This window comes from Salmonella sp. SJTUF14076 (assembly GCF_015534835.1).
Lineage (GTDB): Bacteria > Pseudomonadota > Gammaproteobacteria > Enterobacterales > Enterobacteriaceae > Salmonella > Salmonella enterica.
Map to the genome: position 1 here is coordinate 3,279,593 of NZ_CP064674.1, position 57,671 is coordinate 3,337,263.

Here is a 57,671-nt window from a genome sequence, read left to right on the forward strand (position 1 = left end):
CGGTTCCGGGTAGAACACCTGCATCCAGTCCAGGTTGATAAACTGCGAGTGCAGGCCAAACTGCACGTGCGGCGTAAACAGATGGAAAGGCAGTTTGCTCTCGGCTTCCGGTTTGTATTCCGGCAGCGCGGTGTGGCCGTTTTTCTCCGCCAGTTCAGATTTAAATTCATACTTGCCTGACGGCGTTTTGAACTTGCGGTCGTACCAGGCGGCTGAACTTGGCAGAATCGCTTTTTTCGGCCCGTCCAGCAGATCGTCCCAGGAAGAGATGCCGAACATTTTCGCCATACCGTCGTTGAACTCCTGATCCAGCCAACGCTTGTGATCGAACTCTTGCGGGAAGGTACAGGAACCCGGCGCCATCTTATTAATGGTGCGCGACAGCATGGTAGCGATTTCAAGGTCGCATTTTGCTTCATACATCGGCTTAATCGCCGGCTGATTAATGGAAAGCCAGTAGTGCCAGTAAGAAGCATCCACGTTCCACTCCTCAAACGCGGTGGTAACGGGCAGCACGATATCAGCGTGTTGCACCGTTTCGTTGAAGAACTGATCGGCGCAGACCACCATTTCCAGCTTTTCAAACGCTTTTTTCATCTTGCTGCGATCGAAATCCTGGGCAAACGGGTTTTTACAGGCGACCCACAGCATACGAACCGGCGGATCGTTGGCCTCCAGAATCCCCTGCGCCGTCTGGTTAATATTCAGAGAGCGATCGGAGTACTGCACGGCGTCGCTGCCAGCGGCAGCCCCGAATTCACTGGTGGTGCCCGCCGCTCCCGGTATGCCAATAGCGCCCTCCGACGGCTTCTGCAGCATGGCGTTATAGTTAAAACCCCAGGTATGCAGATGACCATAACGCGCACCGCCGCCTTCGACACCGATGTTGCCGGACATAGCGACAAAGGCATCGATAGCGCGAACGTTGGCGCCGCCGTTGACATGACGCTGCATCCCGTAACCAATCCAGACCGTGGCCGGCTTAACCGCCGTAAACTCTTCCGCCAGCTGGCGAATGACATCCGCAGACAGGCCGCAGATTTCTGCCGCCCACTCCACGGTCACATGGTTACGCAGATAGGCTTCAAATTCCGGATAGCCATGAGCGTCGTTGTTGACAAAATCCTGATCCACCAGCCCCTTATCCACCAGATGGCGCGCCATCCCCAGCGCCAGCGCACCGTCTGAGCCAGGCCGTACGCGCAGGTAGAGATCGGCTTTGGCGGCAGTCTGCGACAGCAGCGGGTCGATAACCACAACCTTCGCCCCTTTCTCGCGCGCCTGATAGATGTACTTCATGCTGTGCATTGAGCACCAGGCTGGGTTGGCGCCCCAGATAATGATGTATTTCGCTTTCACCATATCTTCCGGGTCGTTACACCACATGTCGCCCATGTCGTAGTTTTGCGCGTCGATACCGGCAGGCCAGCACGGCGTACCGGCAAAACGGGTGGTATAGCCAAGCGAGGACATCATCCCTTCAACGGCATAGTTCAGCACGCCAAACTTACCGGAATATTTGGTCAGCGCCAGACCGAGCATAGAACCGTCTTTTTTCTTAATCTCCAGCATTTTGGCGGCAATGCGCTGCATCGCCTCTTCCCATGAGATGCGACGCCAGTTGCCGCTACCGCGAACGTCCTGCGCCATGGGATATTTAATACGATCGGGGCTATAAACCCGGCGCGGATAGCTTAACCCTTTGACGCAAGGGGTACCGTGAGTAAATGTTGATTCCGGCGCGCCTTCCACGAAAGTAATGACCCCGTCCTTTACCCACGTCTTGAGGCTACAGGTGTCATAGCAGTTACGCGGACACGCGTTACGATAAATTTTGTACGTTTTAGGGTTAAAGGGAACAGGCGGCTGCGCAAGCGCGCATCGGGAGGTCAGTAATCCTCCGGGTAAAGCCGCAACGGCGCCCAGTGCCACTATCCCCTTTAAAAAAGAACGTCTGTTCAGATGTCCCGTCTCATTACTCATATTGATACTCTCGTTTTAATTCATCAAGCCAATAAAATAAGATGTCCGCTACCGTATATAACGTGGTCGTTTGTGCATGAGTTTTTATTTTTTCGATATATAATGGCACCCACTTTGTTAAATAGTTATTGATATATTGAGTGAGAGTAGAGCGGTATGGTGACGTTTGCCGGGTATTAGCCAGTAATAGTGTGGTCAATTCCAGCACGCAGGAAATATGATCGTCAGGGATATTGCTTTCCTGATTAACCGATAATCCCAACGCTGCCATAAAATCCCGTATCTCCAGCGTCGCCTTTCCCATCACCAGCGCATCGTCTTCCAGATACACTGAAGCGAAAGGCGCAGCCAGCAGCTTGCCAGGGCCGACGAATAGCGCATTAAAGTCATACTCCGCTTCCAGCCACGCCCGGTCGGTAAGGTTTACCGCAGCAGAGGGATTTAATCTCACGTAGGCAGATTTCAGTGAATGACTATCATGAGAATTAAAAAAATCACGCAATGTAAGCCCTGTTTTTTCTAATTCCGTCAGTGATTCATAGATTGAATCCATGAATAAATAACCTCACATACAAATGCAATATAAATCAAGAAAAAAGAATGGGCATGTTAGCGGAAGCGCTTAATCTTTCTTTGATAAAAAAACAGAAAAATTCCAGTTAAATCCGTAGAAGGCTTTTTTATTGTTTCAAAGTTTAAAAACAGAAGACCGTTGAAATAAAAAACCGTCTGTTATTAACAGACGGTTTCAGAGTATTGATAATGAAGAAGGTGTTTTAGCCGGCGGCGTTCCCCAGGCATAAACGCCGCAGGCCCGAATAGCTTACACTATCGGGCCATTTACGATGGCCAGTTAACTGACCTTGCAGGTGTGCTTACTTCTTTTTATGCGATTTTGGTACGAATCAGATAATCAAAGGCGCTCAACGAGGCTTTCGCCCCTTCGCCGGTGGCGATGATAATCTGTTTGTAAGGAACGGTGGTACAATCGCCTGCGGCGAAGACGCCCTTAACGCTGGTTTCACATTTGGCGTCAATAATGATTTCGCCCATGCGGTTACGCTCAAGCGCGCCTTCCAGCCAGTGGGTATTCGGCAACAGACCAATCTGCACAAAAATTCCTGCCAGCGCGACGCTATGAATATCGCCGCTGACACGGTCACGATACTCCAGTCCCACCACTTTCGAACCGTCGCCCTTCACTTCTGTCGTTTGCGCATTCAAAATGATATCGACATTTTTCAGGCTACGCACTTTGTCCTGTAGCACCTGATCAGCCTTCATCTCCGGCGCGAACTCCAGCAACGTAACGTGTTCTACAATACCTGCCAGATCGATAGCCGCTTCGACGCCGGAGTTGCCGCCGCCGATGACCGCCACACGCTTGCCTTTAAATAACGGACCGTCGCAGTGCGGACAATAGGTGACGCCTTTGGTGCGATACTGATCCTCGCCCGGCACATTCATATTGCGCCATTTCGCGCCGGTGGCGATGATGATACTGCGCGCTTTCAAGACTGCGCCGGACGCCGTTTCAATCTGATGCAGGCCGCCTTCTGTCGCTGCCGGAACCAGTTTACTTGCGCTCTGGCTGTCGATAACGTCAACGTCGTAATCGCTGACATGCGCTTTCAGCGCGCCCGCCAGTTTCTGGCCTTCGGTTTTCGGCACCGAGATATAGTTTTCGATATCCACGGTATCCAGCACCTGACCGCCGAAGCGCTCGCCCATCAGACCGGTACGGATGCCTTTGCGCGCCGAGTAGACCGCCGCCGCCGCGCCCGCCGGGCCGGAGCCGACAATCAGCACGTCATACGCATCGCGTTTGTTCAGCGCTTCCGCCGCGCGTTTTTCTGCGCCAGTATCCACTTTAGCGACAATCTCGGTCAGAGTCATACGTCCCTGGCCGAACTCTTTACCGTTGACAAACACCGCCGGAACGCCCATCACGTTACGTTCGGTGATTTCGTTCTGGAAGGTGCCGCCATCAATTGCCGTATGTTTAATACGCGGGTTCAGCACCGCCATCAGGTTCAGCGCCTGCACTACGTCCGGGCAGTTATGACAGGAGAGTGAATAATAAGTTTCGAATTCAAAATCACCGTCAATATCGCGAATCTGCTCCAGCAGCGACTGCGCTTCTTTTGACGGATGACCGCCGGTCCACAGCAGCGCCAAAACCAGCGAGGTAAATTCGTGGCCCAGCGGAGAACCGGCAAAGCGCGGCCCCTGCTGAGAGCCTGGATTCGTAATCAGGAAAGACGGCTTGCGCACCGGCAGAGTATTGTCTTCTTTAAATGTGACTTTGTCGGACAGCTCGGCGATTTCAGCCAGCAGTTCCTTGATTCCCGCCGATTTAGCGCTGTCATCCAGCGTGGCAATCAGCTCAACAGGTTTGGTCAGTTTCTCAAGGTAAGCCCTGAGCTGGGTTTTCATATTTGTGTCGAGCATTCTTCTTCCCTCTCTGAAAACATCATCATGCAAGCCGACTTCGCGGGACTGCATTAATGCAACTTGCGTCATGGTGCTGAAATGAAATGGGCGCGGGTGCGCCCATGACTGAAACAATTTCCAAAGTATTTCACGTCAGAGTAAGGCGGCTAGCCTGAGAATCCCCGGGAGCTTACTGAAGTAAGTGACCGGGGTGAGCAGGCGACGCCAACGCAGCTATGGCGTGAAAGACGACGGAAATTTAGATTTTACCGACCAGGTCTAAGGATGGAGCCAGAGTCGCTTCACCTTCTTTCCATTTCGCCGGGCATACTTCGCCTGGGTGAGCGGCAACATACTGTGCTGCTTTAATTTTACGCAGCAGGTCAGACGCGTCACGGCCGATACCTTCAGCGGTAACTTCGATCGCCTGGATGATACCCTGCGGGTCAACAACAAAGGTCGCACGGTCTGCCAGACCTTCATCTTCACGCATGTTGTCGAAGTTACGGGTCAGGGCGCCAGTCGGGTCGCCGATCATCGCATATTTGATTTTTGCGATAGTTTCAGAGCTGCTGTGCCATGCTTTGTGCGTGAAGTGAGTATCGGTTGAGACGGAATAAACGTCTACGCCCAGCTTCTGCAGTTCTTCGTAATGGTCGGCAACGTCACCCAGTTCAGTCGGGCAAACAAAGGTAAAATCGGCCGGGTAGAAGAAGAAGACGCTCCAGCGGCCTTCGGTATCTTTCTCGGTGACTTCAATGAATTCACCGTTTTTGAACGCCTGGTTTTTGAAAGGTTTGATTTTGGTGTTAATTAAGGACATCTATACTTCCTCCGTGTTTTCGTTGAGGAGTAAGTTAACGAAATTTTGCTGATTCGGCTAATGCGTTTCCATTATCAAATCAATAAGCGTTAACTAACAACCCGATTCGGGCGACATTGTGAACACTGCGCCCTGTCAGCCATCTAAAGTAAAAAGGCCGCCTGACAGGCGGCCCCATTACCTGAACTACCCGTAGGTAACTTCAGAGCCAGTACGACTCGTCTTGCAAATGGCAGGCGTATTGCCTGCCACTCGAAATCCATAGCGTATATGCTGGCTAAGTGTTGCGCTCTACATTACCTTAACAAAGGCTGTAACAGCGAAAAGGATTACATCACCCCAGCATAGAAAGGGCAATCTTGGCACGCCAGCTCTTACCTATGTCTGCGATAGGCATCATCATTAATACTCTTTTCGCTTTGATATTAAAAGGAAAAAAATATGATTAAACGTACATTGCTGCTTGCTATGCTGCCCATTCTCGCCCACGCGGAAGAACTGCCTGCGCCGGTTAAAGCCATTGAAAAACAGGGTATAACTATCCTGAAATCCTTCGAGGCGCCGGGGGGTATGAAGGGCTATCTCGGAAAGTATCAGGATATGGGCGTCACGATTTATCTGACGCCGGACGGTAAACACGCGATTTCCGGCTATATGTATAATGAAAAAGGTGAAAATCTTAGCAACGCCCTGATAGAAAAAGAGATCTATGCGCCAGCCGGACGTGAAATGTGGCAGAAAATGGAAAAAGCGTCATGGATACTCGACGGTAAAAAAGACGCGCCGGTGGTGCTGTATGTCTTTGCCGATCCTTTCTGCCCCTATTGTAAGCAGTTTTGGCAACAAGCTCGTCCGTGGGTCGAATCCGGCAAGGTACAATTACGCACATTACTGGTCGGCGTGATTAAACCGGAAAGCCCGGCCACAGCCGCAGCGATTTTAGCCGCGAAAGACCCGGCGAAAACCTGGCATGACTATGAAGCCTCCGCAGGAAAGATGAAGCTGGAGGTTCCTGCGTCCATCCCCCCGGCGCAGATGAAAGTCATTAATCAGAATCAGCAGTTAATGGACGATCTTGGCGCTAACGCGACGCCAGCAATTTATTACATGAATAAAGATAAGATTTTGCAACAGGTTGTTGGTTTACCGGAAAAAGCGCAACTGGACGCCATGATGGGGCAGCCTTAACGCAGAAATTAGCAAGGCAGAAGCTTAACCGTACCCCGCCCGATAGCGCTGCGTTTGTCGGGCCAACCTCCTCCCGGTATTAACGCGACGCCAGACCAAAATGTCATCCGGCACAGCCTTTTTAGGCTAACGGCGTGATTATATCAGGGTACGTTATGTCCGCCTTTACCGTAATTATTTACTCGCTAAAATATTCATAACTGTGGTATTTTAGTTTAAATAAACTCTACATTAAGTTTAATAAACATAATTCTGGTAAATTATTGAGATTAAGTCATAATCATGGAAGATACCATGATAATGCCGGGAAGATACTATGGCTAACCTTTACGACCTTAAAAAATTTGATCTTAACCTGTTGGTTAAATTTGAATGTATTTATCAACATTTAAGCATTAGCAAAGCAGCGGAAACACTCTATATTACACCTTCTGCCGTCAGTCAGTCATTGCAACGCCTGCGCACGCAATTCAATGATCCTCTATTTATTCGCTCAGGCAAAGGAATTACGCCTACCGTAACAGGCATTAATTTACATTATCATTTAGAAAATAACCTTAACAGTCTGGAACAAACTATTAATATAATGAATCAGTCCAGTCTGAAGAAAAAATTTATTATCTACAGCCCACAGCTGTTGATCACCCAATATGCGATGAAATTAGTTAAATATATCCGCAAAGACCCACAGGTTGAAATTGAACATCACGACATTTTGACCACTGACGAACTGCCTGAAGATCTGCTTGCCTACCGCAAAGCAGATGTTGTGGTTTCAATGGCCCCACTTAATAATCGTTCTATTGTTTGTACTCACTTTAATAGGCTAGAATGTATCCTGGTTTGCAGTGAAAATCATCCCCGACTAGGCGACACCGCCACTATCGATGAAATTCTACAAGAGTCATTTACGCAACTCGTCTCCCGGGCAACCGGTATGAAAGAGTATCATTCACTTATAGATGATGTGCTGGGGGAGAGAATAATTGGTTTAAGAAGCAAATCGGTGATGACTATCGCCAACTCCATCAGCTCCACGGAGCTTATTGGTTTTTTACCACAAACATTTGTTGACTATTACTCTTCCTCTATCAAACTTAAAAAAGTCGCCACACCTTTTACCATTGCTCCTATACAATTCTATCTTATGTACAATAGAGCTTCGCTGAATAATAGCGGATTTGCTGAGCTCATTGAGCACATCACAAAAAAGCGTTAATAAGGAGATCAGAGAACGAGTAATAATATAAATTAAGTGTATACATTCGTAGAATGTATTTACTTAGAGAATATAATAAGACATTGCAAGTTCATATAATCAGATTATCCTTTATGTTAATTATTGCGAATATATTGTAGTTAACACATTGGAGACTATCCAGAGATGTCGGTTTATAAAGTTCCGCTTGAGCAAAATGTTCTGGAAGCGGCTCAAGAGCGTATAACATGGACCCTGAAAACTTTACCCCGGGTCTGCGTCTCATTTTCTGGTGGTAAAGATTCAGGACTTATGCTGCACCTGACGGCAACGTTGGCGCGCAAAATGAATAAAAAGATCCACGTTCTTTTCATTGACTGGGAAGCGCAATTCTCCTGTACTATCGCTTATATTGAATCGTTACGTGAATACTACGCGGACGTTATTGAGCGTTTTTATTGGGTCGCATTACCCTTAACCACACAAAATTCCCTTTCACAATACCAGCCGGAGTGGCAGTGTTGGCAGCCGGGAACCGACTGGGTACGACAACCGCCAGAAGATGCGATTACCGATCCGGCCTTTTTTTCCTTTTATCAACACGGCATGACTTTTGAACAGTTCGTTCGCGATTTTGCCGACTGGTTTTCAGAAAAGCGCCCTGCCGCTATGCTGGTCGGTATTCGTTCCGACGAATCCTATAACCGGTTTGTCGCTATCGCTAACTCGCATAAGCTGCGCTTTGCCGACGATAAGCCCTGGACCACGTTGGCCCCCAAGGGGCACACCTGGTATATCTACCCCATCTATGACTGGAAAACCGCAGATATCTGGACCTGGTTCGCCAAAACAGGTAAATCATGTAACCCCTTGTATAATTTGATGTATCAGGCTGGCGTACCGGTCCGTTACATGCGTATTTGCGAACCATTCGGCCCGGAACAACGGCAGGGGTTATGGCTGTATCATGTTATCGAACCTGAGCGCTGGGCGGCCATGTGCGCCAGAGTCAGCGGCGTACTCAGCGGAGGAATATACGCCGGGCAGGACAGCCATTTTTACGGCCACCGGAAAATTTTAAAACCCGATCACCTTAACTGGGAGGAGTACGCGCTGCTCCTGCTACACAGTATGCCTGAAGTCACTGCCGAACATTACCGTAATAAAATCGCCGTTTATTTGCAGTGGTATAAGAAAAAAGGCATGAACACCATTCCACAGACGCAGCAGGGCGATATCGGATCGCGGGATATTCCGTCATGGCGACGGATCTGCAAAGTATTACTGAACAATGATTACTGGTGCCGGGCGCTGTCATTCAGTCCGACAAAACCTAAGAGTTACCAGCGTTATAACGAACGCATGAAAGCTAAACGCCAGGAATGGGGGATCTTATGCAACACCGACTCACAACCGAAATAACTCACTTTCTCTCTGGACTGCCTGAAGAGGAAAGGATCGCCGCCATTAATGAATTTAGAATGGCGATACATAACGTTAGTCCTTTTCGCGATGAGCCAGTCGATTGTGTCCTGTGGGTGAAAAACGATCATATTTCGCCTAATGACTACAACCCGAATAACGTTGCGCCGCCGGAGAAAAAATTGCTGCTTAAATCGATTGAAAAAGATGGGTTTACTCAGCCGATTGTGGTGGTAAAGGCCAATACGGAGGAATATGAGATTGTGGACGGCTTTCACCGTCATGAGTTGGGCAAAGGAAAAGCGGTCCTGAAAAGGCGCCTGAAAGGTTATCTGCCGGTAGCGTGTCTGGACAGAAAACGTCACGAACGGATGGCGGCAACCATCCGGCATAACCGCGCGCGCGGACGCCACCAGATCCACGCCATGTCCGAAATCGTACGCGAACTTTCTCAGCTAGGCTGGGACGAGAGCAAAATCGGACAGGAGTTAGGTATGGACGCCGATGAAGTCCTGCGCCTGAAACAGATCAACGGACTGCAGGAACTTTTTGCAGACCGTCGATTCTCCAGAGCGTGGACGGTTAAATAACTACAGTTTACACAGGCGCTCTGCGGCGGCCAGCAGCGTTGATTCCTGTTTAGCGAAACATAAACGTATAAGCTGATGCGGGAAAGGGGCGGCGCAAAAGACAGAGAGCGGAATAGCGGCGACACCGACTTCTTCGGTTAGCCACTGGCAAAACTCAACGTCATTTAGCGTCGACACTGCGCTGTAATCGATTAAAAGAAAATAGGTACCTTCACAGGGCAGTACTTTTAATCGGCTTTGCGCCAGCGCGTTAACCAGCACATCGCGTTTTTTCCGGTAAAAATCGGGTAACGCGCGATAGTGTTCCGGCGCGGCGCGCAGCATATCCGCCAGCGCCAGTTGCGCCGGCGTATTGACGCAAAACGTCAGGTACTGGTGAACTTTGCGGATTTCGGCGCTAATAGCCGCAGGCGCAACGCAGTAACCAATCTTCCATCCCGTCATATGAAAGGTTTTACCAAACGATGAAACGGCAACCGCCCGCTCTCGTAACTGAGGGTGCGCCAATACGCTGGCATGACCTTCGGCGGCAAAACAAATATGCTCGTACACTTCATCGCTTAATACATAAATTTCCCGCTCGCCGATAGCCTGCCACAGCGCCTCGATATCCGCCTGACGCCAGACGGTAGCGGTGGGATTATGCGGCGTATTGAGGATCACCAGCCGCGTGCGCTCGCTAAGCAACGCCGAAAACGCCTGCCAGTCGACGCGAAAATGCGGCGGCGTAAGCGCTATGCGTTTTAACACGCCGCCGGAAAGCGCCACGGCCGGGGCATAGCTGTCGTAACTGGGATCGAAACAGATAACCTCATCCCCTGCCCGCACCAGCGCGGTAATCGCCGCATACAGCGCTTCTGTCGCGCCCGCCGTGACGGTGATATCACTTACGTCATCGGGTCGATAACCATATATTTCCGCCGTTTTATCGGCTATGGCCTCCCGCAGCGCCTGCGCGCCCGTCATCGGCGCATATTGATTCGCGCCCTGCGCGACATGATAAGCCAACCGCTCGTGCAAATAAGAAGGACCATCAAAATCAGGGAAGCCTTGCGATAAATTTATTGCCTGATGTTTCTGCGCCAGCGCGCTCATTTGCGTAAAAATCGTGGTGCCAAGATTGGGCAATTTGCTCTTTGGAATCAGTGGGTTATTTCTCATTATCTTCATACCCGCCAGTGATGTGGTTGTTGACACACTATCACAGGGTGTTAGTATTTGGCAATCAAGACGTTTAGATGTCTAAATATAATAACAGCGGTGAGAAGACCCTAAGGACAACACAACATGAACCACACTGAGATCCGCGTCGTTACCGGCCCGGCGAATTATTTTTCCCATGCAGGAAGCCTCGAAAGACTGACCGACTTTTTCACGCCGGAACAGCTTTCCCACGCCGTTTGGGTGTACGGCGAACGCGCGATTGCCGCCGCCCGGCCTTACCTGCCGGAAGCGTTTGAACGTGCTGGCGCAAAACATCTGCAGTTTACCGGCCATTGTAGCGAACGCCATGTTGCCCAACTGGCGCACGCCTGCAACGACGATCGTCAGGTGGTGATAGGCGTCGGCGGCGGCGCGCTGCTCGATACCGCCAAAGCGCTCGCCCGCCGTCTGGCGCTGCCGTTTGTCGCTATCCCGACCATCGCGGCAACCTGCGCCGCCTGGACACCGCTTTCCGTCTGGTATAACGACGCGGGACAGGCGTTACAGTTCGAAATTTTTGATGATGCCAATTTTCTGGTGCTGGTCGAACCGCGCATTATTCTGCAGGCGCCCGATGACTATCTGTTAGCTGGCATTGGCGATACGCTGGCGAAATGGTATGAAGCCGTTGTGCTTGCGCCGCAGCCTGAAACATTGCCATTGACCGTAAGGCTGGGCATTAACAGCGCGTGCGCTATTCGCGATCTCCTGCTGACCAGCAGCGAACAAGCATTAGCGGATAAACAGCAGCGTCGGCTGACCCAGGCATTTTGCGACGTGGTGGATGCGATTATTGCTGGCGGCGGTATGGTCGGCGGCCTCGGGGAACGCTATACCCGTGTCGCCGCCGCCCATGCGGTACACAACGGTCTGACCGTCCTGCCGCAAACGGAAAAATTCCTGCACGGAACGAAAGTGGCTTATGGCATTCTGGTGCAAAGCGCGCTACTGGGACAAGATGACGTGCTGGCGCAATTGATTACAGCGTACCGGCGATTTCATCTGCCGGCCCGGCTTAGCGAACTGGACGTGGATATTCATAACACCACAGAGATCGATAGGGTCATCGCGCATACCCTGCGCCCGGTCGAATCCATCCACTATTTACCGGTGACGTTAACGCCAGACAACCTGCGTGCGGCGTTTGAAAAAGTTGAATTTTTCAGAATATAGCCTGGTGGCGTTGCGCTTATCAGACCTGGCAACACTCAGCAGCAACGCGCGCCGCCTTTTCCACCATAGCGCGCATCCTGCCGCTCGCAGAAAAATTCTTCATAGGTCATCGGCGTCTGATCCGGATGCGTTATGCGCATATGTTCCACATAGTTGTCGTAGTCTGGCACGCCAATCATCATTTTTGCGGCTTGTCCCAGATATTTTCCGGCTTTCGAAAGCGTATCGAACATCGTTGTCACCTGTCATCCAAATGCCCTCTCCTTAATTCTGGAGAGGGCTATTGATGTAAAAAGATTAGTGCGCGCCTTTCGCCTGCGTCACGATCTCATCCACATTTTCCGGCATCGGCTCATACGGCGTTTCATTCGCCGTCGGTTTATCAATCTTCAGAGCGGCCAGCGCCGTCTTAATAGAGAAGACCGCCAGCACCACGACCACCACCATAAAGAAGATGGTTAGCCCGGCATCCAGACGGTTATTGAATACCAACTGCGCGAGTTGCGATTCGGTGTACTGCGGCGGAATATTGCCGCTGTCGATCATCGCCTGGAACTTATTGGCAATGGCCAGGAAGCCGATTTTCGCATCCGGACTAAACGCTTTCTGCCAGCCCGCCGTCAGCGTACAAATCAGCAGCCAGGCCGTTGGCACCAGCGCGACCCACGCATAACGCTGACGCTTCATTTTGAACAGTACCACGGCGCAAAGCATCAGCGCCATACCCGCCAGCATCTGGTTAGCGATGCCAAACAGCGGCCACAGGGTGTTAATACCGCCCAACGGATCGACCACGCCCTGATGGAGGAAATACCCCCACGCCAGCACGCACAATGCCGTAGCAAGCAGGTTCGCTGGCAGCGAATCGGTACGTTTCAGCCCTGGCGACACTACGCCCAACAGATCCTGCAACATAAAGCGCGCCGCACGGGTGCCCGCATCCACCGCCGTCAGAATAAACAGCGCTTCAAACAGAATGGCGAAGTGATACCAGAACGCTACATCCATCATGCCGCCCAACGCGCCATGTAAAATGTAGGCCATCCCTACCGCCAGCGTTGGCGCACCGCCTGCGCGGGAGATAATGGATTGTTCGCCGACTTCATTGGCAATCTGGTGTAACGTATCCGGCGTGATAGCGAACCCCCAACTACTGACCACCTGCGCGGCAGAAGCTACGACATCCGCTGTCCCCGCTGGCGCCAGTACCGCCATCGGGCTATTCATCGCAAAGTAAACGCCCGGATCGATAATACAGGCGGAGACCAGCGCCATAATGGCGACGAAAGATTCCATTAACATCCCGCCGTAGCCGATAAAGCAGGCCTGGCCTTCGTTGGCCAACATCTTCGGCGTCGTGCCGGAGGAGATGAGCGCATGGAAACCGGATACCGCGCCGCAGGCGATGGTAATAAACAGGAACGGGAACAGGTCGCCCGTCCAGACCGGTCCGGTACCATCAACAAATTTGGTCAGCGCCGGCATAGTCAGCGTCGGACGCATGATCAGAATCCCGACCGCCAGACCGACAATCGTACCAATTTTCAGGAAGGTAGAGAGGTAATCACGCGGCGCGAGCAGCAGCCAGACCGGCAGTACCGCCGCGACAAAACCATACCCCACCAGCATCCAGGTAAGCTGCACGCCAGTAAAATCAAAGTACGGCGCCCAGGTTGGGCTTGCCGCCACCCATCCGCCGGAAATAATAGCGAAAATAAGAAATACCAGCCCAATGACCGACACCTCGCCGATGCGCCCCGGACGCAGATAACGCAGGTAGATGCCCATAAAAATCGCCAGTGGAATGGTGAACGCGACAGTGTACGTTCCCCACGGGCTATGGGTCAGCGCTTTCACCACGATCATCGCCAGGACGGCCAGAATGATCACCATGATCATAAAGCAGGCCACCAGCGCGATCACCCCTGCCGTCGCGCCCATCTCCTCTTTAACCAGCTCGCCAAGCGAACGCCCATCGCGCCGGGTCGAGACGAACAGCACCATAAAGTCCTGCACCGCTCCCGCCAGCACGACGCCCGCCAGCAGCCAGATCATCCCCGGCAGATAGCCCATCTGCGCCGCCAGTACCGGCCCGACCAGCGGACCTGCGCCAGCAATGGCCGCAAAATGGTGACCGAACAGCACTTTCTTATCGGTCGGGACATAATCCAGACCATCATTATGACGTACCGCGGGCGTCATACGCGTTGGGTCAACCGCCAGCACTTTTTTGGCGATATAGAGCCCATAAAAACGATACGCAATAAGATAGACACAGACCGACGCCACCACGATCCATAGCGCGTTGATCTGTTCCCCACGATTTAACGCAATATAGCCCAGGGCAAACGCACCCAATACTGAGAGCGCTGTCCAGACGAGGTATTTCCCTGATTTATTCATAGTTGTTGTCCGTTTGGGTGTTCCAGAGAGATGTTACATTTTGTTTCTATAACACCTTTACCGTAATTAACAACACAACAACATGATAAAACCGGATTGTTACCCATTTTTTACATTACAGTGTTAACCAGATCACTTCCTTTCTTGGTTAATGCTGCAATTGCATTTTACTTTGCCAGAACTATCCCATTACCGCCGTTCCCAGGCGACAGGTGCAGCAGCGCCTCCCCTGCTCGTCAAAGAGCGTAATTTCCCAGCTTTGATTCTGCCGCCCCAGATGCAGCGGCAGGCAAACGCCGCGTACTTTCCCCTGCGAGACGGCGCGGTGGTGAGTGGCGTTTAGCTCGGTCCCAACCACGCACTGCCCGTCGCGGGTCATCAGATAACCCGCCATTGATCCTAACGTCTCCGCCAGCGCTGCCGATGCGCCGCCGTGTAGCAGACCAAACGGTTGATGAGTGCGGGCATCGACGGGCATTTCCGCCTCCAGCACGTCATCGCCCAGACGGGTGTAAACAATGCCCAGATGCGCCACCAGCGTGTTCTGACTGGTAGCGTTCAATTCATCCAGCGTTAAATGCCGTTTCCAGATCATCGTCAGGCTCCCAATGTTGAACCGCCGTCCACCACGATATCCTGCAAGGTAATGTGGCTGGCCAGATCGGAGGCAAGAAACAAAATGGTATTGGCTATCTCCTGGGGACGGGCGATTTTACCGAGCGGTATGCCGAGCTTAAACTGTTCGCCGAAACCGCGAATGCGCTGCTGTTCGGCATCTTCACTCACCCATAACGTGCGCTGCATATCGGTGTCGGTCGAGCCCGGCGACACCACATTACAGCGTACTCCGCAGCCCGCCAGCTCCAGCCCTACGGTTAGCGCCAGGCTTTTCAGCGCCGCTTTAGAGGCGCCGTAGGCGCTCATACCGATGCGCGGCGTATGCGCCGCATCTGAGGCTACGGTGACAATCGCCCCTCCCTGCTGACGGCGAAACTGCGCCATCGTCTGCGAAAACAGGTTAAATGCCCCGCCCACATTGACCGCAAACGTCTGCTGCCAGTCGTCGACGCTAAGCGCATCGGTCGCTCCCATACGTAAAATACCGGCGGCGTTGACCAGCACATCCAGCCGCGGCGTTTTTTGCAACACACGCTGGCACACCTGCGCAACCTGCCCGGCATCCGCCACATCCATGACTTCGGTAGCAAAGGGATAATTCTCTTGCGTAAATTCGCGATCGAAGCCGATCACCCGCGCCCCGGCGTCAACAAACGCCAGCGCCGTCGCGTAACCGATCCCTTTCCCCGCACCGGTCACCCATACCGTTTTGTCTGAAAAATCAATACAGGCCATTACTCTACCCCGCGAGAGAGCAGCGCCCACCAGGCGTCAATGGTCGGATTTTTCGCCAGCATCACGAAGTCGATATCGCCGTGTACTTTACGCCAGCGCGCCGCCAGCCCCATCATGCGTACTGAATCCAGGCCATAATCAATCAGGTTTTCATCGTCCAGCGGCTCGTCGGTCTCGTCCAGCAACGGCAGAATTAACGCCCGCAGCGCCGCTTTACTGGCAGGAACCGGCGTCGGCAGCAGCGACTCGGTCATGACGACGCGACCGGAACGCCCCGCCACATAGTTCAGCGCCATCAGATGCTCTTCCCGGCTGAAATCCGCCAGCGCATCCGCCACCATAAACGGCTTAATGTCGCGCATAAACGCATCGGTAGCGGTGGTCATACAGCCAATATGCGCATACACGCCGGTAATGATGAGCTGATTACGTCCGGTATCTTTTAACATCTGTTCCAGCGGCGAGCGGTGAAACGCGCTATAGCGCCACTTCACCAGCACCGTATCCGCCTCATCCGGCGTTAAGGCTTCTACCACCTTCTGCTGTTCCGGAGAGCGCGTCAGTCCCGGCCCCCACATATCATTGAGTAACGCGCGATCTTCATCGCTTTGCTCTTTCGGCTGAGCGGTGTAATAGACCGGGATATGATGTTCCTTACAGTACTGGCGCAGGGCGGCGATATTAGCAATCACCTGGTCCATCATTGGGCAGTTGCGGCCCCAAAAGCTGACAAAGTAATCCTGCATATCGTGGATGAGCAGCGCAGCGCGCTCCGGCTCAAATGCCCAGTTCACTTTGTTGGTCGGGATATCCAGTGCGGTGGGCAGCGCGTAAGACTGTAGTTTCGGGATTGCCATCTCTCTTTCTCCTTCAGAGCGGTGAACGTGACGCCAACCGCTGGCGTAATTGTTTTTTATCGACTTTACCAACCGGCGTCAGCGGCAGTGACGCAACGCACTCCACGCGATCCGGTAATTTAAATTCCGCCACGCCCTGCTCTCGCAGGAAACGGCGTACCTGTACCGCTCGCAGCGGCTCTTTTACCACCAGATATGCGCAACTTTTTTCCCCCAACAGTTCATCTTCCATGCTGACCAGCGCCGCATGGATCACCGCCGGGTGGCGCAGTAACAGGTTTTCTATCTCTTCGGCGGCTATCTTCTCGCCGCCCCGATTGATCTGATCTTTTTCACGCCCGTGAACGGTGATGTAGCCGTCTTGATCAATGGAGATCAGATCGCCGGAACAGTAAAAACCGTTGGCGTCAAAGGCGCTGGCATTGTGTTGCGGACTGTTGAAATAGCCGCGAAAAGTATAGGGGCCGCGCGTCATCAGACGACCAATCTCGCCCGGCGGCAGTGGATTCCCGTCGGCATCCGCCACCCACACTTCGTCGTCCGGACACATGGGTCTTCCCTGGGTATTGATAATCCGTTCCGGGCTATCGTCCAGCCGGGTATAGTTCACTAACCCTTCCGCCATGCCGAAGACCTGCTGCAACTGACAGCCAATTTCAGCCGGAATACGGGCGGCCAGCGTCGCAGAAAGCCGCGCGCCGCCAACCTGCAATAACCTTAATGACGCCAGCGGCGCATTACCGCCCCACTCCTGGATAGCCTGTAGCCATAGACTGACCGCGGGAGGCACCAGCGCCGTGGCATTAATCTGGTGTTTTTCGATCAGCGGGAAACAGAGCGTGGCGCTGGGATCGGTCGCCAGCACTACCGTTCCTTTGGCAAGAAAGACGCCCAGCGCGCCCGGCGAACTCATGGCGTAGTTATGCGCGGCGGGAATCGCGCACAGAAAACGCGTCTCCTCGTTGAAACCGCAAATCTCATTGCTGCGGCGCACGCTGTAGTAATAGTCGTTATGGGTACGGGGAATAAGCTTTGGCGTGCCGGTAGTACCGCCGGAAAGCTGAAAGTAGGCCACTTCGTCAGCAGGTGATGGCGTGGCGGTGAAATCTTCCGCCGCCTGCCGCATCGCCGCGTCCAGGCTGTGATCGCCGTCGTCGTTGCGCAATAACACCACCCGCACAGAGCGGTGTTCAGCCACAAACGTGTTGAGAAAGTCCTCCCCGGCGAACAGCGTATGTTGGCGATCGGCAATCACCAGCGTCGGCGCGATCTGCATCGCATAGGCGTTAAGTTCGGTACGTTGATGGCTAAACAGCGCCAGAACGGGCGCTACGCCAAGCTTCAACAGGGCGAAAAAGGTGATATACAGTTCCGGTACATTCCCCAGTTGTACCAGAGCGGTTTCGCCAGGTTTGATGCCCTGACGGCGTAAATAGCAGGCCAGATTATCCGCGGCCTGGTTGAGCTGGCGATAGCTGAATGCGCGCTCGCCTTCAATGACCGCCGTCTTGTCGCTGTCAGCGTGGCGGGTCAGAATATCGGTCAACGGCACGTCTTGCCAGTAGCCTTTTTCACGATAACGGCGGGCAAATTCATCCGGCCAACGGGTGAAAGGTATACGCATCATCGTTCCTTAATGCAGTCCAAAAACGTTCAACATCGTAGAGAGCTTGACGCCGGTTTCCCGCCACTCGCCGACTGGCGAAGAGGCAGGGACAATCCCGGCGCCAGCGAACAGGCGCACCTGATTACCGTGCAATTTCGCACAACGAATCGTCACTACCCACTCGCCGTTTCCTTCGGCGTCGCACCAGCCGACAATGCCGCCAAACAGTTCACGATCGAACGGTTCCAGTTCAGCAATCAGCTTTTTCGCGGCCTGATGGGGGAAACCGCTTAACGCAGGGGTCGGATGCAGCAGACAGGCCAGCGTCAGCGCGTTTTCTCCGGCGTTGGCCTTGCCCTCAAACGGCGTACCGAGATGCCATAGCGTCGGCGTGGTGATCAACTGCGGAGAGGAAGGTAATTGCAGTTCCGTGCTGCGATCGCGCAGGATCTGCTTCATCGCCTGCGTCACCAGCTCATGTTCATGGCGATCTTTTTGTGAAGCCAGCAGTCGGTTTCCCGCCTCGCGATCCAGAACGTCATCCGGCTGTCGGCGTGCCGAGCCTGCTAACGGCAGCGAACTAAACCGCTCGCCCTCCTTGCGTAGCAGCAATTCGGGGCTGGCGCCCAGCAGAACGCCGCCATCCGCCAGCGGCACATGGAAGTTGTAACTAACTGGATTCTGCGCAACCAGCCGCTCCAGCAATGCTCCGCTATCCACCGCCACATCAGTGGTGATATCTATCAGCCGGGAAAGCACCACTTTATCGACGTCTGGCGTGGCGGTCAGCATAGCCGCGCGTGCGACCATCGCTTCAAAAGCATCCTGCTCCGGAATCGCCTTTCGCGCCGTCACCGTCAGCGACTGATGGTCAGTAAAATAACGCGCCGTGCGCTGCTTTTGCTGGCGAGAAAAGGACTGCCACGCCATCGGGATAAATAGCGACGACGGCTGACGGGTATCAAAGGGTATCGCCCCCACCAGGATAGGGTTGGCGATGCCCTGCGATTTGGCCTCGGCAAACTGCTGGCGCAATTTTTGCTGGAAAGGGCTATCCGGCGAATCTCCGGCAACCGCAGGCTCGGTATAACGGGCGAAGCACCCGGAAGTGGTAAAACTGCGATACGGCGACATGAAGAAAAAGCGATCGGGAGCAAGCGTTGCCATTGTCTCCTGAGCGTCCTCGGCCAGTGACATATCCATATCATCCTCCAATGATAAAGGCTTATATACACTTCATCTTTCAAGCTGCCTCTTTGTTGGCTGCGATCAGAAACCCCGGTCACACAGTTATCTATGCCCGCGGGGATTTCTTCCCTTGCCGTCGCGATGCTTCTTGAATGATTTTGTGTATAATAATGATTATTATTTCTATTTTTAGTGCGCTAACCTAAGAGTAAAACGTCGCTCTGTCAACTCTGGTCATGAGTTAAATGGCACTAAGGCTTGCATCTCGCTGCCGCTGACATGAAAATGAGAAGCATTAACTTTATTAATAACAGGACGCTATTGTGAGACTCCCCGCCTTTTATCGTTGGCTGCTTTTAGTGGTTGGTTTATCAATTTCAGGAATATCCTTAGCCCAGGACGCCGGTTGGCCCCGGCAAATCCAGGACAGCCGCGGCGTTCATACTCTGGACCACAAACCCGCGCGTATCGTCTCTACCAGCGTGACGTTAACAGGCTCGCTGCTGGCGATTGATGCGCCCGTCGTCGCCAGCGGGGCCACTACGCCGAATAACCGCTTTGCTGACGATCAAGGGTTTATGCGCCAGTGGAGCGACGTAGCAAAGGCTCGCCATGTCGCCCGGCTGTACATCGGCGAACCGAATGCCGAAACGGTCGCCGCGCAAATGCCGGATCTCATTTTGATTAGCGCCACCGGCGGCGACTCCGCGCTGGCGCTTTACGATCAGCTCTCCGCTATCGCGCCGACGCTCGTCATCAATTATGACGATAAAAGCTGGCAGAGTTTGCTCACGCAGCTTGGCGAGATCACCGGTCAGGAGAAACAGGCCGCCGCGCGAATAGCGGAATTTGAGGCGCAACTGACGACGGTTAAACAGCGAATCGCCCTGCCGCCACAGCCGGTTAGCGCGCTGGTGTATACCCCTGCCGCGCATAGCGCCAATCTGTGGACGCCAGAATCAGCACAAGGGAAAATATTGACGCAGTTAGGCTTTACGCTGGCGACATTGCCCCGAGGGCTGCAAACCAGCAAAAGCCAGGGTAAGCGCCACGATATCATTCAGCTTGGCGGTGAAAATCTGGCCGCTGGGTTAAACGGCGAATCTCTTTTCCTGTTTGCCGGCGACAACAACGATGTTGCGGCCCTTTACGCCAATCCGCTGCTGGCGCACCTGCCAGCGGTGCAAAATAAGCGCGTCTATGCCCTGGGTACGGAGACGTTCCGTCTGGATTATTACAGCGCAACGTTGCTGCTTAACCGACTGGCCGCCCTGTTTTAGCCTTATCGGAGTCTTATCCGACTGACCAGACAGATTTGGTCAGTCGGATAAACGCGTCTTCATCAGCCAGCATCGCTAACCGGCGGCGTCTGGCGAAAACGGCGTAGCTCGCCCAGCACTAACAGCAGCAGCAAACCGATAATCACCAGCCCGAATCCACTCACGCTCGCGGAAGCGACCGGCGTCATCATTGCGCCAAGACCGCCTAACAGCGCCGCGCCGATAGCGTCTCCCGTGACGTTTTGCGCGGTCCACAGGCCGTTCATTCGCCCCAACATATTTTCCGGCGTCTGGGTTTGCAGCAGGGTGTATTGTAATAACGAACTGATGGCGCTAAGCCAGCCAAACAGCGCCAGACAGATAACACCTGCGATCCAGACCGGCATGATGGCGAACACCCCCACCGCCAGAAAAGAACCGACTGTCGAAACCAGCATAATGAGCCCCGGACGAACGCTATGCGCCAGTTGTCCGCTGGTCAGCGCGCCAATGGCCGCCCCCAGCGGAATTGCCGCATACAGCAAACCGATTTGCGCCGCCGACATTTGCCAGCTCATCGCCAGCGCCGGATAGAGGACGCGTACCGCGCTTGCCATCGTCACCAGGCCGCCAAGCAGCGCAATACCGCCGATAAGCGGACTGGCGAGCAAAAAACGAAATGCCGCCAGTAACGCGATAAATGGATTTTCCCGCGGCTGCGGAGGAACAGGCAGTCGCGGCAGCGTCAGTAACGGCAATAGCGTAATAAACGTCCCGGCGGCCGCCAGCCCATAGTTCCAGGCTACGCCGCCGCTGGCAAGCAATATGCCCCCCAACATCGGCGAAATAACCGATCCCAGACGTACCGTCAGCATGGTAATCGCGCCGGCCTGCATCAGATTTTCTCTTCCGACCAGCGCTGGCGTCGCCGCCAGTAACGCGGTCACGCCCAGAGACGCGAAAAAGCCGTCCCACAGGCCAAGGAGATATATCGTCAGCAATGAGGGTTCCGGCAGCAGCGCGTTCACGCACAGGCCAATAAAGCCAATACCGCAAGTACCGCGCGCCAGCAGAATCACCTTTTTACGTTCGTAGCGATCGGCCAGCACACCGCCCACCATTAAGCCAATAAACATGGCGCCGCCGGTTAACGTTACCGACAGCCCTACCTGCCAGGTGGAGTGCGTCATCATTTGGATCTGTACCGGAACCGCCACGCCAAGCAGCCCCAGCGAGACAATAGAGATAAAACGGGCCAGAAATACTGCGCGAAATGCAGGGTGCGTCTTCAACAGGCTGAGATTGAGCAGCCAGGATTGTCGATTCATTACAACGCCTTAATGCGAGTTTTTTTAAATATCCATTCAATGGCTGCACATGCTAACATAACCAAATAAGATAGATAACGATAATTACTATCATTATCAGGGAAGTTACTATGTCATGCTCGTTTTCCGTGACGCGCGCGTTTGCCGTGCCCGGATTGTTGTTATTACTGAGTCTCGCCGCGGTTTTAAGCCTGGTCATTGGCGCGAAACCGCTGCCCGCCGCCGTCGTGCTGGAGGCGTTCACCGGCGTGTGCCAAAGCGCCGATTGCACTATCGTCCTGGATGCGCGTTTGCCGCGTACGCTGGCCGGATTACTGGCAGGCGGTGCGTTGGGTCTCGCCGGGGCGCTCATGCAAACACTTACTCGCAACCCGCTCGCCGATCCGGGGATTCTGGGCGTTAACAACGGCGCCAGCTTCGCCATTGTACTGGGCGCGGCGCTGTTTGGTTTCTCCACGCCGCTGGAACAGCTTTTCATGGCATTTAGCGGCGCGCTTATCGCATCGCTGATTGTCGCCTTCACCGGTAGTCAGGGCGGCGGCCAGTTAAGCCCGGTCCGCCTGACACTGGCGGGCGTGGCGCTTGGCGCGGTACTGGAAGGACTGACCAGCGGCATCGCGCTGTTAAATCCAGAGGTCTATGACCAGCTTCGCTTCTGGCAGGCGGGATCGCTGGATATTCGCAGCCTGCAAACGTTGAAAGTCGCGCTCGCGCCCGTGGTTATCGCTGGGATCGTGGCGCTATTTCTGAGCCGTGCGCTGAACAGCCTGAGCCTCGGCAGCGATACCGCGACGGCGCTGGGGAGTAAAGTGGCGCGCACCCAACTTATCGGTTTACTGGCGATTACCGTCTTGTGCGGCAGCGCAACGGCGCTGGTCGGCCCTATCGCCTTTATTGGTCTGATGATGCCGCATATGGCGCGTTGGCTGGTGGGCGCAGACCACCGCTGGTCGCTGCCAGTGACGCTACTGGCAACCCCTGCTCTGCTGCTTTTTGCCGATATTATTGGTCGTCTGTTGGTGCCGGGCGAACTCCGCGTATCGGTCGTCAGTGCATTTATCGGCGCGCCGGTACTTATCTTTCTGGTACGCCGTAAATCGAACGGAGGCGGCCTGTGATGTTTCTTTCTCGTCGGCTTATCGTAAGTTGCCTGCTTCTGGCGGCCGGCTGCTTCGCCATTGGCTTATGGAGTCTGCAAAGCGGCGCCGTGTCTCTTGAGACCGGGCAGATTATTGCCGCGCTGCTGGGCGACGCGCCGCGTAACATCACCCTTGTCGTAACCGAATGGCGACTACCGCGCGTATTAATGGCGCTGCTGATTGGCGCTGCGCTTGGCGTCAGTGGCGCGATTTTTCAGTCGTTGATGCGTAACCCGCTAGGCAGCCCTGATGTGATGGGCTTTAATACCGGCGCCTGGAGCGGCGTACTGGTCGCAATGGTCCTGTTTGGCCAGCATCTTACCGCGATCGCGCTGGCGGCATTGGCGGGCGGTATCGTCACGTCATTGATTGTCTGGCTGCTCGCCTGGCTTAACGGGATTGAAACTTTCCGGCTGATTATCATCGGTATCGGCATCCGCGCGATGTTAGTCGCCTTTAATACCTGGCTTCTGTTGCAGGCGTCGCTGGAAACGGCGCTCACCGCCGGCTTATGGAATGCCGGGTCGCTCAACGGTCTGACATGGGCAAAAACCTGGCCTTCGGCGCCGCTGATTATTGTGATGCTGACAGGCGCCGCGCTACTGGTGCGTCGTATGCGGCTGCTGGAGATGGGCGATGACAGCGCCTGCGCGCTGGGTGTTAGCGTGGAGCGGTCACGCCTGATGCTGATGCTGGTGGCGGTGTCGCTCACCGCTGCGGCAACGGCACTGGCTGGCCCCATCTCGTTTATTGCCCTTGTCGCGCCGCACATCGCCCGCCGTCTTAGCGGCACAGCGCGCTGGGGATTAACCCAGTCGGCGCTGTGCGGCGCGTTATTACTACTGGCCGCCGATGCGTGCGCGCAGCAACTGTTTATGCCTTATCAGCTTCCAGTGGGCGTGGTCACCGTCAGCCTCGGCGGTATTTACCTTATCGTCTTGTTAATTCAGGAGTCCCGCAAAAAATGACCGAACCCGTAGCCCGTTTGCGCGGCGACCAGTTAACGCTGGGTTATGGCAGCTATACCGTCGCAAAAAACCTTAATGTTTCGATTCCGGACGGCCATTTTACCGCCATCATCGGCCCTAACGGCTGCGGCAAGTCAACGTTACTACGCACGCTAAGCCGTCTGATGACGCCTGTTGACGGCCATGTCTGGCTGGATGGCGAACAAATACAGCGTTACGCCAGTAAAGAGGTGGCGCGGCGCATCGGATTGCTGGCGCAAAACGCCACTACGCCGGGCGATATCACCGTACAAGAACTGGTCGCCAGAGGGCGTTATCCGCATCAGCCGTTATTTACCCGCTGGCGCAAGGAAGATGCCGACGCCGTCGCCAGTGCCATGCGTGCAACAGGTATCACCTCACTGGCGACGCAAAGCGTAGATACTCTGTCCGGCGGCCAACGTCAGCGGGCGTGGATAGCCATGGTGCTGGCGCAGGAAACGTCCATCATGCTGCTGGATGAGCCGACAACGTGGCTGGATATTAGCCATCAAATTGATTTGCTGGAGTTGTTAAGCGATCTCAACCGCGAAAAGGGCTATACGCTCGCCGCCGTCCTGCACGACCTGAATCAGGCCTGCCGATACGCCACGCATTTGATTGCATTACGCGAAGGTAACATTGTTGCACAGGGCGCGCCGAAAGAGATTGTTACCGCTGAGCTTATCGAAAAAATCTATGGGCTGCGCTGTATGATTATCGACGATCCGGTTGCCGGGACGCCGCTGGTGGTACCGCTGGGGCGGCGATAGTCGCCCACACAGATGACAAAGCCGGATATCGCTATCCGGCTTTTCGGGTAAATCAGACTAACCGTTCATCTATCGCCAGCGCGTTTTCCATTTTACGCGAGACCATCGCGTGACGCAGTAATACGCCGCCGCAGGCCATCATACCGCCAATCAACGCCGCCAGGATAATAATGATGGCTTTACCCGGGCCATCTTTTTTCACTGGCAGAGACGGCGACAGTTGATATTTAAACGGGGTAAACTTCACGTCACTCACATTCATTGCCGCCAGTTGTTCAACATGGTATTGACGGTTACGCAAATCACCGTCGATCTCGGCCACGTCCGTTACCCCTTTTTCAATTTCCAGTTTGCGGGAAATACCATCCGCGCCGAGAGAAATAGAAAAATCCGGATCATCTTTTACCGCCTGACCATTGCTGTAAACCGGTCTCTTAATACCGGCGGCGTTGGCGATTTCCAGCGAATAATGAAGACGTTGAATATTGGCATCAAGCTGATTTTTGAGACGCACCCGATCCATCGCCAGCTTTTCCTGCTCATAGCGGGTTTTGATTTCCAGCTGGTTACGAATATTTTCCAGCGTCTCTTTCACGACGATATCGGAGATGTACTGAATATAGCCAGCCAGCACTTTTTGCGCTTCTTCCCGCGTCGGCGCGGTAAAACTCAATGTCCACGACGTGAATAACGACGTTTCATTTTTCTTGCCGGCATTGCTGTCCACCGCTTTCATTTTTTCGCTCAGCAGGACAATCGCCCGGTGAAGATCCTGCTCGTCTATTTGCGCGCCTTTTAATTGATCCATGACATACGGAGAAGAACGAAGATATTCTTCCAGCAGCGAGGGCGAGCTAAACTTTTTAATAAACAGATTAAATACGCTGGCCCGATCAACGCTTACCTCCATATCCAACACGCGCAGCGCGGTCAACGTTCTCTCCAGCCCCTGCCACTGTATCGACTCCGCCGGTGTGACAATCGCCTGGCTGGTCCATTTTTGCGGCAGCAGAAAGGACAGAAGCAACCCCACGCACGCAAAGGCGAAAACGGTAGCAAGAATACGACGTTTCGCCTGCCATAACACCTCTATAAGGCTAAACAAATCGATTTCATGACTGTTGGCGGGCGGCAGTGAGTAACCTGCAAATGACTGATTTTTTTCTTGTTTTACATTAAGAGATGGCATGCCGTATGACCTGAAAACTTTATCCAATGAAAGAACACATTCCTGTCAGAGATTCTAACAGCAAGTCAGAATTATCCGAAACAATCTTTACGCGCCAGTGCCCGAAAAGCTAAATATTCGGAATTAAACTTGCCTGTAGCATGTATCACTTATGTTAAAAGAATTAATAGTTGCAATAAAAAACCCATAATAATTAGTCATTATTATGGGTTTCAGGATTTAATTTGTTAAAGGCAGAAACAACGCCCGTTATTTATTAATAAGTTCGCTGATGATGGGCCCGATAGTTTCAAAAGCGGAGGGAGAAATAATATCTACATGCGCGCACGGCTGGCGATAAATAGCCAAAGACGCTATCCACGGCGACCAGCTCTGTTCAGGCGATACGTCTTCCGGCACCGTTTTATCCGCCACAAAGAGCGTGGCATGTCCATCAAACGGTGCGCTATGCGCCGTCGTCAGCAAACGGACGGCATCCGCATAATTGCCTTCAATGGCGGTAAATAAGGCGTCGGAGGCATTTCCCTGCTGCGCGGCGACAAACGCTGCGCGTTCGCGTTCAATTTCCGCCAATACGTCCGGATTGAGGCCATTCGCCTCTTTTTCCCGCCAGTTTTGTGTTTCCGGCGGCCAGGTGTCCAGTAACCCCAAAAACGCCACCGTTTCACCGCGCGCGCGCAACCGGGCGGCGATCCCTTGCGCCAGCGTCCCGCCCAGCGAATAGCCTAATAAATAATAAGGGCCATGCGGCTGCCGGGCGAGCAATGTCGCCAGATGATGTTCACATACCTCATCAAGAGTGGTTGCGGTTTGCATAGGGCCAGCGGGGCGCGGCGACTGAATCCCCATAATCGACCACGACGGGCTGAGATAGCGTGATAATACGCTAAATTGCCAGGCGAACCCCGACGCCGGATGGAAACAAAATAACGTTGGACCATCGCTTTCACGCAGCGGCAACAGCGGCCCGAACCCCAGATTGCGCGAGCGTTCGTCATCGTCAGTATCGAGCAGCTTACTCAACTGCGCCACGTCAGACGCCACCATCACCTGCCCCGGCGTCACCTGGCGGTTAAACGTCTGACTTAGCTGCGCGGCCAGTTTCATCGCCAGCAGCGAGTGTCCGCCCAGCGCAAAGAAATCACTTTCAACGTCGTTAATCTCACAGCCCAGCAGGCGGGAAAACGCCGCGGCGACAGCAATCTCCGTTGCGGACTGCGGCGCACGCCCTTTCACGCGCGGCGTCAGCTCCGGCAGCGGCAGGGCTTTACGATCCAGCTTGCCATTAGCGCTAAGCGGCAAGCTGGCAAGTTGCAACAGTACAACTGGCACCATATGCGCGGGAAGTTTTTGGCGTAATTTTTCCTGCAGCGCCGGTAAATCCAGCGGCAAACCGGAGTGCGACACCAGATAGCCGACCAGTTGCCGGGCATCCCCGCCCGTCGCCGCCGCCTGATTAAAGACGCAGGCATGTGCTACCGCCTGTTCAACATCCGGCAGCGTTTGCATGACGCGGTCAATCTCGCCCAGTTCAATACGTTGACCCCGAATTTTGAGCTGATCGTCGCTGCGCCCCAGGTACTCCACCGCGCCGGAATCCAGCCAGCGCGCCACATCTCCGGTACGGTACATCCGTTCGCCTGGCGCAAAAGGATCGGCGATAAAACGGCTGGCGGTAAGATCCGGACGCCCCAGATAGCCCTGCGCCAGTTGGATACCGGTAAGATAGAGATCGCCAGCCACGCCCGGCGGCACCGGCTGCATATGCGCATCGAGAATACGTAAACCGGTATTCCAGACGGGATAACCAATCGGGATGCTGTTGCCGTCAACAGCCGCCAGCTCATCGCCACAGGCCGGATACCAGCTCACATCCACCGCGGCCTCCGTTGGCCCGTACAGATTGTGTAGCGGCGCGTTGGTTAACGTCTCCCATTCGCGGCACAGCGCCGTCGGCAGGGCCTCGCCGCTACAGAAAACGCGCTTTAAGGAAGCGCAGCTTTTCCCAGCCGACGCTGGCGTGAGCGAGGCAATAAAGGCCGCCAGCATCGACGGCACAAAATGAGTGGTCGTGACGCCGTATTGCGCAAAGAACCGCTGCATCGCGAGCGGGTCGCGGTGCGCTTCCGGTTCAGCCATCACCAGTTTCGCCCCGGCGATAAACGGCCAGAAAAACTCCCATACTGAGACGTCAAAACTGCACGGCGTTTTTTGCGCTACTACATCATCCGCCGTCAACGGATAGTGATCCTGCATCCACAGCAGCCGGTTGACTATCGCCGTTTGTCCCACCATCACCCCTTTCGGCCTGCCCGTCGAGCCAGAGGTGAAAATGATGTAAGCGGTATGATGCGGTAACGACAGCCCCAGCGGAGTGGCGTCACTGACCGGTAGCGGTTGGCTATAACACAAATATTCCATCCCCGGAATATCGTGAAAGCGCGCCAGCTGCGCCTGAGTCGTAATTAACAGTTTCGGCTGCGCATCTTCCAGCATCATTCGCAGCCGATCGTCAGGATAACCGGTATCCAGCGGCAGCCAGGCGGCGCCCGCCTCGACAATGCCATGCAGCGCTAAGGTCAGAAAAACCGACCGCGGCAACGCCACCGCCACGCTATCGCCAGGCTGAACGCCGCGTTCCCGCAGCGCGTACGCCAGCGCCACAACCTGTTCGCGCATTTCACGGTAGGTAAAGTGATAATGCGCATCTGCCAACGCGGAAGCCTCTGGCGTTTTTTGCGCCTGCTGCGCCACCAAATCGCTAAGCGTGGCGGCGGGAATCGTTACCGCCGTATTATTAAGGTGTGTTAATTGCGTTTGTTCTTCCGCCAGCAGCATTTGCGCATCGCCGCAGCACAGCGCCGGGTTATCCGCAAACTGTGTGATAAGCGCCATCAACCGTAAGGCATGGCGGGAGAGCGTGGCGCCATCGTAACGCTGTGCATTCGCCAGCAATTCAATATCCAGACCGCCGTTTTCATCCGGAAAAAGCGCCAGTTCAAGATCGTTAACCGGCCCCGTCGCCAGGGTATGGGTTTGCGCCTGTATACCAGGAAGATCCAGATGATAATCAAATACTTTTATGTTGAGCACCGGGCCAAATAGCGGCGTTTCCCCTGCGGCTCGCCCGCTATCGCGTACAATCTGTTCGGCGTCGTAACGCTGGTGGCGGCGCATCTTCTTTAACTGCGCCGCAAGACGCTTCGCCAGCGTTGGCAGATCTTCCGTCGCATGAAGGTTAACCGCCAGCGGCAACACGTTAAGGACAGGCCCGGTCGCCGTTAACGCCGCCGAGCCCATCCGCCGCATAAAGATAAATCCGGCGGCATAATCCATTCGCCCGCATAATCGCCCCAGCCACAACGTCACCAGCGCCAGGGCAAGATCCGCTCGCGGTATCTCAGGCATGTGCGCCGCCAGTTGGCGAAACGCCCCCTCCGGCGCGCTCAATTTCATACGCAGAATATCCGCGCTCGCCGACCGCCCCGGCAGCGGCGCGGCAGACATTGACGCCGGCGGCGGCAGCTCGCGGCGCTGCTGCGCCCAGAAGGCGCCGTCACGCTGCCAGGCCTCGCTCTGGCGATAGCGCTGATATTCCTCGACCACATCCGCAAAGGGGGTAAAAGGCGACTCCGGCGTAGGGGCGTCGCTCTGCCAGGCGCGATAAATCGCCGCAATCTGGCGAGTTATCGCCGGGAAGCTAAAGCCATCCACCAGCAAATGGTGATAGCGCTGATACCAATACCAGCGGGTATTATCAATGCGGATTAACTGGTGAAACGCCAGCGGCTTACCGCTATCTGCGCGCAGGTTTTGCCGTAAATCCGCCTGCATTAACGCCAGCGCCGCGTGATGCGGATCGGGCTGGTCGCGTAAATCGGCAATCGGGGGCTCGCCGAAGGTGTACTCAGGATCTATCCATTGCCAGACCTCGCCGTTCTCTTCGGTAAAACGCATCCGTAGCGTATCCGCCTGTTGCATCCCTACCGCTACCGCTTTTGCCAGCAAGGGGGCATCCAGCTCGCCGTTCAGTTCCACGTAGTGCGCCACGCTCCAGGCGGAGGGTAAATCAGAGAGTTTTTCCGCCATCCAGATCCCCGGCTGAGCGGCGACTAACGGTAAACGCTGCGTCATTTCGCCTCCTGCTTATCGGCATAATACGCCGGATTCAGTGTTGTCCAGCGCGTATTAAGCCACTGCTGGCACGCGTCCTGCGATTGCGGTTCGCATACCACGTCCCAGCCTGCGGGAAGCGCGCACGCCGCTGGCCAAAGGCTGAATTGACGCTGCGCATTTTGCAGGATGTAAAACTGTCCCTGCGGATTATCGAAGGGATTACTGAATTCCATACTCAACTCCTGTCATGGACATGTGCCCGGTTAAAGCGTGTCGATAAGCGGCTGCCAAAGCAGCATCAGCCCTTGCGTTAGCCCGCCGCGCCAGCAAAGCGCATCGTGTCCGCCGTCAACCTGACGCCAGAAAATGGACTGCTGCGAGGTATTCAGTTGGGCATAAAGCGCCTGATTCGCCTGAAACACGATCGGCTCACGCACGCCGGCTTCCAGTACGATACGCAGTCCGCGCGCACATAATGCGCCGGTTTTCAGCCGGGTAATGACTTCCCCCTCCGGCGGGGTGATGCGATGGGGCCACCAGAACGATCCTGACTGGCTCAGTACACAGCCAAAACGCGTCGGCCAGTTCAGGCCGGCATACAGCGCCGACAGGCCGCCAAAGCTCTGTCCGGCGACCACCGTTCGCCCGGCATCATCGCTAAAAGGCGTCACGGCTCTGACTTGCGGCAACAGTTCCTGCTGCACCGCCAGCCAGAAGTCGGCATTGCAGGGCAACTCCTGGCTGCGGTGTTGAGTATCAATCGCGTCAATCAGCAGATAGACGGCACCGGGAAGCAGGCGTTGATGAGTCAGCGAGGCGAGCGCGGGCCAGACGGGCATATTTTCCGCCCAGAATTGACCGTCCAGCAGAATAGCCAACGGTCTTTCCTCCGGCGCCTCGTCTCCGGTCGTCAATATCCATACGCGGCGGGAGTTACCCAGACGTTCGCTATGCCACTGCATCATCAAAGGCGGCGAGTACGGCGTTTCAGGACGATCCCATCCCGGCTGAAGGGGCGCATCCGGCATTTCCAGCGCTGAAACCGCATGACCACGTCCTCCCCGCCAGCTTCGCGAATTAAGCGGGTCGGCAATCGCCTGCGGTAATAGCTGTCGCCAGCCTTCACGCAGCGCGTTCCGATCGGGCGTTTCGCCCGGCGCAAAAGCGGCAAAAACGTCATCGCGTTCGGTAGGAATAAAACAGTAGCTGCCGCGCCAGTTAGCGCTAAGCGCCGTACTCCAGCGCCAGACATCCGTTCCGGCAATACGCGCCATCGTCTGAGGCTGCGCGTTTTGATGATGATCGGTTACGCCAGTGATGTAGACCCAGACACGCCGTATCGGGGAGTGTGTTTCGTTTCCCTGCGGGTCGCGCCACCAAAAAGTGACCCGATAATTTCCGTCTTTTTCCCGTATCCATTCCGGCCCGGTTTTCGTCCTCCACCAGGCCTCACTTCCCGTTGCCAGCGCCTCTTTCATTATAACCCTGTGTTTATTATGAATTTTGTATATAAAAGGTGAAATATATTGATAATATTATTGATAACTATTTGCATTTGCAATAGCGTATTGTCGCGCTATGGGACGCGCGAACACAATTTCACCACCCGGCCAATGCCTTTGACGGGCGCTTTGGCTTATGTGGCTAAAGAAAAGCAGGATATACAATGAACAAGAAGATTCATTCCCTGACCTTACTGGTCAATTTAGGGATTTACGGGGCCGCTCTGCCCGTGATGGCGGAAGACAAAACCGATAGCGCTGCGCTCACCAATGAAGACACCATCGTGGTGACCGCTGCCCAGCAAAACCTACAGGCGCCAGGCGTATCCACCATCACCGCCGATGAGATCCGCAAAAATCCGCCCGCGCGCGACGTGTCAGAAATCATCCGCACCATGCCGGGCGTGAACCTGACCGGCAACTCCACCAGCGGTCAGCGCGGGAATAACCGCCAAATCGATATTCGCGGCATGGGGCCGGAAAACACCCTCATCCTGATAGACGGTAAACCCGTCACCAGCCGTAACTCGGTGCGCCTGGGCTGGCGCGGCGAACGCGATACCCGCGGCGATACCGCGTGGGTGCCGCCGGAGATGATCGAACGCATTGAAGTGCTGCGTGGCCCTGCCGCCGCACGCTACGGTAACGGCGCGGCGGGTGGCGTGGTCAATATCATTACCAAAAAAGGCGGTAGCGAGTGGCACGGTTCCTGGAATACCTATTTCAACGCGCCGGAACATAAAGACGAAGGCGCGACCAAACGCACTAACTTTAGCCTGAACGGCCCGCTGGGCGGGGATTTCAGCTTCCGCCTGTATGGCAACCTCGACAAAACGCAGGCGGATGCGCGTAATATTAACCAGGGGCATCAGTCTGAACGTACCGGGAGTTACGCCGACACGCTACCAGCCGGACGCGAGGGGGTCATTAACAAAGATATCAACGGCGTGGTTCGTTGGGATTTTGCTCCGCTTCAGTCTCTGGAGCTGGAGGCCGGTTACAGTCGCCAGGGCAACCTCTATGCCGGCGATACTCAGAACACCAATACGAACCAACTGGTGAAAGATAATTACGGAAAAGAGACGAACCGCCTCTATCGGCAGAACTACTCTCTGACCTGGAACGGCGGCTGGGATAATGGCGTAACCACCAGTAACTGGGTGCAATACGAACATACCCGTAACTCCCGGATGCCGGAAGGCCTGGCAGGCGGCACCGAAGGGATTTTCGATCCCAAAGCATCGCAAAAATATGCCGATGCCGATTTGAATGACGTCACCCTACACAGCGAAGTGAGCCTTCCTTTCGATCTGCTGGTCAATCAAAACCTGACGCTGGGTACCGAATGGGCCCAACAGCGTATGAAAGACCAGCTCTCCAACTCGCAAACCTTTATGGGGGGAAATATCCCGGGTTACAGCAGTACCAATCGTAGCCCCTATTCAAAAGCGGAAATTTTCTCTCTGTTTGCTGAAAACAACATGGAACTGACCGACAGCACCATGCTGACGCCGGGGCTACGTTTCGATCATCACAGTATTGTGGGGGATAACTGGAGCCCGTCGCTGAACCTGTCACAAGGTCTGGGGGATGACTTTACCCTGAAAATGGGGATCGCCCGCGCTTATAAAGCCCCGAGTCTGTACCAGACTAACCCAAACTATATTTTGTATAGCAAAGGTCAGGGTTGCTACGCGACTGGCGCGGGTACCGGCATCGGCTGCTATATGATGGGGAACGATGATCTGAAAGCCGAAACCAGCATCAATAAAGAGATCGGTCTGGAATTTAAACGCGATGGCTGGCTGGCCGGCATCACCTGGTTCCGCAATGACTACCGCAATAAGATCGAAGCGGGTACAGTGCCGATGCAGCGTATCAACAACGGCAAAACGGATGTCTATCAGTGGGAGAACGTGCCGAAAGCGGTCGTTGAAGGTCTGGAAGGCACGTTAAACGTACCGGTTAGCGACACCGTCAACTGGACGAATAACGTTACGTATATGCTGCAGAGTAAAAACAAAGAGACCGGCGAACGCCTGTCGATTATTCCACAGTACACGCTTAACTCAACCCTGAGCTGGCAGGTACGTCAGGACGTTTCTCTGCAATCGACCTTCACCTGGTACGGCAAACAAGAGCCGAAGAAATATGATTATCAGGGCAACCCCGTTACCGGAACAGATAAGCAAGCGGTCAGCCCATACAGTATTGTTGGCCTGAGCGCGACCTGGGACGTGACCAAAAATGTCAGCCTGACCGGTGGCGTGGATAACCTCTTTGACAAACGTCTGTGGCGTGAAGGTAACGCGCAAACCGTCAGGGATACGCAAACTGGCGCTTATATGGCGGGCGCTGGCGCGTACACCTATAACGAACCGGGGCGTACGTGGTATATGAGCATTAATACCCATTTCTGATGGCAACCTTCCCTCCCTCATTCGGGGAGGGAATTAGCAAAAAACGATGCGAACATCTCATTTTCCCCTTCCCTTTGCCGGACACCGGCTGCATATCGTCGACTTTGATGCGAGCAGCTTTCACGAACACGACCTGCTATGGCTGCCTCATCACGATCGGCTCCGGTCTGCCGGACGCAAGCGTAAAGCTGAACATCTGGCAGGCCGCATCGCCGCCGTTCATGCGCTACGCGAGGTGGGCGTCAGGGCGGTGCCCGGTATTGGCGACAAGCGACAGCCGCTATGGCCGGACGGCCTATTTGGCAGCATCAGCCACTGTGCGTCAACGGCGCTGGCCGTCATATCCCGACAGCGTATCGGCATTGATATAGAAAAAATCATGAGTCAGCACACGGCGACAGAGCTGGCGCCGTCCATTATTGATAGCGATGAGCGCCAAATTCTCCAGGCGAGCTCGCTCCCTTTTCCGCTTGCCCTGACGCTGGCTTTCTCCGCCAAAGAGAGCGTTTATAAAGCCTTTTCAGACCGCGTCACGCTCCCGGGATTCGATAGCGCAAAAGTTACCTCGCTTACCGCCACGCACATCTCGTTACATCTGCTGCCAGCCTTTGCCGCCACGATGGCTGAACGTACCGTCCGTACAGAATGGTTTCAACGTGACAATAGCGTTATTACTCTAGTTTCTGCAATAACGCGCTTTCCCCACGACAGGAGCGCTCCCGCTTCTATACTTAGCGCAATCCCCCGATAAATGAGATCGCTATGGCGCTGAATGATTTTCACGTTTCTGAACCTTATACGCTTGGTATTGAGCTGGAGATGCAGGTGATCAATCCACCTGGCTACGATTTAAGTCAGGACTCTTCTACGCTGATCGACGCCGTTAAGCCCCAACTTACTGCGGGAGAAATTAAGCACGATATCACCGAAAGTATGCTGGAGATGGCCACGGGCGTCTGCCGCGATATTGACCAGGCGGCGGCCCAACTTTCTGCCATGCAGCACGTTATTTTACAGGCGGCGTCGGAACACCATCTCGGCATTTGCGGCGGCGGTACGCACCCTTTTCAAAAATGGCAGCGTCAGGAGGTCTGTGATAATGAGCGCTATCAACGCACGCTGGAAAATTTCGGCTACTTAATTCAACAGGCGACGGTTTTCGGTCAGCATGTCCACGTCGGCTGCGCGAATGGCGACGATGCGATTTATCTTTTACACGGGCTGTCGCATTTTGTGCCGCACTTTATTGCGCTCTCCGCCGCGTCTCCCTATATGCAAGGATCTGACACCCGTTTTGCCTGCGCGCGCCTGAATATTTTTTCCGCTTTTCCCGATAACGGTCCCATGCCGTGGGTCAGTAACTGGCAAGAGTTTGCCGGACTATTTCGTCGTCTGTCTTACACCACGATGATCGACAGCATCAAAGATTTGCACTGGGATATCCGCCCCAGCCCGGCCTTTGGCACGGTAGAAGTTCGGGTGATGGATACGCCGCTCACCCTTGATCATGCCATCAATATGGCAGGGTTGATTCAGGCAACCGCGCACTGGCTGCTGACCGAGCGTCCCTTTAAACCGCAGGAACAAGACTATCTGTTATATAAATTCAACCGTTTTCAGGCTTGCCGCTATGGTCTGGAGGGCGTGCTAACCGATGTCTATACCGGCGACCGCCGTCGCCTGGCAGATGATACGCTGCGTCTGCTGGACAACGTTACCCCCTCTGCGCGCAAGCTGGGCGCCGACAGCGCCATTGACGCGCTACGTTTGCAGGTGAAAAAAGGCGGTAACGAAGCGCAATATATGCGGGAGTTTATTGCCGACGGCGGATCGCTGATAGGCCTGGTACAAAAACATTGTGAAATCTGGGCGGGACAATAGACAGCATATTTGCCTTACCAGGCGATATCCCGGACAATGGCGTTTTAACTTACGTTTAACAAAGCCATGAAACACCCGCTTGAATCATTGATGACCGCTGCCGGTATTTTGCTGATGGCGTTGCTCTCCAGCCTGCTGCTGCCCGCCCCTTCGCTCGGCCTTGCGCTGGCGCAAAAACTGGTCGGGATCTTTCATCTTATGGATCTCAACCAGCTTTATACTTTGTTGTTTTGTTTATGGTTTCTGTTGCTCGGCGCGCTGGAATATTATGTTATTCGCTTTATCTGGCGGCGCTGGTTTTCGCTGGCCGATTAAACATTTCAATGCGTACGGCCATGCTTTTCTTTACGATAAGCGCCTGGCGGCAGGTTGAACGTGCGGGTAAAAATGCGCGTAAAGGTTTGCTGCGAATCAAAACCATACTTGAGACAAATATCATATACCTTCTGGTCGGTGTCGCGCAGGTCGCGCGCCGCCAGTTTTAGCTTCCGTTCACGCACGTAGCGCCCCAGACTCTCCCCTTTGTACTGCATAAAAAGGCGCTGCAGGTGCCACTTGGAATACCCCGCATGACGGGCAATATCATCAATACGTAACGGCTGATTCAAATTATCATCAATCCACTCGACAATCGTGTCGATAACCTGAGCGGAAATGGTCATCGTGCTCTCCCCTCTATCAAACTCGTCAGCGGCTCCCGCACCGCACATTTACGGCAACAGCAATAAGCATAGTAATAACCACACAAATTGTGAGACGACTTATCGCATGGCCTGCAATATGCTTTTCTACCACTTCATGCGGCAGCCCTTGATTATGAGTGAGTAAGCACTCATTATAGAAAGCAAAGATACGCCGTCAAGGTACTTTTCAAAGGTTGACATTCACCGTTGCGACGCGACAACGGGCATGATTCAATCATGTTTTTCCAGACATAAGGGTAACGTGTAGTGGCTCGTCCGAAGAGTGAAGACAAAAAACAAGCATTACTGGAAGCGGCAACCCAGGCGATAGCGCAATCCGGTATCGCCGCCTCAACGGCGGTGATTGCGCGTAACTCAGGTGTTGCAGAAGGAACATTGTTTCGCTATTTCGCGACCAAAGATGAGCTGATTAACACGTTGTATTTGCATTTAAAGCAGGATCTCTGCCAGTCAATGATAATGGAGCTGGATCGATCCATTACCGATGCCAAAATGATGACCCGTTTTATCTGGAACAGTTACATCAGTTGGGGTCTGAACCATCCCGCGCGCCATCGGGCGATCCGTCAACTGGCCGTCAGCGAAAAGCTCACCAAAGAGACGGAACAACGGGCCGACGATATGTTCCCCGAATTGCGCGATTTATGTCATCGTTCCGTTTTGATGGTATTTATGTCGGATGAGTACCGCGCCTTCGGCGACGGCCTTTTTCTGGCGCTGGCTGAAACAACAATGGATTTCGCCGCGCGCGATCCCGCTCGCGCTGGCGAATATATTGCGCTGGGATTCGAAGCCATGTGGCGCGCGCTGACTCGCGAGGAGCAATAATGGACGGTCAAACACTGCACGCCTGTGCAAAACGCTTTGCGCTGGAACTGCCTTTTACCGAACACTGCTGGCCTTTCGGCCCACAGTACGATGTGTTTAAAGTCGGCGGCAAAATATTCATGCTTTTCACTGAACATCACTGTCGCCCAGTGGTGAACCTGAAGTCGGATCCCCAAAAATCTCTGGTAAATCAACAAATTTACCCCAGCATTGCGCCTGGCTATCACATGAATAAGAAACACTGGATTTCAGTCTATGCGGGCGAGGATATCACCGTCTCGCTACTCAACGATTTGATAAATGACTCATGGAATCTGGTCGTAGACGGGTTGCCTAAAAGAGAGCAACTGCGCCTGCGACCGCGCTGATGCAATAACCGTTTCCGCATTTTCCTCCCTTATCTTTTTACCGATAACCCGGTACCCTGCTGATACAAAAGGGTACTAAACCAACCAGGAGCATTTATGGATATCGTTTCTGTCGCCTTACAGCGCTACTCCACTAAGGCGTTCGATCCCAGCAAAAAACTGACCGCCGAAGAAGCGGATAAAATAAAAACACTACTACAGTACAGCCCCTCCAGCACCAATTCCCAGCCGTGGCACTTTATTGTCGCCAGTACGGAAGAGGGCAAAGCGCGCGTAGCAAAATCCGCTGCCGGAAACTACACGTTCAACGAACGCAAAATGCTGGACGCCTCCCATGTGGTGGTCTTCTGCGCCAAAACCGCAATGGATGACGCATGGCTTGAGCGCGTCGTCGATCAGGAAGATGCCGATGGCCGTTTCGCTACGCCGGAAGCTAAAGCGGCAAATGATAAAGGTCGCCGCTTTTTCGCCGATATGCACCGCGTCTCGCTGAAAGATGACCACCAGTGGATGGCGAAACAGGTCTATCTGAACGTCGGCAACTTTCTGCTGGGCGTCGCCGCGATGGGTCTCGACGCCGTCCCCATTGAAGGTTTCGACGCCGAGGTGCTCGACGCTGAATTTGGTCTGAAAGAAAAAGGCTATACCAGTCTGGTCGTGGTGCCGGTCGGCCATCATAGCGTCGAGGATTTCAACGCCGGGCTGCCGAAATCACGCCTGCCGCTTGAAACCACACTGACGGAAGTTTAATCCCCTGCCTAAGCCGGACGCCCGTCCGGCTTTTTTCACCTTTCTGCCAGGTTCCTCAATGATCAATGGCGCGAAGTGCCAGGTTTTACATCGCTAGTGTTAACTTCCTCTTTCAACTTATTGAAAATAAATAACATTTAAAACTGGCACGCCGTTTGCCATATCTGGATACCCCCTATCTGGATGAAGGAGAAAACGGGTGACACCGGTTTGCGCCTACGATGGCGATATTGTCACCACGGGGTTGGCCCTCTCTGGCGTGTCATCAAAATCGGGCGCTAAACCCAACGTTATAACGGGTTTGATTGCCATCGCTTAACCCTGCCGTTTGCGCCAACCCGGCGAAAGCGGACACCGTTGCCGACAGCGGAAAATCTGCGCCAATCGCGATATCAACCCAGTTTTTATCCTGCGCTTTTCCGTCGCGGCTAAACGTCAGCGCGGTCGATTTAAGGCCGCCATTCGCCACATACGTATCATCGCCAAACTGACGGCGATAATTAATCTGCGCCCAGGAGTGAATGATGCTGTGGCGGAGATCCAGACGCCAGCCAGCGCTACCCACCTGCGAATGGGCGTTTTGGTCGCCAAAACGCATTGATGTACTGGTATTGAGCTTCTCGCTATAGCCATTAACGTGGCTGTAATCCCATGCATATTGCAGCATCGGTCCGGTCGTTAACCACGGCATCATGACAAAATCATAACCACTGGTTAACCTCGCGCCCCACAGCCGACCGTTGGTTTCGCCCTCTTCCACCCGTCTTAGCGCACCGAGCGTTATACTGCGCTGAATGTTACTGAATTTAGCGGACAGATAGTGTAAATCGCTATCCAGCCACGCCTGACCGGCGCGCAAATGGCTGAATACGGCGGCCTGAAAACCGCGGGCATCATAACGATAATTATCGTCAGGATGTTGCTTATCCAGAGAACCGGCTATCAGCCCTCCCAGCAGTACCTGCTCGTTAAGCTGATAATCGACGCCAACCGTCAGATTATTATGATTACCGTTCCCGTCGGCCTCATTATTATCATAACGTTGATATCCCCCGCTGTATCCGCCGAACATGCCCAGTGAACCAACAGGATTTTCCCCCTGGCGAAGCTGCTGATAACGGCTGTCAAGCGTGTCACGACTGCCTTGCGCCATCGACTGAACGCTTTGGTTCAGATATGTCGCCTGTACCGGCGCGGCAATGATCGACTGGATATATTGCGCAATAATGGTATGGACCTGCGGACCGGGATGTAAATGATCGGCAAACAGATAGTCCTGCGATGCATTAAATCCTGGCATTGCCGAGGAGCACGCCGAAGCGGATACGCCCGGCGGGCAGGCCATGCCTACGGTATTTGTCAGACCAAACGCCTGTGGGTTGGCAAGAATTTCCTTAAAGAGGCCGTTAATATCGGCACGGGCTATATTGCCGCCGTGTTGCTCCAGCCCCTTCTCTTCCATCTGATTATAATAATCGGTCAGAGCTGACGCCTGCCCTGCCGCCGCTTCATAGCCCGCTAGCAGTTGTTCAACGAGCAGTTGCTGAATAAATGGATTGCTGCTTACCGTTGCAGCCGCCGCCAGCAGCGCCTTGCGGATCGCCTGTTGCCGACTGGCGAAATCGGGCGTAGCTCCCTCCGCCAGCGCATCTAACGCCGCTTTTAGCGCCGGGGGCGCCGCTGCGCCCAGCCCAGCGGTGATTACCGCCTCCAGAAGCATTGGCGTCGCACTAATATCCGGTACGTTTGGCACCACGACCAGCCCGGCGCCGGCATCCAGTAACAGCCCTACCTGCGCCGCCGCGCTAGTGGCGCTATTACCGGCTATTTGCTGTGCCATGGTTGGTTGCGCGATGGCCGCCGCCAGATCGTTTCCACCGACCCAGTGAATATACAAACCGTTGTGGTCGGCTTTTCCCCCCGTTTTGGCAAGCCACTGCCGTACCTGATCCGCGGTATTATCCTGCGGGTTTAATTCCGGGGTCGCCGTCGCGCCGCCAGCGGCATAATTAGAACCGCCATTGCTGGAAGGGCTTAATGCCAGCCCATATCGTTCGGCCAACTGTTCGTCGTAGAGCTTATTTTGACCACTATCCCAGGTCCAGCGACCATTATTCCCGGTATCGCTAAGGCTATCGCCAATTACCGTAAGAGAGTCAAACGCACAGGCAGATAATGGCGCGGCCAGCGCCAGCGAGAGTATGCCGTATTTTAGCAGGGTACGCTTTTGGGTCATCCGATGTTCCTTAATGTTATTGTTGATAGGTACGACGGTGCTAATCATTATCCGACAGAGATATTGCAATCGTTTTAAACATTCTGGTTAAAAAGTTTTCATTCATTGTTGACGGACTGGCGCCTGTTCAAAAAGAGGGAACCGCGTAAAATAACGACGTTTATAGGGCGCTGGATAAAATATAGCGTATGGATAACCCCAGAGGCGCTTTTACCCGTCTGTTGCTGATTATGCCTGAAGCGCAGGCGTCCTGATTTGCATAAATGCCATTCAGCAGTCATCATAGGCTGCTGTTTATAAAGGAGAGATTATGCAGGAATTGATATCCCAGGTAGAAGATTTAGCGGGAATTGAAATGAATCACACCACGTCGCTGGTGGTGATATTTGGTATTATTTTTCTGACAGCAGTTGTCGTGCATATTATTTTGCACTGGATAGTACTGCGCGCTTTTGAAAAACGTGCCAGCGCCAGTTCCCGCCTGTGGCTGCAAATTATTACCCAGAATAAATTATTCCATCGTCTGGCTTTTACGCTACAAGGCATCATTGTCAATATTCAAGCCGCGCTCTGGCTACAAAAAGGCAGTGAGGCTGCGGATATCCTGACGACCTGCGCGCAGTTATGGATTATGACCTACGCCCTGCTGTCGTTATTTTCGCTGCTGGACGTGATTTTCAATCTATCGCAAAAATGGCCCGCCGCCTCTCAGTTACCGCTAAAAGGAATATTTCAGGGCATTAAGCTCATCGGCGCAATTATCGTCGGCATTCTGATGATCTCACTGCTGATTGGCCAGTCACCAGCAATTTTAATCAGCGGGCTGGGCGCGATGGCCGCGGTATTAATGCTGGTCTTTAAAGACCCGATTCTTGGCCTGGTTGCTGGTATACAGCTTTCCGCCAACGATATGCTCAAACTGGGCGACTGGCTGGAGATGCCAAAATATGGCGCAGATGGCGCGGTCATTGATATTGGCTTAACCACGGTAAAAGTACGAAACTGGGATAATACCATCACCACCATTCCCACCTGGTCGCTGGTTTCCGACTCGTTCAAAAACTGGAGCGGCATGTCTGCGTCCGGCGGACGCCGGATTAAACGCAGCATTAATATTGACGCGACCAGTATCCATTTTCTGGATGATGATGAAAAACAGCGGCTGTTAACCGCGCAACTGTTAAAGCCGTACCTTACCAGCCGTCATCAGGAAATCGATGAATGGAATAAACAACTGGATGCGCCGGAATCAGCCTTAAATCACCGCCGAATGACCAATATCGGGACATTTCGCGCCTATCTGAACGAATATTTACGCCACCATCCGCGCATCCGTAAAGATATGACGCTGATGGTACGCCAACTGGCGCCTGACGATCATGGTTTGCCGATAGAGATCTACGCCTTTACCAATACCGTCGTGTGGCTGGAATATGAGAGCATCCAGGCCGATATTTTCGACCATATTTTTGCCGTGGTGGAAGAGTTTGGCTTGCGTATTCATCAGACGCCGACCGGCAGCGATATTCGCGCGCTGTCAGGGACATTGCGCCATTAATGGATTGCCCGATCGCATGAGCATGGGATCGGGCAAAAAAGTTAATGAGCCTTACGGCGCAAAACTGTAAACGCGATAAACAGGAATACAATCCATACCGGCAGCAAAATCGCCGACAATCGCATATCGTCCATCGTACACATTAACACCAGAATCAGCGCCAGAAACGCAATGCACAAATAGTTTCCGGCGGGATAGAACAGCGCCTTAAATTGCGTCTCGCGCCCTTTACGACGCATTGCCGCGCGAAAACGTAAATGCGCGAGACAGATCATTATCCAGTTTAGCAATAGCGTCGCGACAACCAGCGCCATCAACAGGCTAAACGCTTTTTGCGGCAACAGATAGTTGATCAGCACCACCAGCGAGGTAATCGCTCCGGAAAGCATCAGCGAGTTCACCGGCACGCCGCGATGGCTGACGCGGGTTAAAAATTTCGGCGCGTTGCCTTGTACGGACAGGCCGAACAGCATTCGGCTATTCGAATAAACGCCGCTGTTATACACCGAAAGCGACGCGACCAGGATAACGAAATTCAGCGCCGAAGCCACCACATTACTGTCCAGGTTATGGAAGATCATCACAAAAGGGCTGCTATTGGATTTCACCTCTACCCACGGATAGAGCGCCAGCAACACCACCAGCGAACCGATGTAGAACAGCAAAATACGGTATACCACCTGATTCACCGCTTTCGGGATGCTTTTTTGCGGATCGCGCGCTTCCGCCGCAGTAATGCCGATCAGCTCCAGTCCGCCAAAAGAAAACATAATCACCGCCAGCGACAGAAGCAAACCATGCCAACCGGTAGCGAAGAAACCGTTATAACGCCAGAGGTTATCAATGCTGGCATGTTCGCCGCCGTGGCCGGAGAACAGCAGCCACAGACCAAAACCTATCATGCCGATAATCGCCAGCACTTTAATCAGCGCGAACCAGAATTCCGTTTCGCCATACAGACGAACGTTCACCAGATTTACGGCATTAATGATAATAAAAAACGCCGCCGCCCATATCCATGTTGGTACATCAGGCAGCCAGTACTGCATATAGATGCCCGCCGCGGTCAGCTCCGCCATCCCGACCAGCACAAACATGACCCAATAGTTCCAGCCCGACAAAAAGCCCGCAAACGGCCCCCAATATTTCCAGGCGAAGTGGGCAAACGATCCGGAAACCGGCTCTTCCACGACCATTTCACCCAACTGCCGCATAATGAGAAAAGCAATAATCCCGGCAACGCCATAGCCCAACAAAACAGCCGGCCCCGCCATTTGAATCGCCGGGCCGATGCCCAGAAACAGTCCGGTGCCAATGGCGCCGCCCAGCGCAATTAGCTGAATATGGCGGTTTTGCAACCCCCGTTGAAGCGTCGGTTCATTCTTCGACGCGGCATCCGACACGCTGGCGCCGGATGCAGTTGACGCGTTTTTCACGTCCTACCCCTGTATCGTTTTTATTGAGGGGCACCTTTTAACATTTCGCTCTCGCTGCCGCAAGGCGCAATCGTTTGTCAAGGCTCAACTCCGGACGTTAACGTTATCGTGTAAAAAAGATGTCGTGGGGAGTAAAAAGAAAAGAGTGCGCGCCGATATAGAACGTTACGGGTGACAGACGCCGGGTATAAAATATGTGAATAACTCTGGACGAAAAGTACGACACCCTACAGAATACATTTAGTATTTTTTCAGTATTTTCAAAAAGGTGAATCAGACCTGGTATCTGTTATCCGTTTTTGAGCCACGCCAGGCATCAACGTCATGAATAAGATCATCAAACGTTTAGAGATCATCAAAAGCGCCATCGAACTTGAGGACGAAGAGATTATCCGTCAGCAGCTCATCTACCTGAAAAATGAGCCGCAGGATGCCGTAATCAGCGCGATTGCCCAGGCGATTGAAGCTCGTCGATTCAGTGACGCCATGCAAGAGATCGCCGCCTGGCTACAGGCTCAACGGGCGCTCTCGACGTGGCAAGATCCCTCTATTGCCGCCAGTAAACTGGAGCTGAAAGCGCTTGAAGCCCAACTTCGCGATCTGATTGACAAACGAAATGCGCGGGTACAAATCCTCGACGATTTCAACGACCTCTATCATCTGCGTCTCGGGCCGTTGATGAGCCGTATTCTGGAGTTGCGTAAACAGCTCGCGGTGAGTATGCAGCGTAAGCAAGAAGCCGAAATAAAACGCCGGGAAAAGGATTATCAATCCTGCCTGCAATTTATTTCCCAGGCCGTGGATCAACTGGCAACGCTAAAACAGCAGTGGACAGGATTGAATGCCGCCTCGCGCGAAGCGGTGGGCATCCGTCAGCGAATCCAGCAGCAGACGGAGTTAATCACCGCGTTGCTGGCGGAAATTCGCGAGCTGGAAGCGGATTTTTCCCATCAGGACGACAGCGCATTCCGCCAGGCGCAGGAAAATGCGGAACAGGACTATCACCAGTATCGGGAGCAGCAGCAGGAAGCGCAATTCCGCTACGCCCGCGATCAACGTTTGTCGGCAGACGAACGCAGTGAATTAAAACGTTTGTGGCGTCAGGCCAGCCGCCTGTGTCACCCGGATGTGGTCGCCGATGAATTAAAAGAAAAAGCGCACCAGATGATGGTACAGCTTAATCAGGCGCGGCAGAATGCCGATCTGGCGGCAATTCGCGCGTTACTGACACAGTTGCAAAGCGGTCTGGAACCGATGATGGCAAGCGACAGGCTCAATAACCTGGAACATCTGCGCCATAAAATACGCCAGCTCCGCACGCAAATCGACGCGCTGTTGAAAGAGATAACGCAACTGGAAACGGAAAATGCCTGGCGGCTCGCCTCTTCCGTTGCGGATAAGGAAGCCTATTTCTCCGAGCAGGAACGGGCGCTAACCGAAATTCGCAATACGCTGGAGGCGCAGGTTCAACAGGTGGAACAGGAACTTCTGTCAGGGTAGTCCATTATTCATCAACACATTGTCGGATGGCGCAAGCGCCACCCGACGAATCGCGGCATAAAGAGGGTAAGAGGGTCGCTACTGTCGCTGTAAAAGTAACGAACGGGCGGAGTCCGCCATGATCATCACCGCACCTGCCAGCATTAACGTATCTTTTAATACCAGCCGCCCGGCGCCCGATAAATACGGAAAACCATAATGCGCATCGCCCAGCGGCATAACCCAGGCCTCCGGCGTGGTGATTAAAAACGACAGCGTGACAAATGGCGTCAGGAATGCCAGCACGCCGCCTGCAAGCCCTAACCAGCGGCTGACAGGGTTAGCCAGTACCAGCGCCGCGATAATCAATTCCACCACGCCCAGACCATCCGAAAACGCATACGTATTATTGGCCGTTTGCCAGGCGCGTTCCTCCGGTTTTAGTTCGCCCTCATGAGTCAGATGCTGACGATATTCTTCAGGATGTTCATAGAAAAAAGACATAAACGGGCTGTTCGCCACAAATGGGGTAATACTGTCTGCCTCATAGGGCACAAATTTTAGTAGTCCAATCCAGATAAAAACGATGGCGATACTCAGGCGAATTAATGTTAACCCCAGCCGATCCCCCTGACTTAACAGACGAAGATATTTATCCATCTCAGACTCTCCTTATTTATATAATATCGCAGTGGCGTAACCCGTATTATCAATACGCATTGACGTAATTTTCCATGACGACGCCTGTTTACTTTGCGCCAGTCTGGCAATAGCATCTTCAAGCATTGACGGCGTTGCTGATACCGCAGAAACGCTGATATATTCAACGTCGGTTAGCGGCTGGGCGGAAGCGGAAAACGCCAGCGGCGCAGCCAATAATGAAGCAATAAGTGTGGTAACTTTTAACATCGAGATTTCCAGTCGTGGGCTATTTCAATGGTGTTATAATACGTTATGCCTGACTAAAGCCTTTTCTTTCAGACGCCAGCATATTTGTCCTGGCGTATTTTTATAGCCTGACAGGCCAAAAAAAGCCCTGATTAACAGGGCTACGTTATTTATGTTTTATTTAATGAGAGAGAAGAGATCGTTTAAAGACTCACTCATTGTAGGATGGGTAAATATCTGGTCGCGTAACACCGTATAAGGTAAATCTGCATCCATAACGGTTTTAACGATATTAATCATTTCATGAGAATCGACGCATAACAATGACACCCCTACAATACGCTGCGTATTCACGTCCACTACCGCTTTTAGTACGCCACGAGTATCGTTCATAACACGGGCGCGAGGGATCGCCGCCACCGGTAATGTCACCACCTGCACCGTTGCGCCGCTTGCCCGCGCTTGTTCTTCCGTCAGCCCGACACGAGAGAGCGGCGGCGTCATAAAGACGGAATACGGAACATTCTGGCGATCGCGGGTACTGCGTTTGCCATCTCCCAATAACCCGTCGCGTACAATACGAAAATCATCCAGTGAAATATAGGTAAACTGCAACCCACCGGTAACGTCGCCCATCGCCCAGATATTGTCCGCCGTGGTACGCAGGTAATCATCCACGATGATCCCGCCACGTTCGTTCACCGCCACGCCAGCGTTCTGCAACTGTAAGCCAGCCGTCGCCGGTTTTCGCCCCGACGCCACCAGCAGGGCATCCACAAGATGCGCGCCTTCCGGCGTTTCTACTTGTACCGCGCCCTCCTTTGAGGATACGGCCTGTACGTTGGCGTTTAAAATCAGCTCGACGCCCTTTTCCTGTAAAATGCGGGTAATTGCCTGCGCGATATCCCGATCTTCACGAGGCAGGAATTGCGGCGCTGCTTCAAAGATAGTGACCTTCGTACCGAAGTTGGCGAACATTGAGGCAAATTCAAGGCCAATATAACCGCCGCCTAAAATCCCCAGCCGCGCCGGACGCTGGCTCAGGCTGAGTAGCCCGGTGCTATCGAACACCCCTGCCGTCGTTGTTAAGCCCGTAATAGCCGGGATCACCGACTCTGCGCCAGTATTAATGAAGATCTTTTCTCCCCGTAACACCCGCTCGCCGTCCGCCTGAAATACCCGTAAGGTATGGTTATCAATAAACTCCGCCCTTCCCTCAATCACATCGACATTGTCCAGGTCGGCAAGATTATGAAAATTTTTGTCGCGTAAAAAATTTACGACCGCCGCTTTGCGTTGCATGGCGACAGAAAAATCGCCCTCACGTTCCGCATCATGCACCAACGTTTTCGTTGGAATACAGCCAATGTTGATGCAGGTTCCGCCAAACATACTGGCGGACTGTTCGATAATCGCCACGCGCCATCCCGTCTTCGCCAGAGTTGCCGCCAACGTTTTTCCTGCCTTGCCAAAACCAATAATGAGCGCCTGATACTGTGTCATCTTCTTTCTCCGCCAAATCACCATCTGTTTGTCAGGACAAGTATAAATAACGTCAAAAAAGACAGGGTTATCCGTAACGCGCCAATTTTTGTCTTATCGTCTAAATTAGCGGTTAGCAAAAATAAGGGTAGAAATGACATTGAGTCAGAAATATAGTGTTCAGAGACAGAAATGGTGATCCCTATTTTTGAAAAAGAATCTGTTCTGGAGTCTATATGGATGCGCTTAGTCGGCTATTGACGCTTAACGCCCCTCAGGGCTCAATCGACAAGAATTGCCCGTTAGGCGGCGACTGGCAGTTGCCGCACGCCGCTGGCGAACTATCGGTGATTCGCTGGCATACCGTTACGCAGGGCGAAGCGCAACTGGAAATGCCTACCGGCGACGCCATGACGCTTACGCCGGGAAAGGTGGTGATTCTGCCGCAAAACTCCGCCCACCGTTTGCGCCAGTCTGGCGAAGCACCGACACATATCGTGTGCGGTAGTCTACGTCTGCACACGACGTCACGTTATTTCCTTACCGCGTTGCCGGAAGTGTTATGTCTTGCCCCGCCGCCGCATAGCCCCGCCAGTATCTGGCTTAACGCCGCCATTTTGCTGTTACAGCAGGAGTCAGAACACCATTTACCCGGCGCTGATGTCTTATACAGTCAGCAGTGCGCCACGCTGTTTACCCTCGCCGTTCGCGACTGGCTATCGCAGGCTGGCACGGCGAAAAGCGTGCTCAATTTATTGCTGCATCCCCGGCTGGGCCGCGTGATCCTTCACATGCTGGAAACACCGGCGCATCCCTGGACGGTCGAAACGCTGGCGCAACGGGTACACATGTCGCGGGCGAGTTTCGCCCAGCTATTTCGCGACGTGTCCGCTACAACGCCCTTAGCCGTGTTAACAACGCTGCGCCTGCAAATCGCCGCCCAGACCCTGTCGCGTGAAGCGCTGCCGGTGATGGTGATTGCCGAGTCGGTAGGTTATGCGAGCGAATCTTCTTTTCACAAAGCTTTTGTCCGTGAATTCGGTTGTACACCAGGCGAGTACCGCAAACGGGTCAACGCGCTCGGACGATAAACGTAGGCTGAACCCGCCTGCAGTTTGACGCCGCAGGCGGGCGACACACATTATGCCGCAAGGCGACGATGCCTGCGCAGCCACATCAGCTTGTAGGCTGCCGGAATGATAAACAGCGACAGCAGCTGCGCGGTAATCATGCCGCCAATCATCGGCGCTGCAATACGGCTCATCACCTCAGAACCCGCGCCGGTCCCCCATAAAACAGGTAGCAGACCGGCAATAATCACCGCTACCGTCATGGCTTTTGGCCGCACCCGGAGCACCGCCCCGTGGTAGAGCGCCTCATTGAGTTTTTCTGCCGAAAAGGTGTTGGGAGCTTGCGCTTTGAAGGCCGCGCCTGCTGAATCACCGGCGATCCCATCATGCTACGCAGAGCGATCAGTAATTTACTCTCTAATACGATGCGCTATACGCCGCCGGGTAAAACCATTACTCTTCGGATAAAAGAAGCGGACGACCAGATACATATTATTGTTGAAAACCCCGGTACGCCAATCGCGCCGGAACATTTGCCGCGCCTTTTCGATCGTTTTTATCGCGTTGATCCCTCCCGCCAGCGTAAAGGGGAAGGCCGCGGTATAGGCCTGGCAATTGTAAAATCCATCGTCATTGCGCATCAGGGAAAAGTTTCTGTCACCTCCGATACGCGCGCTACTCGTTTTATTTTGACATTACCCAAACACCTCCGTTGAACTGTAGCGATAGTGAAAGGCGCTATCACTAGCCAGCAAAATACTCTGACATCATCGTCATTATCCCGTCACGCGCCAGCCCCAACAACTGTTTTATTATTTCTCTTATTAACCCACACCGGAGAAATAAGATGAATAAGTTTACATCCCTTTTAGCTGTCGTTTTTTTATTTCAGCTGGCGTAAACACCGCAGAGAAAATGGAATCCCGCCAATTATCCGCCACAGCACATGAGATGATGAATAACGGTGACGCCTTCGCGCATCAGCAAATGGCTCAGACACAGAAAGCCAGCGCCCCGACCGCTGTGGAACATGCGACCCCCTTTTCTGAAATAGACGACTATGAAAAAGCAATGGTCATCCATCAATCGATGAATAATGCCCATTCTTTCGCCCACGAGATCCAGGCTGAGGAGCACCATAAACAGATTAAACGCAATTAGTTATTTACATATTAGCGTCACGTACTGCGGATGGCGCAACGTCGCCGCCGCAGAAGCTTACGGATTAACATAATTTTGAGAGGTTAAATGGCGCGCCCTGCAGGATTCGAACCTGCGACCCACGGCTTAGATGTTTCTGGAACTACTTGAGCTAACAACAAGTTATCCCATTACTACGGCACTCACACTCGCCCCATCTTCGAAAAACATGCAAAGCCTTGCAAGCCGATGCAAAGCTTTGTGTGTCCCGTTTTTGTCCCAAACCACTTAGCAATCAGCAGCCCCAATTGATCGGTAACAACGATCAATTAATAAGATAACAATAAGTTTAAACTATTAAATATCACATTATTGATCGTTTATATCGATCAAAGCAATTTGTAGTGCTACACTCCAGACCTTTCCGAATCCGCTGATTTTCATAATGTTGAAGTTATTCGCTAAGTACACATCGATCGGTGTTCTTAACACGCTTATTCATTGGGGCGTATTTGCTTTTTGTGTGTATGGGATGCATACGCATCAGGCGTTGGCGAACTTTTCCGGTTTTGTTATCGCTGTATCGTTCAGCTTCTATGCCAATGCGCGCTTCACCTTTAACGCCAGCACCACCACGCTTCGCTACATGATGTACGTGGGATTTATGGGAACACTGAGCGCTGTTGTTGGCTGGATGGCTGACAAATGCTCCTTGCCACCACTCCTTACTCTTATCACCTTTTCAGCTATCAGCCTGATATGCGGATTCATTTATTCAAAGTTCATTGTCTTTAGGGATGCGAAATGAAAATCTCGTTAGTCGTTCCGGTCTTCAATGAAGAAGCCACGATACCTATTTTCTATAAAACGGTTCGCGAGTTTGAAGAGTTAAAACCGTATGAAGTTGAGATTGTTTTCATCAACGACGGAAGCAAAGATGCGACTGAATCAATAATTAACAAAATAGCTGCATCTGATCCGCTCGTTATTCCGCTTTCGTTTACGCGAAACTTCGGTAAAGAACCTGCTCTTTTCGCGGGGCTCGACCACGCAACCGGGGATGCGGTCATTCCTATTGATGTCGATTTACAGGATCCGATAGAAGTAATCCCCCATCTCATTGAGAAGTGGCAGGCTGGCGCAGATATGGTGCTGGCTAAGCGCTCAGACCGCTCAACTGACGGGCGCATGAAGCGTAAGACAGCTGAGTGGTTTTATAAGCTGCACAACAAAATCAGCAATCCGAAAATCGAAGAGAACGTTGGCGACTTTCGGTTAATGAGTCGTGAAGTTGTCGAAAATATTAAATTAATGCCAGAACGTAATCTGTTTATGAAAGGCGTTCTGTCATGGGTGGGCGGCAAGACTGATGTAGTTGGATACGCCCGCGCTGAGCGTGTTGCCGGCGATTCAAAATTCAATGGCTGGAAATTATGGAATCTGGCGCTGGAAGGAATAACTTCTTTCTCAACATTTCCGCTCCGCATATGGACGTACATTGGATTGTTTATTGCAGGTATGTCGTTCCTTTACGGTGCATGGATGATTATTGATAAATTAATATTTGGAAATAATGTTCCTGGCTACCCGTCTCTTCTTGTTTCTGTACTTTTTCTGGGTGGCGTTCAATTGATAGGAATAGGTATTCTTGGGGAATATATTGGCAGGATTTACATAGAAACAAAAAAAAGGCCTAAGTACATAATTAAGAATGAGAAGAAAAATGGTTAACAATAGATTAAAAATGGTAATTGCTATCCTTATAGTTTTCTCGTTGGTGTATTCAATAGGATTTATCACACCAATGAACTCTGATGACTATACTTATGCCCTAAGAGAGCTTTCGCTTTCTAGCGTAAAAATGCACTATTTGGGATGGAGCGGAAGGGTTGTGTCAGATACGATCAGCACATCTCTATTAAAGTTTTTCTCCCCGCATATTTACAATGCAATAAACTCAGCAGCGCTAACATTAATGGTGTTGTGCTGGACAATGATCCCAGCTACATTAACAAAGTCGTCACCGTCCCCATATGTGATGATTTTCTTATTTTTCTTATACTTCATTGCAAATCCAGCCCTCGGTCAAACTAACTTCTGGCTTGTTGGGTCAGCAAATTACTTATGGACCAACATGTTCATTGCCATTTATATACTAATTTCTATATATTTAAGCAATGGTAAAAAATCCAATTTAATACTCTTTGTATATGCCATATCATCGATATTTGCAGGTTGCTCAAATGAAAACACATCTCTTGTAGTTGTATTAATTTCTGTAGCATATTTCTTTATAATGAATAGAAATAAATATTTACTGATTGGCGTATTCGGATCTGCAATAGGCGCAGGGGTTCTCCTGCTGGCTCCGGGAAACCTATCCCGTGCGTCTACAATACAAGACTGGTACAACCAACCACTTGCATGGAGGGTTCTTGAGCACTTTTCAGAAAGGCTGCCATCAGCAATGGGGGCATATTGGCAGGTCTATATTGCATTTATAATACTACTAATCTCTGTAGTGTTATCAAGGAATAGTAGCAGCAAACTTATGTTTGGAAGCTTTTTATTCATACTGGGTGCAATTGCTGCAAATGTTGCGTTCCTTGCATCTCCTGCAATGCCCAGCAGGGCTCTCAATGGAGCACTCTGCTTTATGATTCTTTCGATTTCCTTTGTTGCTCATTCTGCATTTACGAAATTTAACAAAGCTTCCATTTATTTATCTATTACTACATATGCAATGGCTTTTTTATATTTCATTCCATCATACATTCTCTATTACTCATCAATTAAATCAATAAGCAAACAAACGGAGATTAGGGAAGAAATAATAGACAGGGCGAAAGATAACAAACAAGATCAAGCGATAATTCCTGATTATTACTTTCCACCGGTACTGCATGCAGGCCCAAGTCTTGATACGTTTAACAGTGAAGCAATGTCTAGATACTACGGGATTGATGTAAAAATAACTGCTCCAGGATTTTTCGACTATTCGCGAGCCTTTAATCTCAAACCTCTTAATATTAACGCAAAAATATGTAACAACGTTTATATAAAATCATTATGGATATATAAACAGCAAATGGGCATTAAAACCTTTGTAATATTTGAGTTTAATAAGAATCCTGCTGATTCTCTTGATGAGAATACAGCGATGTTCATTAGCTTAAAAACAAAGGATGGAAAAGTTATAAATGCAGATGTCGACAAGAAGACATTTCAAATAGACGGAAGATGGCTTTCAGGACGGGCGATTAACGGCATAGATTCAAATGAATTAGAATCAATTACATCTGGGACATGGGACGTTAGAACAGGGGCGAGGACAAATGAGAATATTACGGAAATAATTAAATAACATTCATGTATAATTAATGTTCCCCGCCACCAATGGGTAACGGGCGGCGGGGATTCCTACATATCGTATGTCACAAATGCCCCATCAGGTTTCTTAGCAAGAAGTCGCAATGCGCCATCAGTCCCAAAAAAGAACCCAACGGAGCCATAGTGCATTAATCCAGACTCCGGCAACTGACCAATACACGCAGGATACGCATGTGCCCAAAGCCCATCCGGTTCAACTCCACCACAGATGCAGGAACACCGTCTTTTAGTGCGGATAAACTGACCCCTACTGGTTTCACTACCGGGTAAAGGAATCTGATAATCTGCGGTCAATGTGAATCACTACAGGTTTAACAGACACCTCAGATCCATTTAAGATGACTTAAAGAGAGGTGCCTATGAGCGGTAAACGTTATCCCGAAGAGTTTAAAATTGAAGCGGTAAGACAGGTTGTTGAGCGCGGCCATTCTGTTTCCAGCGTCGCAACACATCTCGATATTACTACCCACAGTCTTTACGCCAGGATAAAGAAGTACGGGTCGAACTCCTCCACCAATAAAGAAATAAAGAGCAGTCAGATGATCAGACCGGAATCCGCCGACTCCCGAAAGAGTTGAAGCGGGTTACTGACGAACGGGACATATTAAAAAAAGCCGCAGTAGACTCAATTGGTCACTGCAACCATGAATGACAAAAGATGGAGTCCTGAATGCGCTCCTGATGGCCGTGTGGCGACATAATCACCCGCTATGAATGGCAGTCGATCCTGAAATCGCACGGACTGGAGGGCAGTATGAGCCGTCGTGGCAACTGTCATGAAAATGCGGTTGCAGAAAGCTTTTTCCAGCTACTGAAGCGTGAACGGATAAAGAAAAAGATCTACGGAACGAGAGACGAAGCCAGAAGCGATATTTTTAATTACATAGAAATGTTTTATAACAGTAGACGTCGGCATGGTTCGAGCGAGCAGATGCCACCGGCTGAATATGAAAACCTATATCATCAACGACTCAGAAGTGTCCAGGTTATCCGTGGCGATTCACAGATATGCTCACCTTGCGCCTAATCATTTAACGGAACACGCGAGGGAAATAGACGACATTTTTGGTGATGATGTCCCAAATATGTCCCATATGGAAAATAAGGAGGAAATAAAGAAGCGTAACGCGTTGATTTATAAGTGGCGCGCCCTGCAGGATTCGAACCTGCGACCCACGGCTTAGAAGGCCGTTGCTCTATCCAACTGAGCTAAGGGCGCCTTGTGAAGTGAAGACTTCGTGTAGACGAAACGCGAGAATTATACGGTCAGGCACTCCTGAGTCAATGGCTTTTGTTCTGGTTGCTGACTAAGTGTACGAATATCGTCTTTTCTGGCGCAATGCCAGGTTCCAGGAAATCGCCTGGACACATCTCAGCACGCATAAAGTGGGAATTAAGGCCGCCAGTATTTAGAAAATCAATAAGTTTCTTTAATATTTCACCATGATTCACCTGCCGTGTAGGATATTTTTTATGCTGAGTATCGCTATTAAGGAACAAAACAGTCACTTTGAGCATGGGTTGAAAATCATCATGACGCGTCTGGCGAATCAATGGCAGCAGAAAATTGACTTTCTGCCGCCAGAAGAGATAGATAATGCCGATATCGCTTTCCTGGCCCTGGATGATGATTGGTTCAGCGCAGGCTGTTACCAGAGACCTATGCATACCCGACATCAGCTACGGGTAATTATTTGTAATAAATGCGATAAAGAAAAGCTCATGTTCAGACCATGTCTGTATATGCTGCCGCATATTTATCGGGAAGATGATGTTGAAGAAATTACCCGGAAAATGATATTGATCTTACATAAGCGAGCGCTTCGACATAGCGTCCCTTCTGGCATTTGCCACTACTGCACGACTCGTCATTTTTCAGTAACAGAACGTCACCTGTTAAAACTGATCGCCAGCGGTTATCATTTAAGCGAAACGGCCGCTTTACTTTCACTTTCTGAAGAGCAGACAAAGTCACTCCGCCGGAGCATTATGCGAAAATTACATGTTAAAACGGAGCAGCAGTTTTTAAAATATATTAGAGTTAACCTTCATTTCTTACTCAGTAAGTAAACTAGCTTAACTTTTCACAAGGCTTACGAAATATCTCACCAATAATTAAGTAACGATACCTACAGGCATTTTTTTAACGCTGCCACAATGATGCCCATAATATCCTGATAGATTCAGGAGTCGAAAATATATAGCTGCATCATAAATGCCTGGAGGAGTGTCTGGTGGCACAGGGTACTTTATTAAAGGAAAGGATAAATCCCCCACACCGGGCGTCTTCGCCAACACGCCATTCATATCTTAACAGCGGATTGTTAAAATCTGAGCCAATCGTTAATCTCTCAACTGCGCAATTAATCAGCTATGAGGTCCTGACGCAACTTCCGTCAGAACATGATAGCGAAGTTTTTTTTCAGCAGTTAATGCTGATGGAAGGCATTGAAACATCAGAGCAACGAAGCATTGCTTTTTACGCTGGTGCAACGATGGGACAAGGTTATTTATGGCCAGCCATATTACCAGATATATATTAGAGCAATGGAAAAAGCAGGATGCGCAGCGTACCACGCAGGGAAAGACACCGCCGTTTAAGAAATGCCAAAGACTGCGCCTGCCGTTATCACTCTCCAACGCCGCAGATATTTGATCGCCTTGAGTTACTGGACCAACAGCTTAATTATGCCTTGCCGGTTGGTATCATTTCCCAGGCAATAATTACAACTGATAACTACCTCGGCTATTCATTGAGTCACTACTTATTTTCCGGAAAACGTACCGCTGCATTCCGCTCATTAGATGACATTTCTTTGTGGATTGAAAAGGGGTCGCTCAGACAACTGATTGTAGATATGGAGGCGCTACCTGTCTCCTGTATTGAGGCGCTTAACCAGCTACGCGCGCTCAGTTGGCAACAAAGCGATATCCAGATTTACCTGCTGGTATCAGATAAAACCCCCGCTATAACACAGTTTATCCGTATGGCTGGGCGTTTTTTTGTCCTGTCGCGACGACAAAATCTGGCCTCAGTACGCGAAGCCTTGTTATCAGCCGCCAAACCTCGCTTATCGGAAAGCTTTAGCCGTACTGACTGGTTGATGATTGAAACTTTAGCGCAAGGCGCCTCTTTAAAAGAAATAGCACGTCAGCAAAGCGTACCTTATCATCGTGTGGTTTACCGGATTAAACAACTTATCACCCTCCTTAACCTTCCCCACAGGCAAAGCTTTCTTCGGCTGGTCCAGCAGCCAAACGTTACTTTCCACGACATTTTTTAACGAAGTAACGTTTTGGTGAATAAGATTTTTTAAGAAATTACTTATTTTCACTTCCATTAAATGTAAATATTTCACATAAAATTAATATTTACAACTCGTCCTGGTAAGCGATAAAAAATTTTTTCTTACATCGTCCCCTGTTCCTCCTCGTTTTTCGAGGTCTCCAGCGTCAACATCTTTCCGTTATTACATAACAAATACTAAACAATTAGTCTTTCATATTATTTTTATACTTAAAAACAACAGTTTAAACTACTCAATGTCAACTCTAAAGAAAATAGCTCCGCCACGAACAAATTTTCTATAACGTCACAGAATATCCTACCCGCTATCCATAATTCGCATTTCGCAAGACTTTTCCGAGAAATCAGACCAGGTATAATCCATATTGTTTTTACTTAATCAGAAATTTCTTTTTTGTTGGTGCGAAATGGATATTCCACATATTTATTACTCTTACGAAAAATAGCCAGTCAACAGGGAGGTCTCATTCTTTATTATTGCTCCACTGTGTGGTGTGTAGATCTGGCTATTTCACAATCTTTAAGGTGTCTGACGCTTATTCTAAAACGAAGGACGCATAACAGTCTGAGGCATACAACAATGAAACCTGCATCTGTTATCATTATGGACGAACACCCTATTGTAAGAATGTCGATCGAAGTTTTACTCGGTAAAAATAGCAATATTCAGGTTGTCCTGAAAACGGATGATAGCCGAACAGCGATAGAGTATCTGCGCACTTATCCTGTTGACCTTGTCATTCTGGATATTGAATTACCGGGCACCGACGGCTTTACCTTACTTAAACGAATCAAATCTATCCAGGAACATACCCGGATACTTTTTTTATCGTCGAAATCAGAGGCTTTTTATGCCGGAAGAGCAATAAGAGCGGGCGCAAACGGATTTGTAAGTAAACGCAAAGACCTCAATGATATTTATAATGCGGTAAAAATGATTTTATCCGGCTATTCTTTTTTCCCATCTGAGACGCTTAATTTCATCAGTAATACCCGTACCCCCAAAGGCGGGCACCATGATA

General features: G+C 52.1%; 51 protein-coding genes, 1 tRNA gene and 4 pseudogenes (2 of these 56 running past the window's edge). 31 read left to right on the forward strand and 25 right to left on the reverse strand.

Annotated elements, in window-relative coordinates; all coding sequences use genetic code 11:
* From HU143_RS16030 to ahpC, 4 genes are all read right to left on the reverse strand, one after another.
* A protein-coding gene (locus tag HU143_RS16030) for a molybdopterin-dependent oxidoreductase (protein ID WP_023227388.1) crosses the window boundary here: on the reverse strand, nt 1–1,983 show its 5' portion. 297 nt of this gene lie to the left of the window's left edge; the window shows 1,983 of its 2,280 coding nt (coding positions 1–1,983); its start codon is at nt 1,981–1,983; its stop codon lies beyond the left edge, outside the window.
* Nucleotides 1,976–2,536 carry a TorD/DmsD family molecular chaperone gene (locus tag HU143_RS16035; RefSeq protein WP_023227387.1) on the reverse strand — a complete coding sequence of 187 codons (561 nt, stop codon included), beginning with the start codon at nt 2,534–2,536 and terminating at the stop codon, nt 1,976–1,978. The genes HU143_RS16030 and HU143_RS16035 overlap by 8 nt, the downstream gene beginning before the upstream one ends.
* Nucleotides 2,537–2,868: 332 nt before the next feature.
* Nucleotides 2,869–4,434: an alkyl hydroperoxide reductase subunit F gene (ahpF, locus tag HU143_RS16040; RefSeq protein WP_023227386.1), complete on the reverse strand. Its 1,566-nt coding sequence runs from the start codon at nt 4,432–4,434 to the stop codon at nt 2,869–2,871.
* A gap of 241 nt (nt 4,435–4,675) precedes the next feature.
* Nucleotides 4,676–5,239, reverse strand: coding sequence for an alkyl hydroperoxide reductase subunit C (gene ahpC, locus HU143_RS16045; protein ID WP_000052802.1), 564 nt, complete (start codon nt 5,237–5,239; stop codon nt 4,676–4,678).
* 441 nt (nt 5,240–5,680) lie between these two features.
* On the opposite strand from ahpC, the gene dsbG reads away from it, so the two are divergent.
* The 4 genes from dsbG (at nt 5,681) to HU143_RS16065 (ending at nt 9,637) form a co-directional block, all read left to right on the forward strand.
* Entirely contained in the window at nt 5,681–6,427 is a 747-nt protein-coding gene (gene dsbG, locus HU143_RS16050) for a thiol:disulfide interchange protein DsbG (RefSeq protein WP_000597122.1), read from the forward strand.
* 316 nt (nt 6,428–6,743) lie between these two features.
* Nucleotides 6,744–7,646: a DNA-binding transcriptional repressor CitR gene (gene citR, locus HU143_RS16055; protein ID WP_051129316.1), complete on the forward strand. Its 903-nt coding sequence runs from the start codon at nt 6,744–6,746 to the stop codon at nt 7,644–7,646.
* A gap of 165 nt (nt 7,647–7,811) precedes the next feature.
* Nucleotides 7,812–9,047: a phosphoadenosine phosphosulfate reductase gene (locus tag HU143_RS16060; protein ID WP_023227385.1), complete on the forward strand. Its 1,236-nt coding sequence runs from the start codon at nt 7,812–7,814 to the stop codon at nt 9,045–9,047.
* Nucleotides 9,020–9,637: an IbrB-like domain-containing protein gene (locus HU143_RS16065; protein ID WP_031622542.1), complete on the forward strand. Its 618-nt coding sequence runs from the start codon at nt 9,020–9,022 to the stop codon at nt 9,635–9,637. Before HU143_RS16060 ends, HU143_RS16065 begins: the two co-directional genes overlap by 28 nt.
* Here the strand turns inward: HU143_RS16065 and HU143_RS16070 are convergent, their stop codons facing one another.
* On the reverse strand, nt 9,638–10,798 hold the full coding sequence (locus HU143_RS16070; RefSeq protein WP_001245604.1) for a pyridoxal phosphate-dependent aminotransferase: 1,161 nt from the start codon (nt 10,796–10,798) through the stop codon (nt 9,638–9,640). It abuts the gene before it with no gap.
* Nucleotides 10,799–10,924: 126 nt separating this feature from the next.
* Here HU143_RS16070 and HU143_RS16075 point away from each other — a divergent pair, with 126 nt between their 5' ends.
* Nucleotides 10,925–12,013, forward strand: coding sequence for an oxidoreductase (locus HU143_RS16075; RefSeq protein ID WP_023227383.1), 1,089 nt, complete (start codon nt 10,925–10,927; stop codon nt 12,011–12,013).
* Between the two features lie 35 nt (nt 12,014–12,048).
* On the opposite strand, the gene HU143_RS16080 is transcribed toward HU143_RS16075, so the two are convergent.
* From HU143_RS16080 to entC, 7 genes are all read right to left on the reverse strand, one after another.
* Nucleotides 12,049–12,246 (reverse strand): YbdD/YjiX family protein, encoded by a 198-nt coding sequence (locus HU143_RS16080; protein ID WP_023227382.1) that lies wholly within the window; start codon nt 12,244–12,246, stop codon nt 12,049–12,051.
* A 64-nt stretch (nt 12,247–12,310) separates the two neighbouring features.
* Complete coding sequence (gene cstA, locus HU143_RS16085; protein ID WP_001043108.1) at nt 12,311–14,416, reverse strand: pyruvate/proton symporter CstA; 2,106 nt, start codon at nt 14,414–14,416, stop codon at nt 12,311–12,313.
* Between the two features lie 181 nt (nt 14,417–14,597).
* Nucleotides 14,598–15,011 (reverse strand): proofreading thioesterase EntH, encoded by a 414-nt coding sequence (gene entH, locus HU143_RS16090; protein WP_000637966.1) that lies wholly within the window; start codon nt 15,009–15,011, stop codon nt 14,598–14,600.
* A 2-nt stretch (nt 15,012–15,013) separates the two neighbouring features.
* Complete coding sequence (gene entA / locus HU143_RS16095) at nt 15,014–15,769, reverse strand: 2,3-dihydro-2,3-dihydroxybenzoate dehydrogenase EntA (RefSeq protein ID WP_023227381.1); 756 nt, start codon at nt 15,767–15,769, stop codon at nt 15,014–15,016.
* Nucleotides 15,769–16,626, reverse strand: coding sequence for an isochorismatase (locus HU143_RS16100; RefSeq protein WP_001007166.1), 858 nt, complete (start codon nt 16,624–16,626; stop codon nt 15,769–15,771). Before HU143_RS16100 ends, entA begins: the two co-directional genes overlap by 1 nt.
* Nucleotides 16,627–16,639: 13 nt before the next feature.
* Nucleotides 16,640–18,250, reverse strand: a complete 1,611-nt coding sequence (gene entE, locus HU143_RS16105) for a (2,3-dihydroxybenzoyl)adenylate synthase EntE (RefSeq protein ID WP_001222459.1) — start codon at nt 18,248–18,250, stop codon at nt 16,640–16,642.
* 9 nt (nt 18,251–18,259) lie between these two features.
* A complete protein-coding gene (gene entC / locus HU143_RS16110) occupies nt 18,260–19,435 on the reverse strand; it encodes an isochorismate synthase EntC (protein ID WP_000367600.1) in 1,176 nt (391 codons plus the stop codon).
* A gap of 308 nt (nt 19,436–19,743) precedes the next feature.
* Between entC and fepB the strand changes: the two genes are divergently transcribed.
* Nucleotides 19,744–20,700 carry a Fe2+-enterobactin ABC transporter substrate-binding protein gene (gene fepB, locus HU143_RS16115; protein ID WP_023227380.1) on the forward strand — a complete coding sequence of 319 codons (957 nt, stop codon included), beginning with the start codon at nt 19,744–19,746 and terminating at the stop codon, nt 20,698–20,700.
* 62 nt (nt 20,701–20,762) lie between these two features.
* Here the strand turns inward: fepB and entS are convergent, their stop codons facing one another.
* Complete coding sequence (gene entS / locus HU143_RS16120) at nt 20,763–22,007, reverse strand: enterobactin transporter EntS (RefSeq protein ID WP_023193448.1); 1,245 nt, start codon at nt 22,005–22,007, stop codon at nt 20,763–20,765.
* Nucleotides 22,008–22,117: 110 nt separating this feature from the next.
* On the opposite strand from entS, the gene fepD reads away from it, so the two are divergent.
* The 3 genes from fepD to fepC are packed head-to-tail and all read left to right on the forward strand — an operon-like array spanning nt 22,118 to nt 24,905.
* On the forward strand, nt 22,118–23,125 hold the full coding sequence (gene fepD, locus HU143_RS16125) for a Fe(3+)-siderophore ABC transporter permease (RefSeq protein WP_001277879.1): 1,008 nt from the start codon (nt 22,118–22,120) through the stop codon (nt 23,123–23,125).
* Complete coding sequence (gene fepG, locus HU143_RS16130) at nt 23,125–24,114, forward strand: iron-enterobactin ABC transporter permease (protein WP_072162133.1); 990 nt, start codon at nt 23,125–23,127, stop codon at nt 24,112–24,114. Before fepD ends, fepG begins: the two co-directional genes overlap by 1 nt.
* Entirely contained in the window at nt 24,111–24,905 is a 795-nt protein-coding gene (gene fepC / locus HU143_RS16135; protein ID WP_023227378.1) for an iron-enterobactin ABC transporter ATP-binding protein, read from the forward strand. The genes fepG and fepC overlap by 4 nt, the downstream gene beginning before the upstream one ends.
* A gap of 52 nt (nt 24,906–24,957) precedes the next feature.
* Here the strand turns inward: fepC and wzz(fepE) are convergent, their stop codons facing one another.
* From wzz(fepE) to fes, 4 genes are all read right to left on the reverse strand, one after another.
* A complete protein-coding gene (gene wzz(fepE) / locus HU143_RS16140) occupies nt 24,958–26,094 on the reverse strand; it encodes an LPS O-antigen length regulator Wzz(fepE) (RefSeq protein ID WP_023227377.1) in 1,137 nt (378 codons plus the stop codon).
* 249 nt (nt 26,095–26,343) lie between these two features.
* The gene (entF, locus tag HU143_RS16145; RefSeq protein WP_023227376.1) at nt 26,344–30,228 is read right to left on the reverse strand and encodes an enterobactin non-ribosomal peptide synthetase EntF; all 3,885 of its coding nucleotides are present in this window, start codon (nt 30,226–30,228) and stop codon (nt 26,344–26,346) included.
* A complete protein-coding gene (locus tag HU143_RS16150) occupies nt 30,225–30,443 on the reverse strand; it encodes an MbtH family protein (protein WP_000396008.1) in 219 nt (72 codons plus the stop codon). The genes entF and HU143_RS16150 overlap by 4 nt, the downstream gene beginning before the upstream one ends.
* A gap of 30 nt (nt 30,444–30,473) precedes the next feature.
* Nucleotides 30,474–31,688, reverse strand: coding sequence for an enterochelin esterase (gene fes / locus HU143_RS16155; protein ID WP_000656594.1), 1,215 nt, complete (start codon nt 31,686–31,688; stop codon nt 30,474–30,476).
* A gap of 188 nt (nt 31,689–31,876) precedes the next feature.
* Between fes and HU143_RS16160 the strand changes: the two genes are divergently transcribed.
* The 4 genes from HU143_RS16160 (at nt 31,877) to HU143_RS16175 (ending at nt 36,328) form a co-directional block, all read left to right on the forward strand.
* Nucleotides 31,877–34,132 (forward strand): TonB-dependent siderophore receptor, encoded by a 2,256-nt coding sequence (locus HU143_RS16160; protein WP_023227375.1) that lies wholly within the window; start codon nt 31,877–31,879, stop codon nt 34,130–34,132.
* Between the two features lie 46 nt (nt 34,133–34,178).
* Entirely contained in the window at nt 34,179–34,883 is a 705-nt protein-coding gene (entD, locus tag HU143_RS16165) for an enterobactin synthase subunit EntD (protein ID WP_023227374.1), read from the forward strand.
* Between the two features lie 11 nt (nt 34,884–34,894).
* On the forward strand, nt 34,895–36,013 hold the full coding sequence (locus HU143_RS16170; RefSeq protein WP_001196910.1) for a YbdK family carboxylate-amine ligase: 1,119 nt from the start codon (nt 34,895–34,897) through the stop codon (nt 36,011–36,013).
* Between the two features lie 66 nt (nt 36,014–36,079).
* On the forward strand, nt 36,080–36,328 hold the full coding sequence (locus HU143_RS16175; RefSeq protein ID WP_000682497.1) for a DUF1158 family protein: 249 nt from the start codon (nt 36,080–36,082) through the stop codon (nt 36,326–36,328).
* A 5-nt stretch (nt 36,329–36,333) separates the two neighbouring features.
* Here the strand turns inward: HU143_RS16175 and HU143_RS16180 are convergent, their stop codons facing one another.
* Complete coding sequence (locus HU143_RS16180; protein ID WP_000155633.1) at nt 36,334–36,675, reverse strand: RamA family antibiotic efflux transcriptional regulator; 342 nt, start codon at nt 36,673–36,675, stop codon at nt 36,334–36,336.
* Between the two features lie 288 nt (nt 36,676–36,963).
* Here HU143_RS16180 and HU143_RS16185 point away from each other — a divergent pair, with 288 nt between their 5' ends.
* From HU143_RS16185 to nfsB, 3 genes are all read left to right on the forward strand, one after another.
* Nucleotides 36,964–37,545: a TetR/AcrR family transcriptional regulator gene (locus HU143_RS16185; RefSeq protein ID WP_053463590.1), complete on the forward strand. Its 582-nt coding sequence runs from the start codon at nt 36,964–36,966 to the stop codon at nt 37,543–37,545.
* Nucleotides 37,545–37,913 (forward strand): MmcQ/YjbR family DNA-binding protein, encoded by a 369-nt coding sequence (locus HU143_RS16190; RefSeq protein WP_000348989.1) that lies wholly within the window; start codon nt 37,545–37,547, stop codon nt 37,911–37,913. Before HU143_RS16185 ends, HU143_RS16190 begins: the two co-directional genes overlap by 1 nt.
* Before the next feature lie 96 nt (nt 37,914–38,009).
* A complete protein-coding gene (nfsB, locus tag HU143_RS16195; RefSeq protein WP_000355879.1) occupies nt 38,010–38,663 on the forward strand; it encodes an oxygen-insensitive NAD(P)H nitroreductase in 654 nt (217 codons plus the stop codon).
* Between the two features lie 265 nt (nt 38,664–38,928).
* Here the strand turns inward: nfsB and HU143_RS16200 are convergent, their stop codons facing one another.
* The gene (locus HU143_RS16200) at nt 38,929–40,899 is read right to left on the reverse strand and encodes an autotransporter domain-containing esterase (protein ID WP_023227373.1); all 1,971 of its coding nucleotides are present in this window, start codon (nt 40,897–40,899) and stop codon (nt 38,929–38,931) included.
* Between the two features lie 310 nt (nt 40,900–41,209).
* Here HU143_RS16200 and HU143_RS16205 point away from each other — a divergent pair, with 310 nt between their 5' ends.
* On the forward strand, nt 41,210–42,457 hold the full coding sequence (locus tag HU143_RS16205) for a mechanosensitive ion channel family protein (protein ID WP_001156971.1): 1,248 nt from the start codon (nt 41,210–41,212) through the stop codon (nt 42,455–42,457).
* Between the two features lie 41 nt (nt 42,458–42,498).
* Here the strand turns inward: HU143_RS16205 and pheP are convergent, their stop codons facing one another.
* Entirely contained in the window at nt 42,499–43,893 is a 1,395-nt protein-coding gene (gene pheP, locus HU143_RS16210; protein WP_001529013.1) for a phenylalanine transporter, read from the reverse strand.
* 324 nt (nt 43,894–44,217) lie between these two features.
* Here pheP and HU143_RS16215 point away from each other — a divergent pair, with 324 nt between their 5' ends.
* On the forward strand, nt 44,218–45,393 hold the full coding sequence (locus tag HU143_RS16215; protein ID WP_001033457.1) for a DnaJ family molecular chaperone: 1,176 nt from the start codon (nt 44,218–44,220) through the stop codon (nt 45,391–45,393).
* A 78-nt stretch (nt 45,394–45,471) separates the two neighbouring features.
* Here HU143_RS16215 and rclC read toward each other — a convergent pair whose 3' ends face one another.
* From rclC to rclA, 3 genes are all read right to left on the reverse strand, one after another.
* Nucleotides 45,472–46,032 carry a reactive chlorine resistance membrane protein RclC gene (gene rclC / locus HU143_RS16220; RefSeq protein ID WP_000362177.1) on the reverse strand — a complete coding sequence of 187 codons (561 nt, stop codon included), beginning with the start codon at nt 46,030–46,032 and terminating at the stop codon, nt 45,472–45,474.
* 12 nt (nt 46,033–46,044) lie between these two features.
* Nucleotides 46,045–46,281, reverse strand: a complete 237-nt coding sequence (rclB, locus tag HU143_RS16225) for a reactive chlorine resistance periplasmic protein RclB (protein ID WP_000922170.1) — start codon at nt 46,279–46,281, stop codon at nt 46,045–46,047.
* A gap of 156 nt (nt 46,282–46,437) precedes the next feature.
* Entirely contained in the window at nt 46,438–47,763 is a 1,326-nt protein-coding gene (rclA, locus tag HU143_RS16230) for a reactive chlorine resistance oxidoreductase RclA (protein ID WP_000195929.1), read from the reverse strand.
* Between the two features lie 215 nt (nt 47,764–47,978).
* Here rclA and rclR point away from each other — a divergent pair, with 215 nt between their 5' ends.
* On the forward strand, nt 47,979–48,833 hold the full coding sequence (gene rclR, locus HU143_RS16235) for a reactive chlorine-specific transcriptional regulator RclR (RefSeq protein WP_000339621.1): 855 nt from the start codon (nt 47,979–47,981) through the stop codon (nt 48,831–48,833).
* 50 nt (nt 48,834–48,883) lie between these two features.
* Here rclR and HU143_RS16240 read toward each other — a convergent pair.
* A pseudogene (locus HU143_RS16240) lies at nt 48,884–49,150 on the reverse strand (efflux RND transporter permease subunit); the annotation flags it as partial.
* Nucleotides 49,151–49,153: 3 nt separating this feature from the next.
* Here HU143_RS16240 and HU143_RS16245 point away from each other — a divergent pair.
* The 8 genes and pseudogenes from HU143_RS16245 to HU143_RS16275 all read left to right on the forward strand — a co-directional run.
* A pseudogene (locus tag HU143_RS16245) lies at nt 49,154–49,528 on the forward strand (ATP-binding protein); the annotation flags it as partial.
* 199 nt (nt 49,529–49,727) lie between these two features.
* The gene (locus HU143_RS16250; protein ID WP_023227370.1) at nt 49,728–49,973 is read left to right on the forward strand and encodes a hypothetical protein; all 246 of its coding nucleotides are present in this window, start codon (nt 49,728–49,730) and stop codon (nt 49,971–49,973) included.
* A gap of 424 nt (nt 49,974–50,397) precedes the next feature.
* The gene (locus HU143_RS16255; protein WP_000915520.1) at nt 50,398–50,760 is read left to right on the forward strand and encodes a GtrA family protein; all 363 of its coding nucleotides are present in this window, start codon (nt 50,398–50,400) and stop codon (nt 50,758–50,760) included.
* Complete coding sequence (locus tag HU143_RS16260) at nt 50,757–51,683, forward strand: glycosyltransferase family 2 protein (RefSeq protein ID WP_023227369.1); 927 nt, start codon at nt 50,757–50,759, stop codon at nt 51,681–51,683. The genes HU143_RS16255 and HU143_RS16260 overlap by 4 nt, the downstream gene beginning before the upstream one ends.
* A complete protein-coding gene (gene gtrC1, locus HU143_RS16265; RefSeq protein ID WP_077909990.1) occupies nt 51,664–53,316 on the forward strand; it encodes a putative glucosyltransferase GtrC1 in 1,653 nt (550 codons plus the stop codon). Before HU143_RS16260 ends, gtrC1 begins: the two co-directional genes overlap by 20 nt.
* A 385-nt stretch (nt 53,317–53,701) precedes the next feature.
* Nucleotides 53,702–53,920, forward strand: a complete 219-nt coding sequence (locus tag HU143_RS24595) for an IS3 family transposase (protein ID WP_001728138.1) — start codon at nt 53,702–53,704, stop codon at nt 53,918–53,920.
* Between the two features lie 34 nt (nt 53,921–53,954).
* Nucleotides 53,955–54,369, forward strand: a pseudogene (locus HU143_RS24600) (IS3 family transposase); the annotation flags it as partial.
* Nucleotides 54,341–54,463: pseudogene (locus HU143_RS16275) on the forward strand (integrase); the annotation flags it as partial. The pseudogenes HU143_RS24600 and HU143_RS16275, both read left to right, overlap by 29 nt.
* 21 nt (nt 54,464–54,484) lie before the next feature.
* Here HU143_RS16275 and HU143_RS16280 read toward each other — a convergent pair.
* Nucleotides 54,485–54,561: transfer RNA gene (locus HU143_RS16280), tRNA-Arg, on the reverse strand.
* Nucleotides 54,562–54,815: 254 nt separating this feature from the next.
* On the opposite strand from HU143_RS16280, the gene fimW reads away from it, so the two are divergent.
* The 4 genes from fimW to fimZ all read left to right on the forward strand — a co-directional run.
* Nucleotides 54,816–55,412 carry a fimbria biosynthesis transcriptional regulator FimW gene (gene fimW, locus HU143_RS16285; RefSeq protein ID WP_023227366.1) on the forward strand — a complete coding sequence of 199 codons (597 nt, stop codon included), beginning with the start codon at nt 54,816–54,818 and terminating at the stop codon, nt 55,410–55,412.
* 161 nt (nt 55,413–55,573) lie between these two features.
* Entirely contained in the window at nt 55,574–55,885 is a 312-nt protein-coding gene (locus HU143_RS16290) for a diguanylate cyclase (protein ID WP_031622541.1), read from the forward strand.
* 18 nt (nt 55,886–55,903) lie between these two features.
* The gene (fimY, locus tag HU143_RS16295; protein WP_023227364.1) at nt 55,904–56,626 is read left to right on the forward strand and encodes a fimbria biosynthesis regulator FimY; all 723 of its coding nucleotides are present in this window, start codon (nt 55,904–55,906) and stop codon (nt 56,624–56,626) included.
* A 603-nt stretch (nt 56,627–57,229) separates the two neighbouring features.
* Nucleotides 57,230–57,671, forward strand: partial view of a fimbria biosynthesis transcriptional regulator FimZ gene (fimZ, locus tag HU143_RS16300; protein ID WP_000801273.1) — the 5' portion only. Its footprint extends 191 nt past the window's final position; the window shows 442 of its 633 coding nt (coding positions 1–442); it begins with the start codon at nt 57,230–57,232; its stop codon lies beyond the right edge, outside the window.

Bases quoted from the DNA above. Each gene is read 5' to 3' on its own strand.
- HU143_RS16035 (WP_023227387.1), bottom strand. From the start codon at position 2,536: ATGGATTCAATCTATGAATCACTGACGGAATTAGAAAAAACAGGGCTT.
- ahpF (WP_023227386.1), bottom strand. From the start codon at position 4,434: ATGCTCGACACAAATATGAAAACCCAGCTCAGGGCTTACCTTGAGAAA.
- ahpC (WP_000052802.1), bottom strand. From the start codon at position 5,239: ATGTCCTTAATTAACACCAAAATCAAACCTTTCAAAAACCAGGCGTTC.
- dsbG (WP_000597122.1), top strand. From the start codon at position 5,681: ATGATTAAACGTACATTGCTGCTTGCTATGCTGCCCATTCTCGCCCAC.
- citR (WP_051129316.1), top strand. From the start codon at position 6,744: ATGGCTAACCTTTACGACCTTAAAAAATTTGATCTTAACCTGTTGGTT.
- HU143_RS16060 (WP_023227385.1), top strand. From the start codon at position 7,812: ATGTCGGTTTATAAAGTTCCGCTTGAGCAAAATGTTCTGGAAGCGGCT.
- HU143_RS16065 (WP_031622542.1), top strand. From the start codon at position 9,020: ATGCAACACCGACTCACAACCGAAATAACTCACTTTCTCTCTGGACTG.
- HU143_RS16070 (WP_001245604.1), bottom strand. From the start codon at position 10,798: ATGAGAAATAACCCACTGATTCCAAAGAGCAAATTGCCCAATCTTGGC.
- HU143_RS16075 (WP_023227383.1), top strand. From the start codon at position 10,925: ATGAACCACACTGAGATCCGCGTCGTTACCGGCCCGGCGAATTATTTT.
- HU143_RS16080 (WP_023227382.1), bottom strand. From the start codon at position 12,246: ATGTTCGATACGCTTTCGAAAGCCGGAAAATATCTGGGACAAGCCGCA.
- cstA (WP_001043108.1), bottom strand. From the start codon at position 14,416: ATGAATAAATCAGGGAAATACCTCGTCTGGACAGCGCTCTCAGTATTG.
- entH (WP_000637966.1), bottom strand. From the start codon at position 15,011: ATGATCTGGAAACGGCATTTAACGCTGGATGAATTGAACGCTACCAGT.
- entA (WP_023227381.1), bottom strand. From the start codon at position 15,769: ATGGCCTGTATTGATTTTTCAGACAAAACGGTATGGGTGACCGGTGCG.
- HU143_RS16100 (WP_001007166.1), bottom strand. From the start codon at position 16,626: ATGGCAATCCCGAAACTACAGTCTTACGCGCTGCCCACCGCACTGGAT.
- entE (WP_001222459.1), bottom strand. From the start codon at position 18,250: ATGCGTATACCTTTCACCCGTTGGCCGGATGAATTTGCCCGCCGTTAT.
- entC (WP_000367600.1), bottom strand. From the start codon at position 19,435: ATGGATATGTCACTGGCCGAGGACGCTCAGGAGACAATGGCAACGCTT.
- entS (WP_023193448.1), bottom strand. From the start codon at position 22,007: ATGAATCGACAATCCTGGCTGCTCAATCTCAGCCTGTTGAAGACGCAC.
- fepD (WP_001277879.1), top strand. From the start codon at position 22,118: ATGTCATGCTCGTTTTCCGTGACGCGCGCGTTTGCCGTGCCCGGATTG.
- fepG (WP_072162133.1), top strand. From the start codon at position 23,125: ATGTTTCTTTCTCGTCGGCTTATCGTAAGTTGCCTGCTTCTGGCGGCC.
- fepC (WP_023227378.1), top strand. From the start codon at position 24,111: ATGACCGAACCCGTAGCCCGTTTGCGCGGCGACCAGTTAACGCTGGGT.
- entF (WP_023227376.1), bottom strand. From the start codon at position 30,228: ATGACGCAGCGTTTACCGTTAGTCGCCGCTCAGCCGGGGATCTGGATG.
- HU143_RS16150 (WP_000396008.1), bottom strand. From the start codon at position 30,443: ATGGAATTCAGTAATCCCTTCGATAATCCGCAGGGACAGTTTTACATC.
- fes (WP_000656594.1), bottom strand. From the start codon at position 31,688: ATGAAAGAGGCGCTGGCAACGGGAAGTGAGGCCTGGTGGAGGACGAAA.
- HU143_RS16160 (WP_023227375.1), top strand. From the start codon at position 31,877: ATGAACAAGAAGATTCATTCCCTGACCTTACTGGTCAATTTAGGGATT.
- entD (WP_023227374.1), top strand. From the start codon at position 34,179: ATGCGAACATCTCATTTTCCCCTTCCCTTTGCCGGACACCGGCTGCAT.
- HU143_RS16170 (WP_001196910.1), top strand. From the start codon at position 34,895: ATGGCGCTGAATGATTTTCACGTTTCTGAACCTTATACGCTTGGTATT.
- HU143_RS16175 (WP_000682497.1), top strand. From the start codon at position 36,080: ATGAAACACCCGCTTGAATCATTGATGACCGCTGCCGGTATTTTGCTG.
- HU143_RS16180 (WP_000155633.1), bottom strand. From the start codon at position 36,675: ATGACCATTTCCGCTCAGGTTATCGACACGATTGTCGAGTGGATTGAT.
- HU143_RS16190 (WP_000348989.1), top strand. From the start codon at position 37,545: ATGGACGGTCAAACACTGCACGCCTGTGCAAAACGCTTTGCGCTGGAA.
- nfsB (WP_000355879.1), top strand. From the start codon at position 38,010: ATGGATATCGTTTCTGTCGCCTTACAGCGCTACTCCACTAAGGCGTTC.
- HU143_RS16200 (WP_023227373.1), bottom strand. From the start codon at position 40,899: ATGACCCAAAAGCGTACCCTGCTAAAATACGGCATACTCTCGCTGGCG.
- HU143_RS16205 (WP_001156971.1), top strand. From the start codon at position 41,210: ATGCAGGAATTGATATCCCAGGTAGAAGATTTAGCGGGAATTGAAATG.
- HU143_RS16215 (WP_001033457.1), top strand. From the start codon at position 44,218: ATGAATAAGATCATCAAACGTTTAGAGATCATCAAAAGCGCCATCGAA.
- rclC (WP_000362177.1), bottom strand. From the start codon at position 46,032: ATGGATAAATATCTTCGTCTGTTAAGTCAGGGGGATCGGCTGGGGTTA.
- rclB (WP_000922170.1), bottom strand. From the start codon at position 46,281: ATGTTAAAAGTTACCACACTTATTGCTTCATTATTGGCTGCGCCGCTG.
- rclA (WP_000195929.1), bottom strand. From the start codon at position 47,763: ATGACACAGTATCAGGCGCTCATTATTGGTTTTGGCAAGGCAGGAAAA.
- rclR (WP_000339621.1), top strand. From the start codon at position 47,979: ATGGATGCGCTTAGTCGGCTATTGACGCTTAACGCCCCTCAGGGCTCA.
- HU143_RS16250 (WP_023227370.1), top strand. From the start codon at position 49,728: ATGGAATCCCGCCAATTATCCGCCACAGCACATGAGATGATGAATAAC.
- HU143_RS16255 (WP_000915520.1), top strand. From the start codon at position 50,398: ATGTTGAAGTTATTCGCTAAGTACACATCGATCGGTGTTCTTAACACG.
- HU143_RS16260 (WP_023227369.1), top strand. From the start codon at position 50,757: ATGAAAATCTCGTTAGTCGTTCCGGTCTTCAATGAAGAAGCCACGATA.
- gtrC1 (WP_077909990.1), top strand. From the start codon at position 51,664: ATGAGAAGAAAAATGGTTAACAATAGATTAAAAATGGTAATTGCTATC.
- HU143_RS24595 (WP_001728138.1), top strand. From the start codon at position 53,702: ATGAGCGGTAAACGTTATCCCGAAGAGTTTAAAATTGAAGCGGTAAGA.
- fimW (WP_023227366.1), top strand. From the start codon at position 54,816: ATGCTGAGTATCGCTATTAAGGAACAAAACAGTCACTTTGAGCATGGG.
- fimY (WP_023227364.1), top strand. From the start codon at position 55,904: ATGCGCAGCGTACCACGCAGGGAAAGACACCGCCGTTTAAGAAATGCC.